The organism is Falsiroseomonas sp. (genome assembly GCF_041690465.1).
Classification (GTDB): Bacteria; Pseudomonadota; Alphaproteobacteria; order Acetobacterales; family Acetobacteraceae; genus Falsiroseomonas.
This window is the reverse complement of sequence record NZ_JAWLHG010000030.1, coordinates 1-49,974: the sequence shown is the minus strand read 5'-3', so window position 1 is coordinate 49,974 and position 49,974 is coordinate 1. Positions and strand designations below refer to the sequence as shown.

General features: G+C 68.9%; 46 protein-coding genes and 3 pseudogenes. 10 read left to right on the top strand and 39 right to left on the bottom strand.

What is annotated here, in order from left to right; translation table 11 throughout:
• The 4 genes from ACESM1_RS22315 to ACESM1_RS22300 all read right to left on the bottom strand — a co-directional run.
• A partial coding sequence (locus ACESM1_RS22315) for a CARDB domain-containing protein (RefSeq protein WP_372623416.1) occupies nucleotides 1-2,769 on the bottom strand: 2,769 nt, incomplete at its 3' end.
• 467 nt (nucleotides 2,770-3,236) lie between these two features.
• Nucleotides 3,237-4,523: a hypothetical protein gene (locus tag ACESM1_RS22310; RefSeq protein ID WP_372623415.1), complete on the bottom strand. Its 1,287-nt coding sequence runs from the start codon at nucleotides 4,521-4,523 to the stop codon at nucleotides 3,237-3,239.
• Nucleotides 4,418-5,011 (bottom strand): DUF2793 domain-containing protein, encoded by a 594-nt coding sequence (locus tag ACESM1_RS22305; RefSeq protein ID WP_372623414.1) that lies wholly within the window; start codon nucleotides 5,009-5,011, stop codon nucleotides 4,418-4,420. The genes ACESM1_RS22310 and ACESM1_RS22305 overlap by 106 nt, the downstream gene beginning before the upstream one ends.
• Entirely contained in the window at nucleotides 5,008-7,296 is a 2,289-nt protein-coding gene (locus ACESM1_RS22300; protein ID WP_372623413.1) for a phage tail protein, read from the bottom strand. Before ACESM1_RS22300 ends, ACESM1_RS22305 begins: the two co-directional genes overlap by 4 nt.
• Nucleotides 7,297-7,409: 113 nt before the next feature.
• Between ACESM1_RS22300 and ACESM1_RS22295 the strand changes: the two genes are divergently transcribed.
• Entirely contained in the window at nucleotides 7,410-8,267 is an 858-nt protein-coding gene (locus ACESM1_RS22295; RefSeq protein WP_372623412.1) for a class I SAM-dependent methyltransferase, read from the top strand.
• Here ACESM1_RS22295 and ACESM1_RS22290 read toward each other — a convergent pair.
• The 4 genes and pseudogenes from ACESM1_RS22290 to ACESM1_RS22275 all read right to left on the bottom strand — a co-directional run.
• On the bottom strand, nucleotides 8,251-8,739 hold the full coding sequence (locus tag ACESM1_RS22290) for a hypothetical protein (RefSeq protein ID WP_372623411.1): 489 nt from the start codon (nucleotides 8,737-8,739) through the stop codon (nucleotides 8,251-8,253). The two genes, ACESM1_RS22295 and ACESM1_RS22290, sit on opposite strands and share 17 nt — an antisense overlap.
• Nucleotides 8,736-9,761 (bottom strand): DUF2163 domain-containing protein, encoded by a 1,026-nt coding sequence (locus tag ACESM1_RS22285; RefSeq protein ID WP_372623410.1) that lies wholly within the window; start codon nucleotides 9,759-9,761, stop codon nucleotides 8,736-8,738. Before ACESM1_RS22285 ends, ACESM1_RS22290 begins: the two co-directional genes overlap by 4 nt.
• Nucleotide 9,762: 1 nt before the next feature.
• Nucleotides 9,763-10,788 (bottom strand): hypothetical protein, encoded by a 1,026-nt coding sequence (locus tag ACESM1_RS22280; RefSeq protein WP_372623409.1) that lies wholly within the window; start codon nucleotides 10,786-10,788, stop codon nucleotides 9,763-9,765.
• A gap of 3 nt (nucleotides 10,789-10,791) precedes the next feature.
• Nucleotides 10,792-11,187: pseudogene (locus tag ACESM1_RS22275) on the bottom strand (DUF2460 domain-containing protein); the annotation flags it as partial.
• Between the two features lie 14 nt (nucleotides 11,188-11,201).
• Between ACESM1_RS22275 and ACESM1_RS22270 the strand changes: the two are divergent.
• Nucleotides 11,202-12,674: pseudogene (locus ACESM1_RS22270) on the top strand (PAS domain S-box protein); the annotation flags it as partial.
• 99 nt (nucleotides 12,675-12,773) lie between these two features.
• Nucleotides 12,774-13,850 (top strand): ATP-binding protein, encoded by a 1,077-nt coding sequence (locus ACESM1_RS22265; RefSeq protein ID WP_372623428.1) that lies wholly within the window; start codon nucleotides 12,774-12,776, stop codon nucleotides 13,848-13,850.
• A 26-nt stretch (nucleotides 13,851-13,876) separates the two neighbouring features.
• On the opposite strand, the gene ACESM1_RS22260 is transcribed toward ACESM1_RS22265, so the two are convergent.
• The 15 genes from ACESM1_RS22260 to ACESM1_RS22190 form a co-directional block, all read right to left on the bottom strand.
• A complete protein-coding gene (locus ACESM1_RS22260) occupies nucleotides 13,877-14,833 on the bottom strand; it encodes a phage tail tube protein (RefSeq protein WP_372623408.1) in 957 nt (318 codons plus the stop codon).
• A 31-nt stretch (nucleotides 14,834-14,864) separates the two neighbouring features.
• Nucleotides 14,865-15,311, bottom strand: a complete 447-nt coding sequence (locus ACESM1_RS22255; protein WP_372623407.1) for a hypothetical protein — start codon at nucleotides 15,309-15,311, stop codon at nucleotides 14,865-14,867.
• Nucleotides 15,308-15,436, bottom strand: coding sequence for a hypothetical protein (locus tag ACESM1_RS22250; RefSeq protein WP_372623406.1), 129 nt, complete (start codon nucleotides 15,434-15,436; stop codon nucleotides 15,308-15,310). The genes ACESM1_RS22255 and ACESM1_RS22250 overlap by 4 nt, the downstream gene beginning before the upstream one ends.
• Entirely contained in the window at nucleotides 15,433-16,149 is a 717-nt protein-coding gene (locus ACESM1_RS22245) for a DUF6441 family protein (RefSeq protein ID WP_372623405.1), read from the bottom strand. Before ACESM1_RS22245 ends, ACESM1_RS22250 begins: the two co-directional genes overlap by 4 nt.
• Entirely contained in the window at nucleotides 16,146-16,466 is a 321-nt protein-coding gene (locus ACESM1_RS22240) for a phage holin family protein (RefSeq protein ID WP_372623404.1), read from the bottom strand. The genes ACESM1_RS22245 and ACESM1_RS22240 overlap by 4 nt, the downstream gene beginning before the upstream one ends.
• 9 nt (nucleotides 16,467-16,475) lie before the next feature.
• Nucleotides 16,476-16,781, bottom strand: a complete 306-nt coding sequence (locus ACESM1_RS22235) for a hypothetical protein (protein WP_372623403.1) — start codon at nucleotides 16,779-16,781, stop codon at nucleotides 16,476-16,478.
• Nucleotides 16,778-17,128, bottom strand: coding sequence for a DUF2190 family protein (locus ACESM1_RS22230; RefSeq protein WP_372623402.1), 351 nt, complete (start codon nucleotides 17,126-17,128; stop codon nucleotides 16,778-16,780). Before ACESM1_RS22230 ends, ACESM1_RS22235 begins: the two co-directional genes overlap by 4 nt.
• Before the next feature lie 75 nt (nucleotides 17,129-17,203).
• Nucleotides 17,204-19,282, bottom strand: a complete 2,079-nt coding sequence (locus ACESM1_RS22225) for a prohead protease/major capsid protein fusion protein (RefSeq protein WP_372623401.1) — start codon at nucleotides 19,280-19,282, stop codon at nucleotides 17,204-17,206.
• A gap of 2 nt (nucleotides 19,283-19,284) precedes the next feature.
• Complete coding sequence (locus ACESM1_RS22220; protein ID WP_372623400.1) at nucleotides 19,285-20,757, bottom strand: phage portal protein; 1,473 nt, start codon at nucleotides 20,755-20,757, stop codon at nucleotides 19,285-19,287.
• Nucleotides 20,757-20,993 (bottom strand): phage head-tail joining protein, encoded by a 237-nt coding sequence (locus tag ACESM1_RS22215; RefSeq protein ID WP_372623399.1) that lies wholly within the window; start codon nucleotides 20,991-20,993, stop codon nucleotides 20,757-20,759. Before ACESM1_RS22215 ends, ACESM1_RS22220 begins: the two co-directional genes overlap by 1 nt.
• A 12-nt stretch (nucleotides 20,994-21,005) precedes the next feature.
• Nucleotides 21,006-22,919 carry a phage terminase large subunit family protein gene (locus tag ACESM1_RS22210; RefSeq protein ID WP_372623398.1) on the bottom strand — a complete coding sequence of 638 codons (1,914 nt, stop codon included), beginning with the start codon at nucleotides 22,917-22,919 and terminating at the stop codon, nucleotides 21,006-21,008.
• Nucleotides 22,920-22,923: 4 nt separating this feature from the next.
• Nucleotides 22,924-23,439 (bottom strand): hypothetical protein, encoded by a 516-nt coding sequence (locus tag ACESM1_RS22205; RefSeq protein WP_372623397.1) that lies wholly within the window; start codon nucleotides 23,437-23,439, stop codon nucleotides 22,924-22,926.
• 371 nt (nucleotides 23,440-23,810) lie between these two features.
• On the bottom strand, nucleotides 23,811-24,059 hold the full coding sequence (locus ACESM1_RS22200; RefSeq protein WP_372623396.1) for a hypothetical protein: 249 nt from the start codon (nucleotides 24,057-24,059) through the stop codon (nucleotides 23,811-23,813).
• 121 nt (nucleotides 24,060-24,180) lie between these two features.
• Nucleotides 24,181-24,399: a hypothetical protein gene (locus tag ACESM1_RS22195; protein ID WP_372623395.1), complete on the bottom strand. Its 219-nt coding sequence runs from the start codon at nucleotides 24,397-24,399 to the stop codon at nucleotides 24,181-24,183.
• A 9-nt stretch (nucleotides 24,400-24,408) separates the two neighbouring features.
• Nucleotides 24,409-26,928: a beta strand repeat-containing protein gene (locus ACESM1_RS22190; RefSeq protein ID WP_372623394.1), complete on the bottom strand. Its 2,520-nt coding sequence runs from the start codon at nucleotides 26,926-26,928 to the stop codon at nucleotides 24,409-24,411.
• Nucleotides 26,929-27,049: 121 nt separating this feature from the next.
• Here ACESM1_RS22190 and ACESM1_RS22185 point away from each other — a divergent pair.
• Nucleotides 27,050-27,343: pseudogene (locus ACESM1_RS22185) on the top strand (hypothetical protein); the annotation flags it as partial.
• A 90-nt stretch (nucleotides 27,344-27,433) separates the two neighbouring features.
• Here the strand turns inward: ACESM1_RS22185 and ACESM1_RS22180 are convergent.
• The 8 genes from ACESM1_RS22180 to ACESM1_RS22145 all read right to left on the bottom strand — a co-directional run bounded on the left by ACESM1_RS22180 (nucleotide 27,434) and on the right by ACESM1_RS22145 (nucleotide 33,980).
• Nucleotides 27,434-28,273 carry a DUF3489 domain-containing protein gene (locus ACESM1_RS22180; protein ID WP_372623393.1) on the bottom strand — a complete coding sequence of 280 codons (840 nt, stop codon included), beginning with the start codon at nucleotides 28,271-28,273 and terminating at the stop codon, nucleotides 27,434-27,436.
• Nucleotides 28,274-28,371: 98 nt separating this feature from the next.
• Nucleotides 28,372-28,596 carry a hypothetical protein gene (locus ACESM1_RS22175; RefSeq protein WP_372623392.1) on the bottom strand — a complete coding sequence of 75 codons (225 nt, stop codon included), beginning with the start codon at nucleotides 28,594-28,596 and terminating at the stop codon, nucleotides 28,372-28,374.
• An 85-nt stretch (nucleotides 28,597-28,681) separates the two neighbouring features.
• The gene (locus ACESM1_RS22170) at nucleotides 28,682-29,950 is read right to left on the bottom strand and encodes a site-specific DNA-methyltransferase (protein WP_372623391.1); all 1,269 of its coding nucleotides are present in this window, start codon (nucleotides 29,948-29,950) and stop codon (nucleotides 28,682-28,684) included.
• The gene (locus ACESM1_RS22165; RefSeq protein WP_372623390.1) at nucleotides 29,940-31,406 is read right to left on the bottom strand and encodes a site-specific DNA-methyltransferase; all 1,467 of its coding nucleotides are present in this window, start codon (nucleotides 31,404-31,406) and stop codon (nucleotides 29,940-29,942) included. The genes ACESM1_RS22170 and ACESM1_RS22165 overlap by 11 nt, the downstream gene beginning before the upstream one ends.
• A 366-nt stretch (nucleotides 31,407-31,772) precedes the next feature.
• On the bottom strand, nucleotides 31,773-32,384 hold the full coding sequence (locus ACESM1_RS22160) for a hypothetical protein (protein WP_372623389.1): 612 nt from the start codon (nucleotides 32,382-32,384) through the stop codon (nucleotides 31,773-31,775).
• On the bottom strand, nucleotides 32,374-32,526 hold the full coding sequence (locus ACESM1_RS22155; RefSeq protein ID WP_372623388.1) for a hypothetical protein: 153 nt from the start codon (nucleotides 32,524-32,526) through the stop codon (nucleotides 32,374-32,376). The genes ACESM1_RS22160 and ACESM1_RS22155 overlap by 11 nt, the downstream gene beginning before the upstream one ends.
• Nucleotides 32,527-32,597: 71 nt before the next feature.
• The gene (locus tag ACESM1_RS22150; RefSeq protein WP_372623387.1) at nucleotides 32,598-33,143 is read right to left on the bottom strand and encodes a hypothetical protein; all 546 of its coding nucleotides are present in this window, start codon (nucleotides 33,141-33,143) and stop codon (nucleotides 32,598-32,600) included.
• A gap of 420 nt (nucleotides 33,144-33,563) precedes the next feature.
• On the bottom strand, nucleotides 33,564-33,980 hold the full coding sequence (locus ACESM1_RS22145; RefSeq protein ID WP_372623386.1) for a hypothetical protein: 417 nt from the start codon (nucleotides 33,978-33,980) through the stop codon (nucleotides 33,564-33,566).
• A 180-nt stretch (nucleotides 33,981-34,160) separates the two neighbouring features.
• Here ACESM1_RS22145 and ACESM1_RS22140 point away from each other — a divergent pair, with 180 nt between their 5' ends.
• From ACESM1_RS22140 to ACESM1_RS22115, 6 genes are all read left to right on the top strand, one after another.
• Nucleotides 34,161-34,478, top strand: coding sequence for an IS110 family transposase (locus tag ACESM1_RS22140; RefSeq protein WP_372623385.1), 318 nt, complete (start codon nucleotides 34,161-34,163; stop codon nucleotides 34,476-34,478).
• 151 nt (nucleotides 34,479-34,629) lie between these two features.
• The gene (locus tag ACESM1_RS22135) at nucleotides 34,630-35,427 is read left to right on the top strand and encodes a hypothetical protein (RefSeq protein ID WP_372623384.1); all 798 of its coding nucleotides are present in this window, start codon (nucleotides 34,630-34,632) and stop codon (nucleotides 35,425-35,427) included.
• Between the two features lie 1,054 nt (nucleotides 35,428-36,481).
• On the top strand, nucleotides 36,482-36,667 hold the full coding sequence (locus ACESM1_RS22130) for a hypothetical protein (RefSeq protein WP_372623383.1): 186 nt from the start codon (nucleotides 36,482-36,484) through the stop codon (nucleotides 36,665-36,667).
• 121 nt (nucleotides 36,668-36,788) lie between these two features.
• Nucleotides 36,789-37,337, top strand: a complete 549-nt coding sequence (locus ACESM1_RS22125; RefSeq protein WP_372623382.1) for a DUF6932 family protein — start codon at nucleotides 36,789-36,791, stop codon at nucleotides 37,335-37,337.
• Nucleotides 37,338-37,345: 8 nt separating this feature from the next.
• Nucleotides 37,346-38,350: a hypothetical protein gene (locus ACESM1_RS22120; protein WP_372623381.1), complete on the top strand. Its 1,005-nt coding sequence runs from the start codon at nucleotides 37,346-37,348 to the stop codon at nucleotides 38,348-38,350.
• Nucleotides 38,351-38,377: 27 nt separating this feature from the next.
• Entirely contained in the window at nucleotides 38,378-38,752 is a 375-nt protein-coding gene (locus ACESM1_RS22115) for a hypothetical protein (protein WP_372623380.1), read from the top strand.
• A gap of 134 nt (nucleotides 38,753-38,886) precedes the next feature.
• On the opposite strand, the gene ACESM1_RS22110 is transcribed toward ACESM1_RS22115, so the two are convergent.
• The 8 genes from ACESM1_RS22110 to ACESM1_RS22075 form a co-directional block, all read right to left on the bottom strand.
• Nucleotides 38,887-40,086: an IS256 family transposase gene (locus ACESM1_RS22110; RefSeq protein ID WP_372623379.1), complete on the bottom strand. Its 1,200-nt coding sequence runs from the start codon at nucleotides 40,084-40,086 to the stop codon at nucleotides 38,887-38,889.
• Between the two features lie 132 nt (nucleotides 40,087-40,218).
• Nucleotides 40,219-40,803, bottom strand: a complete 585-nt coding sequence (locus ACESM1_RS22105; protein WP_372623378.1) for an SH3 domain-containing protein — start codon at nucleotides 40,801-40,803, stop codon at nucleotides 40,219-40,221.
• A 117-nt stretch (nucleotides 40,804-40,920) separates the two neighbouring features.
• Nucleotides 40,921-41,076, bottom strand: a complete 156-nt coding sequence (locus ACESM1_RS22100) for a hypothetical protein (RefSeq protein WP_372623377.1) — start codon at nucleotides 41,074-41,076, stop codon at nucleotides 40,921-40,923.
• Between the two features lie 445 nt (nucleotides 41,077-41,521).
• A complete protein-coding gene (locus ACESM1_RS22095; protein ID WP_372623376.1) occupies nucleotides 41,522-42,559 on the bottom strand; it encodes an IS110 family transposase in 1,038 nt (345 codons plus the stop codon).
• An 87-nt stretch (nucleotides 42,560-42,646) separates the two neighbouring features.
• Complete coding sequence (locus ACESM1_RS22090; RefSeq protein WP_372623375.1) at nucleotides 42,647-43,072, bottom strand: hypothetical protein; 426 nt, start codon at nucleotides 43,070-43,072, stop codon at nucleotides 42,647-42,649.
• A 92-nt stretch (nucleotides 43,073-43,164) separates the two neighbouring features.
• Nucleotides 43,165-48,174 (bottom strand): AAA domain-containing protein, encoded by a 5,010-nt coding sequence (locus ACESM1_RS22085; protein WP_372623374.1) that lies wholly within the window; start codon nucleotides 48,172-48,174, stop codon nucleotides 43,165-43,167.
• A gap of 58 nt (nucleotides 48,175-48,232) precedes the next feature.
• Entirely contained in the window at nucleotides 48,233-48,616 is a 384-nt protein-coding gene (locus ACESM1_RS22080; protein WP_372623373.1) for a hypothetical protein, read from the bottom strand.
• Between the two features lie 169 nt (nucleotides 48,617-48,785).
• On the bottom strand, nucleotides 48,786-49,322 hold the full coding sequence (locus tag ACESM1_RS22075) for a hypothetical protein (protein ID WP_372623372.1): 537 nt from the start codon (nucleotides 49,320-49,322) through the stop codon (nucleotides 48,786-48,788).
• Between the last annotated feature and the right edge of the window lie 652 nt (nucleotides 49,323-49,974).

Genomic DNA, 49,974 nt, shown 5'->3' with positions numbered 1-49,974 from the left:
CGCGTTCACGTCCGCCAGCTGGCGCGGGTAGCTGTCGTCGCTCGACCAGCCGCCGGCCTCCGGGGCATAGCCGAAGCCCGGATGGCGCAGCTGCATCGGGCCGAAGTTGCCCGACGCGTCGGCCAATGCGACCCACACACCGGCGTTGCCGAAGCCCACGATGTCGGCTCGCCCGTCCGCGTTCACGTCCGCCAGCTGGCGCGGGTAGCGGTCGTCGCTCGACCAGCCGCCGGCCTCCGGGGCATAGCCGAAGCCCGCATGGCGCAGCTGCATCGGCCCGAAGTTGCCCGACGCGTCGGCCAGTGCGACCCACACCCCGGCGTTGCCGAAGCCCACGATGTCGGCTCGCCCGTCCGCGTTCACGTCCGCCAGCTGGCGCGGGTAGCGGTCGTCGCTCGACCAGCCGCCGGCCTCCGGGGCATAGCCGAAGCCCGCATGGCGCAGCTGCATCGGGCCGAAACTGGACAGCGTCGGCGGCGCGGTGTCCGGTGCGGCGGCGGTGTTGAAGTTGAAGGCGGAGTTGGAGGTGATGCCGGCGAAGGCGTTGCCGGCGGTGTCGCGGACCACGCCGGAAGCCATGCGGACGTAGTAGCCGGTGCCGGCGGCGAGGTCGGCGGCGGGGTTGATGGTCATGGTCGAGCCGGAGAAGCTGACCTGCGTGGTGTCGGTCACCGCGACGGAGCGCCAGAGCGCGCCGGACGAGTTGTAGATCTCGACGGTGCCGGAGCCGGCTTTGACCGCCTCGTTGAATGTCAGGGCGAGGTTGGTGCCGACCGCCACGCCGGTGGCGTTGTCAGCTGGGCTCGTGCTCGACAGAAACGGTTCGGTGATGTCGCCAAGGACCACACCGAGGCGCTCAAGCTCCACAGGAACAAGATTAGAAACGTTGTTCAGCTCATTAGATTCATCGACATATCCGCTGTAATCAACCTCGGCTGCAAAATAGTATGTTCCCGGCACAAAATTGATATAGTTTCGAACCCAATCAAGATCAATATTAGAAATGCTCAAGCTGATGGAATCCACAGAATTCATCGGGCCAGTAAAGACATCCCCGGATCCTAGAGCATAGCTGCTTTCCCACGAGATATCCTGCGTGGCTGATAATCTCAGGATGACGGCTGCGCCAAATGGAAGACTTCCGCCATTATTCTTAACCGTAAACGTGGCATCAAACAAACCACTTCCATCTGAACGCAACGCAACATCCAGATCCACGACAGTTAGATCAGGATCAGGAAGAGCCGGTGGCGCAGAGGCAATAGTGAATTTAAATCCATAAACTAAGGCGTTGTTCGTTTCATTCGACTCGGAAATCGAATTGTTAACGTCCGCAATAGCTGCAATCCAGTATTCTCCAGGCAAAAAAGACGAGTCAAAAACAAAATCTTTGCTAAACATTTGTTCTTGGCCGGCTGCAAGCCCCTCGCTTGCCGTGGCATTTAGTAGCAATCTATCGGACGTCGTTACAGTTTGATCTTGTGATATATAAATACCCGTTGCGAAAGGCGCATCCGCGGTCCGGCCATTCCGATTGGTTACGCTCCAGCTTATTGTGACGGAGTCGCCGATCCGGGGGGCAGATGTGTTAAAGCCGATGAAATTGGCCGTGAGATCAGGCTGGTCGGACGGAGGAGCCGCCCCCTGCAAATAAAATCGTTCATAAATGATATTGTTTCGCTCGTCGATCTCATCGACATTGTTGTCGGCATCGATAACGGCAGCGAGATAGTAGTATCCCGTGTACCATGTTCCATTTGTGTATGCATAATAATCGTAGCGGTCGATTTCCCCAGGCGATAAGCTAAATAAATCCTCTTCTCGAAAAAGATAAACTGCGTCGTCAATATTTTTTTCTTCGGTAATGTAAAATGCGACGGAATAATCACTTGATGTTAAATCGCCGACGTTCGAAATGTCAAGAATAAAATCAAAGTCTTCGCCCACGTCAAAAACGGAGCCACTAATGTCAAGGTCGGCGCCAACTAGATCAGGGCCGTCAATGCCACTCCCGCCATAACTGCTACCGCTGCCTACCGCCGGTGGTTCTCCGGTGTTGTCATTATTGCTTGTTATGTAGCTGAAAACCGGTATGTCACCCTTCAACTCTGCAAGTGAGACCGCCGGCAATGACCCGACCCCGTCGACATAATAATCTCCGTCAAACCCCAAGAAATTGAGTAGGTTTTCGTTAGCGTTGGGGTAAGGACTATCTTCGTCTAGCGGAAAACCGCTGGCGAGAAGATTATCTGTGGTGGACGTGACTCCGAAGTTGACGTGGAGATGCCCGACGCTCCCATAGCTGTAGCCCGATGTTCCCACTTCTCCGAGCTTTGTTCCGGCCTCAACAAAAAGCTGTTCGCCCTCTTCCAAGCTGGCGAAATCGTCGGCGATTGAGGAGACACTGGATGCGTCGAGATGTGCGTAAGTAGCAACAAAATAGTAAGGAAGCCCAGAGTCGACACGATCAATGTAGTGAAAGACTGTGACCACATTGCCGAAGCCTCGCGGACCCATGTCATTTCCTGAAGCCGCTCCGGTATCTGGATCAAAATCGTTTTCGTCTGCAGAGGAGTAAATGCCGATCACAATACCGGCGGCCATGGAGAGTACATCTGTTCCGACCGGTAGGCCGAAATCTATTGAGGCTGAGTCTATGCCGCTCGCGTGAGTGTCGACATTAGCGGAATCCAGCCAAGAAGCTTGCGTGATGGCAACTTTGCCAAGCGAAGACGAGAACGGTGCCTGGATGTAGCCTTGAACGCTCATCTAATTCGGCCTTATCCGAGGGTTATATGGATCCGACGCGCAATCATTGCGACCCGATGTGGATGTCTTCTTCTTCGAAGCTTGTGGATCATCACGGCGGCGCAGTACGGTGGCCACCGGTCAGACAGCCGCCGAGACTGGTCAGCAGAAGCGGCAGATCTTGGGCCTCGCTAGGCGTGCAGCGCTGGGTGAGCGGGGCACGCACAGCTGCTCGCCCCTAAGCGCCGCAAGCCACGGGCCCGCTCTGACTGCCGACTACGTTTTCCTGAGCACCTTGCGGCAGCATGGCCACTCTCCCGTGCGAGCATGCTGGAGCGCCGCGGTGATATACCGGCCCAGCACTGTAGCGGATGAAGTGACATCGTGCCGTGGACAGAGCCTATCACGCAAGCAACCTCAGATAGCATAAGAGGGCGGCGGCTCACGCAACTCTTTGGCCTGGGCCTACCAGCCCGTTGATGAAGCCCTTATTCGTTTGGGGGCGCTTCGCTCGAAGCTGACAGCGATGGCCGCGGGCTGACCGCCGGCCGCGACGACCAGCAAGAGCATCCGGCGGCCGTTCGGCATGCCCGCCGTGCCAGCCCCGGCCGCCAGCGTCGCGCGGCCCACCAGGATGCCCTGCCGCGCGAGGAGGCCAGCACGTCCTGCGGCTGGTTCTCCCGGACCGTGCCCGCGCCGTCGAAGCACCGCACGCAGAGCCGCCCGCTATCGGCGCCGCCGACCAGCCAATGCGCCAGCGCGAACTCCTTCGCGTGCTTGGTCTGCACCACGAAGGCGACGCCGCGGTTGGCGTTCAGCAACAGCCCCCGTCCGGTCGCGGCGATGCCGTCCAGCCCGTTCCAGGACAGCGCCGCCATGGTGGTCTCGGTCGTGGTGGAGGTCGCAATGATGCAGGCCCCCTCCACGCCGATCTCGGTGTTGCTGTGGCGGAAGGCGGCGCCGCGGAGGTTCGGGATGACCGCCAACAGCCGGGTCAGCCGCGACGCCGGCGCACGGTGGCGGTTGTAGACGGCGTTGCCGGCGCGAGTGGTCGTCGCAGTGTAGTCGATGCCGATGGCGTAGGTCTGCGCCCAGGCCACCTCGTACTCGCAGCCGGTCGTGGCCCCGGTGTGCCAAGCCGCGATCGGTGAGCAGGCCTCCATGCGCATCCCCCCCGCGATGATCGCCGTGCCGCTGGTTTCGTTCAGGAAGGGGATGGCAACGTTCGGGTCGAGCTGGCGGAGCTCGAAGTTCGGCCCGTCGAAGATGTGGCGGTTGTGGTTGTTGTAGGCCCCCGCCTGGCGCGAGAAGCGCACCCCGAAGCGGTCGAGTGTCGGGTTGATCCCAGTCGCGCAGGCGAAGTGGCCGCCGTAGTAGCGGATCGAAGTGCTCCAGGTCGTCGCTGTGGCGCAGTGCGCGTCGAGGCCATAGCGGTTGTTCAGGATGCGCCCGAGGATCAGCGTGGTGTCCTCGAAGCCGCGGCCATCGCCGAGGGTGCGCAGCCCGATCGTGAAGCCCGAGACCAGGCGGAGGTCGAGCAGCGAGGAGTTGAGGTTGCGCGCGAGGATGCCGATGTCGGCCTCGCTCGCAGAGGATCGATCCCGGTCAGTATTATTCGAATGCGAAGAGCGAAATTCGGGATCGTGCTTATTCTTCAGGCCCATCCTCGTCACAAGCGATCCACCCGCACCCGCAGCGTCCCGTTGGCCAAATTGGCCGTCCCCGCCGTGCCGTTCTGGAGCCGCACGCTGACCGTATCCGCTGCCGACACCCACGCAGTCAGCGTGATGCCCTGCAGATCGAGCGAGAAGCTCGCGCGCGCGAAGTCGCCCAGCGCGGCGCCGGGGACGGTCACGCTGGTGGTAGCGCCTTCGCCGGCAGCGAGGCTCGGTGGGTCGTAGGTGACGCTAGCCTGCAGCAGCCGCGGCGCGACGAGCGCCCATGCGCTGCCGTTCCAGCCCCACTGCGCCAGCGTCGCGGCGTCGAACATCACCAGCCCGGCGAACGGCGCGTAGAACACCCAGGCGCCGCCGATGCGCTGCGCTAGCCGGTTCGCCTGCCCGGCCCAGGCGCCGGTCGGCGTGGTGCCGATGATCCAGCACTGCCCCTCCGCCGGCGACACTGGCGGCGTGTTGAGCCCGACCTGCTGCACGACGGGCTGCACCAGCACGTCGAGGCGGTTCAGCCCTGCGGCGTGGGTGACTTCCTTCTGCGCCTGCTGGGTGAGGATGTAGGGCAGCGCGAGGCGGGGCGTGGTGGTCATAGGATGGCCTCCCTGGCCGCGCCGCGGCCGACAGTGTCGCTGATCTGCTGAACGCGCACACGGACCGAGGCCTGCGGCGCGCCGAAGTCGGCGGCCTGCTCGGCAGCGGTGTAGGTGGCGGCGGGGCTGGTGCTGCTGATGGTGCGCAGCGTGGCCGTGTTCGCAGCGTTGCGGATGTCGATTTCGTAGCGCTCGGTGGCTTCGCCCAGCGGCACATCGGTATCGTCCGCCCAGGCGGAGGGAATGCGGGTGCGCCGGATCCAGGTGATGGTCAGGTTGCCCGCTTCGTCGCGCACCCCGGCGAGGTGCACCGGGCTGAGCGGCGCGAGGCCGCGCGTGGTGTTGGCGAAGCTCGCCGCCGCGACCGCGGTCTCCTCCTGCCAGAGGCTCACCGCCTTGTAGCTGCGGCCCATCCCCCGCAGCCCGAGGCCATCGCGGATGCGCTCCAGCCCGAGCGCGCCGGACAGCAGCACGAAGCGCTCGCCGGGCCCGTGCGTCGCGATGCGGTCGTCGGTGCCGAGCCGCCCGCGCAGCAGGCCGGACAGCCGGTAGGTGCCCGGCGCGATCAGCACCGCGTCGCGAAAGCCGATGATCTCCTCGCCGACCAGCGCCGCGTTGGCGCCGGCGAGCACTCCCGCCTCAGAGACCGCTTCGAGCTCGTCGTCGGGGTTCAGCAGCTGCACGTCGAGCATGCTGGCCTCATCGAAGTAGGCCCAGGGCCCTGTCGGCAGCGTAGTTTGGCAGGTGCCGATGACGGCCGGCGCGTCCAGATAGGCGATCTCCTCATAGCTGACGCCGTCGGCCGAGCGCAGGATCGCCGCCGCGCGCCAGCCCGAGGGGCCACCGGCGGCGACGTAGAAGCCGGCATCGTCGTCCTCGGCCCGGAGCATCGGCAGGTCGAGCAGGTGCAGCGTGCTCGGCACCACGCGCGGGATGTCCTGCACCGGCAGCGTGCCCGGATCGGCGGTGGCCGTGCGCGGCAACCAGGTGACGCCCTGCTCGACCGCAGCGGCGATCTCGACCAGGCCGGAGGCGGCGACGGTGGCTCGCGTGATGTTCAGCCGCCTGAGCCGCCCAGCCAGGACCACCTCCAGGCTCTCGCCCGGCTGCAGGGTGGCAAAGGCCGGCGGCAGGGTCAGGTTCTCGACGGTGTTCCGCGCCGCCCACAGATCGCGATGCGCCTGCTCGGCCCTGGCCTTGGCCTCGGCGGCGTCGAGCACCACGGCGATGTCATAGGCGGCCTTGGCGAGGCCCGAGCCGTCCTGGCGGGTGCTGCGCACCGTGCCTGGCTGGTAGTCCCGTGCCGGGTCCATGTGGGTGAGCGTCAGTTCGCGCGGCAGGCCGTTCTCCTCGGCGCGGGCCATGGTCCAACGATCGGCATCGGCGTCGCCTTCCGCACGCGCGCCGAAGGCCTCGGCCTCCATGCCGCCGAGCGCGGCCACGCCTCGGGGCTTCACCGCCACCCCACCCGGCACGGCGCAGCCGACGAGGGAGTAGGCCAGCATCAGTTCCTCGATGGCAGCCCGGGCGCTGGTCGGGCGGGCCACGGCATAGCCGCCCAATGGCCGGGCGGCCGAGGCGGCATCGGTGGTGGCGACGCCCGCACGAGAGGCCAGACTGTGCAGCGTCCTGGTCAGGTCAGCGCTGCCCGCCTCGATCTCGGCGGTGATCTGCGGGATGCGATTGGCGAAGTCGGCGAGCTGCAGGCCCTCGAAGACCAGGTAGCAGATGCCGCGATAGGCCGGGCAGTTCGCCGCACCGATATCGGCTGCGATCAGCGCGTCCGCCGCCTGGCTCTCCGTTCCCGTATAGACCCGGATGTCACCTGTGAGGTTCTGCAGCGGCGAGGCGGTGGCGTCGTAGAACAGCTTGCCATCGGCCCAGATGCGGCGGATGCCGGCCACCGGCCCCTCGCAGAAGGCGACCGCGAAGTTGGCGCTGTAGCTGTAGGTGGTGCTGGTCTGGCGCTTGCCGCCGCCCTTGCCGCCGCGGCTGCGGGTGGTGCTGGCGGTCTCGATCAGCGGCATGGCCCAGATGATGTTGCCGCCCATGCGGATGCGCTGGCCGTAGGCGAGCGGGATGGCAGCGCCGTAGGTGGAGGTGGTGACGGTGAGGTCGGCGAGGCGCGGGCCCTCGACGCGCTGCCCGCCACCGCTGCCGAACAGCGCGCTGTCGATCGCCGAGCCGGCAAGCGCGCCGAGGCCGCGGCCGATGGCAGCGCCGAACGGCCCGCCGATGGCGCCGCCGACGACACTGCCGACGACGGAAAGCGCGAGGGTGGCCATGGGTCAGAGCAACCTTGGGATGAACTCGGACTGCCGTTGGCGAGCAAGTCGGCGGAACCCGTGACGCGGCGCTGAAGCAGGGCTAATCTTCGCTTGGCTATGGAGAGGCCGACATGGCCGAGGACGCCGCAACCATCGCCGCGCAGCAGCGCGAGTTCTGGAACAGCCCGGCGACGCGGGTCTGGGCCGACGAGCACGATCGAATCGACAGTGTCTTGGCAGGCGTGCTCCCGCACCTGCTCGACGCGGCCGCGCCGCAGCCAGGCGAACGGGTGCTCGATGTAGGCTGCGGCAGCGGCACGACCGTGCTGGCATTCGCGGAGCGGGTAGGGCCGGCTGGCCGCGTCCTCGGCGCCGACATCGCCGAGGCCTCCGTCGCCGTCGCCAACCGCCGCATTGCGGATAGCGACCAGGCGCAGGCGGGCGTGATCCTGGCTGACGCCGCGACGCACGCCTTCGAACCCCGCTCCTTCGACGTGCTGACCAGCCGATTCGGCGTGATGTTCTTCGCCGATCCCGTGGCGGCCTTCGCCAATCTGCGAGGCGCGCTTTCGCCCGGCGGCCGCGTCGCTCTCGCCGCGTTCCGCAGCCCCGCCGAGAACCCCTGGGCCAGCGCGCCGCTTGCGGCGATCCGGCACCTTGTCGCGCCGCCACCGACAGAACCGGAAGCGCCTGGTCAGTTCGCTTTCGCCGACCCGGCGCGAGTGCAGCGCATCCTGGCCGGTGCCGGCTTCCGCGATGTTGGCCTGACACAGGCGGATCCCGTCATGCGCCTCGGCGAGAACGCCGAGGCCGCGGCGGAGGCAGCCATGACCCTTGGGCCGGCACGCCGCGCCCTAAATGCGGCCAATGCGCCGCCGGAGTTGTGGGAGCAGGTGCGCGATACGTTGCGAGCCTTCTTCCGCGACCACGAAGGTCCAAACGGCGTCTCGCTGCGTGGCGGCATCTGGCTAATCACCGCCTGCCCCTGAGATCGACCGCCAACGCGAAGGTCGCAGAGCGCACGACATACGGCAGTCGATAGATCAGCGACCCGGCGTCATCCTGCACGATCCGCTCCTGCCATTCGGGCGTGAGGCCATGCTCGACGACGCGGCGGATGCCGGCCCAGGCGTGGATCATGCCCCAGCCCTCCGGCAGGATGCTGACGATGGCGAGGTGCTGTGGCTGCGCGGCCCAGCGCATCAGCAGCACAGCGCCGGGCTCGAGATCAGCGAGGCGGCTGCACTGGCTTTCGACGCAGGCGCGCAGGCTGACGCCGTCCGGCAGGCGGGCGTAACCGGGCGGGTGGTCCTGTACCGGCAGCCCGAGTGCCTGGGCGACGCAGACCACCAGCCCGCCGCAGTCCACGCCGACGCCCCTGAGCCTGGCCTGGTGCCGCCAGGGCGTGCCGAGCCAGCGCCGCGCCTCGGCGACGACGTCGACTCCGGTGACCTGGCTCATCGCGCGTCGGGGTAGCGGAAGGCGGCGTCGGTGCCGGGGACGTGCGGGAAGCCGCGGAAGTTGGCGACGTTGGCGAAGCGATCGCGGCAGGTGGCGAGACGCTTGTCGCAGCCGGCGGTGATCGAGATGGCATCGCCGATGGCGAGCGGCGCCGCGAACGGCTCCCACAGCTCGACCAGCCCGTCCGCGCTGTGGCTGCGCACCTCGCGCCGCGCGCTGGCATTCGCGCCGGAGGTGATCGTCACCCGCCCGTAGTCGGCCCAGCCCGCCGGCTCGGTGAAGCCCGCGGCGACGAAGGCGGTGTCGGACAGCACCGCGGTGATCGCGGCCGTGCGCGTCCAGGCGGCGGCCGCGATGCCGCAAGCCGGCGAGAACAGATCTACCCGGCATTCCGGCGTGTAGAGATCGAGCACCGGCCGATCGAGCAAGGCGGAGGGCAGCAGCAACTCCGCCTCGAACCGCGTCTGCCCCGCCGTGACCCGCCCGATCCGCCCGGCCAGCACCACCTCGGCGCCGCGGCTGGGATCCGCCCAGTCCACCCGGAGCATCGTCACCTCGGCATCGTCGTAGATGCCGTTCAGCAGGTCCTCGGCGGTGATCTCGGGCGCAGCCAGCAGCCCGGCCACCTCCATCTGCCCCGCTGCCAGGCTGCGCGAGGCCTCGGCCGCAGTGGCATCGAACGGGGCGGCAGCGGTCCAGGTCTGGCCACCCCAGATGACGTCGGCATCAAGGCTGGCGAACCGCTGCTCGGTGCCGTCGCGGCGACGGAGGCGCCAGAGGAGGCAGACCTGCGACACCTCGTCGGCCTGCAGGCTGTCCGAGATCAGCACCTCCAGCACCGCCTGGGTGAGATAGACCGGCGCGCCATCCTCGGTCAGCGCCTCCAGCACGAACTGCGTCGTGAGGATCGGATCCGCGCCGGCGTCCAGCGCCTCCAGCAGCAGTTGGGTGACCAGGGCCGCGCCCTCGGCGGCATCGACCAGGCTCTCGACCACCCCCTGGGTGATGCGGGTGGTAGTCACGTCAGAGGATCCGCTCGATGCCGGCGCTGAGCGCATTCACCGCCGAAGGCGTCCAGGCCGCGCCGGTGGCCGGATCGGTCGGGAACAGGGCGGAGAAATAGCGATAGGTCACGTCGGGCGCATCGTCCGGCCCCGGCGCAACCGTGGCGCCCGATTGCAGGAAGCACCTGGTCTCCGCCGGCACCGCATCCTGCTTGCGCACGCGGTAGCTCAGCCGCACGCCGGAGACGGTGGCGACCGAGGCCGGCAGGTCCTCGAGGCCGTAGCGGTCCACCGGGCCAGCGGCGGTGGCCGAGACGTAGCTGGTGTCATCATCGGCCGCGGCATCGGCCACCCGGGCCGCATTCGAGCCGGCCGGGGTCGCGGTCCACTCCGCCTGCAGGTCTGCGTTGGGCAGCAGGGTGCGCACCCGCCGCTGGCCGAGGAAGTCGTTGTTCGCGGTGCCGGAGCCATCACAGATGTAGAGGTCGTCGAGGCGAAAGCGCAGGCCGCTGCCGCCGTTCTCGATCGCCCGCACCGCATCCACCACATCCGCCGAGGCCAGCTTGGTCTGGACGCCGGTCAGCGCGGCGACGATCTGGCCGTTGCGCCGCAGCGTGATGGCGCCATTCGCCGTGTGGTCCAGCACGGCCTTGAGCTCGTAATGCAGCCAGGTGCCGGCCGGCTCCACATCGGTGCCGGTCCACAGGACGGTGGCGGTGTCCCGGCGCAGCTGCAGCTGGCCCGAGCCGTTGGTGCCGAGGGTGAGGTTCACCCTTGCCTGGTTGCTGGCCCAGAGCTGGATCGGCAGCTGGTTGCCGTTCGGCGCGGCGACGAAGAACACGCCGGCGCCGACGATCAGGGTGTTGCCGGTGGGCACGACGTTGAACCGCACGTTCTGGCTGTTCCAGAACTCGAGGCTGGTGCGGCCGGTGCGCGGCGTGGTGGTGACGATGGTGGGGGTGGTGGTCGAGGCATAGTTGGCCTGCTGCAGCATCTGGGTGGCGGTGGCGTATTTGTCGAAGCCCTCGAAGAACAGCAGCGCCATGGGTCAGATCCTGATCTCGATGAGGTCGATGTCGCGCACCGCCACCGCCCGCCAGGTCTCGTAGGTGCCGGCGAGCGCGTCGGTGTCGAAGCGCACCGGCACGTCGAACTCGAAGCCGGCACGGATGGTGTAGAGGACGTGTGGGAGAGTCGGTCCGGTGAAGGTCAGCAGGCCGGTGGCGGTGTCGACGGACCAGGGATAGGTCCAGCCCGGCGCGGTCTGCTCGGTGCCCTCGACCGACACGCGGACGCTGCCGGCGACCGGCTTGCGGATGGTGCGCGTCCAGCCGCCGCCGGCATCGGCATAGACTTTCGTCAGCTGGTGCGGGCCAGGCCCGGTGCCGAGCGTCTGGTCCATTGCGGTGACCGGCACATCCGGGGAGGCAGCAGACGAAAAATCCTGCCAGTCTTCGCGCGATCATCGAGAGCGCGATCGACTGCGCTATCGTCACCACCAACCGCGACGGCCTCGTCCTGGCCTGGAACAGCGGGGCGCGCCGCCTGCTTGGCTGGGACGAGGCGAAGGCTCCGGCGATAGATCTTTGCGCCGCGCTGCTGCCGGAGGACCAGGCGCGGGGCGCGTTCGCGGCCGACATGGCGGTCGCGCTGTCCGGGGGGCGGGCCGCGCGCGAGGGCTGGCTGCTCCGGCTGGACGGCAGCCGCGTGTGGGCCGGCATCGAGGCGATGGCGCTCCGCGCGGACGGCGGGGCGGAGCCGGTCGGCGTCCTCTGGATGCTCCGCGACCGCAGCGAGGCGCAGCGCGCGGAGGAGCGCCTGCGGCGCGTCCTCGATACGGATGCGGTCGGCGTGCTCTTCTTCGACGCCGACGGCACGCTCGTCGACGCCAACGACGCCTTCCTGCGGATGACGGGCTACACGAGGGACGACATTGAATCCGAAACGCTGAGCTGGAGGCGCATGACGGCGCCGGAGTGGATCGCCGAAAGCGAGCGGCAGATGGCGGCCTTCGCCGCCACGGGCAGGATCGGGCCGTACGAGACGGAGTATCTCCTGAAGGACGGCTCGCGGCGCTGGATGCTGTTCGCCGGCCGCGACCTCGCCGACGGGACGATCGCGGAGTTCTGCATCGACGTCACCGAACGGCGGCGTACCGAGGAGGCCCTGCGCGCGAGCGAGGAGCGCTACCGCACGCTATTCGATTCGATCGATTCCGGCTTCTGCGTTGTCGAACTGCGCTTCGACGCGCCCGATGGCCGCACCGACTACCGCATCATGGAGGCGAACCCTGCCTTCTACCGGCACACGGGCTTGTCCGAGGCGATCCTGGGCCGCTGGCTGCGCGAGGCCCTGCCCGCGCTCGAGGAGCACTGGTACGAGATCTACGCGCGCATCGCGCGGACGGGCGAGCCCGAGCGCTTCGAGCAGGTTTCGGCGGCGCTAGACCGCTGGTTCGACGTTCACGCCTTCCGGATCGGCGCGCCCGAACTGCGCCGGGTGGCTGTGCTGTTCAATGACGTCTCGGCACGGCGTGCCGCCGAAGCGCGGCTGCGCGAGCTGAACGAGACACTGGAGCAACAGGTCACCGAACGCACTGCCGAACGCGACCGCATGTGGGAGACCTCGCCCGACCTCATGGTCGTCGTCGACTTCAAGGGCTACCTCCGGCGGGTGAACCCGGCCTGGACCGCATTGCTCGGCTACGCGCCCGGGGAGCTCGTCGGCCACCACGTCAACGAGTTCGTCCTGCCCGAGGACCACCGCGAGACCGTGGCCGCCTACGAGCTCGCGGCGGTGGGCGGGCGGCCCCGGATCGTGAACCGCTATCGGCACAAGGACGGCTCGACCCGCTGGATCTCCTGGTTTGCGGCGCCGGCGGGGAACATGACCTACGCCATGGGGCGCGACGTCACCCGCGAGAAGAAGCAGGACGCCGAGCTCGCGCAGGCGCAGGAGGCGCTTCGCCAGGCGCAGAAGCTGGAGGCGATCGGCCAGCTCACGGGCGGCATCGCACACGACTTCAACAACATGCTGCAGGGCGTGGCCGGTGGCCTCGACATGGCGAGGCGGCGCATGGAAGCCGGAAGGCTGCAGGAGGCCGCGACCTATCTCGACGCGGCGCGCGACGCCACGGGAAGGGCGGCCGGGCTGACCCGTCGACTGCTAGCCTTTGCGCGACGGCAGCGGCTCGAACCACAGCCGCTGGATCCCGACGCCCTCGTGCGGAGCATGACCGACCTGCTCCGCCGCACGCTGGGGCCGGCGATCGCGCTGGAACTCCAGCTCGACGACGGGTGCGGCTTCGTCACCTGCGACCCCAACGAGCTGGAGAGCGCGCTGCTGAACCTGTGCATCAACGCGCGCGACGCCATGCCGAATGGCGGGCAGCTTCTGGTCGCGACCCGCGACCGCGCGCTATCGGCCGCGGACCTGGCCGGCCCCTTCGAGGCAGCGCCTGGCGAGTACGTCGAGATCGCGGTCACGGATACCGGCTGCGGGATGCCGCCGGAGGTGCTGGAACACGCCCTAGAGCCGTTCTTCACCACGAAGCCGCTTGGCCATGGGACCGGCCTCGGGCTGAGCCAGATATACGGATTCGTGCGCCAGTCCGGCGGCGCACTCCGGATCGAGAGCAGTCCCGGCCGGGGAACCACCGTCCGCCTCTGGCTGCCCTTCTCGGCCCGCCGGGAGCATGCCGAGGCGGCGCCGGCCGATGTGGCGGCGCCGGCACAGGACGGCGGCGGCGCCACGATCCTGCTGGTCGACGACGAGACAGGGGTGCGGGAGCCCGCCGCGGCGCGGCTGCGCGACCTCGGCTACACGGTGGTCGAGGCGCCGGACGGGCCGGCCGCGCTGAGGCGGCTGGACGAGGGCCTGCGGCCCGACCTCCTGGTCACGGATGTCGGTTTGCCAGACATGGACGGCGTCCGCGTGGCGGAGGCGGTCCAGAGACGCTTGCCCAGTCTGCCAGTGCTGTACATGACCGGCTACGCCACGGCGACGCTGCCGTTGGACGCGCAGGTCGTCACCAAGCCCTTCACGATGGATGCGCTGACGGCACGCGTGCGGAGCGCCATCGCCCCTGTCCTGGCCGGCCGAGGCTGAGGCCGCGACATCCGGCGGCGGAACGGTCATGCGTACTCCGTCCCTGCCTGCTGGTTCTTCAGCACCGCGCTTATCATCCGCGTGGCCGTCGCGTTGAAAGCCGCGCGGAACTCAAAGCTGGCCTCGACGCCGGCCGGCCCCTCGATCGGTGTCTTGGCGAGCGCCAGATAGACCTCATGCAGCGCAAAGGTGAGGCTACGGTTGGCGTCGATGGTGTAGGCGAAGGCGAACTCCGCCGCGGTGCCGTTCTGCGCCTGGGTGAGCAGCGTGGTGTCGGCGAAGCGCGCGGTGATCTGGCCGGTGGCGCGCGCGATGCCGGGATCGACGCCCTCGATGCGGCGATCGGCGCGGATGGTGCGCACCATCTCCATGCCGTTGGCGTAGGTCATGCGCGCGCCGGTGACCTGGGCGAGCGCCGATCCGCCGCGCGTGATCGAGCCCTGCGCCTTGTTGAAGGCCGTGTAGGCGGCCGAGACTGGCGTGCCGCCGGAGGACGATCCGGAGCGCGTCGAGCCCTGACCCATGAGGCCGAAGCTGGCCGTGGCCGGCCCGCTGGGCGAGAAGTCGATCTCCAGCGTGTCGGCGCGGACGCCGGTGCAGACGTCGTAGGACGGCACATCCGGGAAGCCGATCTCGACGCTGTTGGACGGCAGCGCGGCGGCGCCGGAGCCGAAGGTGTGGATGAAGTTCGGGCTGGTGCCGGTGGTGGTGGGCGCGCCGAGCAGCAGCCGGAGCCAGTGGCCGATGTTGACCAGGTCCACCGGCACGACGGCCTGGCCCTGCACAGTGACGATGTCGAGGAACGGCGCAGCGGGATCGCGGTTGGAGCCGACACCGATGACGTCGGCATCGAGCAGGGGTTGCTCGGCACCGAGGTCGCAGGTCAGGAACGGCATGCGCCGCCAGTTCCCGCCCGGCGCGGTGCCGTAGGTGGTCTCGGGGAACATGAGCAGGCGGCAGTTTGCGCCGATGGCTCGCGGCATCGTTGTCCTCCAGCGGCAGGATTAGGAAGCGTCAGGCCAGCGGCGAGCCGGCGACGGTGAACCAGAGGGTGACGGGGATGAGCGCGGCGCGCGCGGCAGCGGCGCCTTCGAACTCCACGTCCTGGAACTCGGGTGAACCCGGTTGCGCCCACTCCACCGCGCCGCCGAGCGTGCGGTCGGCGGTGATTGCGGCGCCGATGTCCGCCAGCAGCGCGTCGAGCTGTGCGGCGCGCGCGGCCGGCGTGGCACCGCCGACGGTGACCTCCACCTCGGCCCGGTGCTCGATGGCGAAGGCGAGCGGCGAGAGGATCGCCGTCTCCTGCACGGTCTCGCCGTCGCGGATCACCACCAAGCCTCCCGGCGGGAGTCGCTGCGGGATCGTGTCGCCGCGCAGCACCACCGGCGCCGGGCTGCGTGCCGCGAGGGCGGTGGCGAGCACGCGGTGCAGCGCGGCGATCGCTGTCTCGCGGATACTCATGCCCACCCCAGGATGCCAGCGAAGAACCGGCCCGCCACCCAGGTCGCGGCGAGCGCGATGGCTGTTAGCATCCAGGAGGCAGCCGCTAGGAAGCCCAGCAGCGCGAGGCTTGCGCGTCGGCTCATGGTGCGATCCTCCCGCTCTCGCGCTCCCAGGCCGCGACGAACCTCCCAGGCAGCCGGCGCAGCCCGCGCTCAGCGGCGCCCTTCACGTCGAGCCGCTTGGTGAGCTGCACCTGCGGCAGCAGCAGGAACATCGGCACGAAGCCCTGGGCCAGCAGCGACTGCTGCCAGGCCGCCGCCCCCTTGCGCCGTGCCGTCGCCACCGCCGCGATGCCGCCGGCGATCAGCGGCGCACGACGCCGGCCGACGCGCTCGCCCTGCCGCACGGGCAAGCACCAGACGAAGCCGCGGCCGGACGCAAAGGGACGCAGGAAGCCTTGGCCGGAGACGACCATCTGCTGCGGCGAGACACGCGGCTTGGCACCGCGCCGCCCGCCCTGCCGGTTGAAGCCGGTCGGAATGGCGAGGAACTTGCGGCCGCCCTTCGGCCGGATCAGCGCCCCGCGCTCGAAGGCGTCGATGATCGCCGGCACCTTGGTGAACACCAGACCCGCCGGCCGCAGCGACTGCCCTGCGCGCGGGAACACCTGCGAGCGCCAGGCATTGGCCACGCCGCGCGCGTTGCCGGCGAAGCTGCTGCTGACCTGCTTGCGCAGCTCCTGCTTCACCTGCTCGGTCTCGGCGCGGATGGCCGACATGGCAGCGCGCTCACCCGCGCGCACCTCCGCCGCCAGCACCCGGCGCAGGTCGCCGACGATCGCGGCGCCAAGCTTCACGCCAGAGGATCCCCGGGCGGCAGGCCGGTGCGGTGGCGCAGGATGGCCACGGCGAGGTCATGCAGCGCCGCCTGGCCGAGATAGCCAAACACAAAGGCAAACAGGAACCGGCCGTATTCGTTGAACTCGAGCAGGCCGCCGAGCGCATAGCCGGCGCTGCCCACCAGCGCGGCGGACGGGACCTCCCAGACCAGGCACCAGCCGAGGCGCCGCCGCTCCGGGTGGTTCCAGCGCACGAAGCCGCCGGCGAGCCCAGCGGCGCCACCGAGCAGCAGGTCGAGCAGGATGCCCCAGCCGGTCGGGCTGTTGTGCGGCATGGGCATCTCCTAGCGCTGGCAGAGGACGCGCCAGGCCACGCCGGCGGCGTCACGCTCGGCGTGCTGGACGGTGAGGACCTCGGCCCCGAGGCTGAAGACGTCGCCGGCCAGGATCTCCGGCACTGCAGCGGTCGGCACCGTCAGCACGTCAGTGGCCTGGATCAGGCCCGTGCCGAAGCCGTCGCGCAGTTGGTCCGGCGAGGACCGCAGCACCCGCAGCGCGACGACAGGGCCGCCGCCGCGCTGCCAGGTTGCCCCCGTGCCGAGGTTCGGATCCGCCGCCAGCACGTCCATCGCCGCCACAAAGGCGGTCACGCGCCGGCGGCCGGCACGCGGGCGAGCATGACGCGGACGGTGGTGTCGGCCGCGAGCGCCGCCACGGTGACGATGCCGACCTGAAAGTTGCCGGTCGCGGTGGTGGTGAGCCGGCGGTTGGTGTTGTCCCAGAACACCCGAGCGCCGGCGGTCATCGCCTGGGTCGGATCCTTGGCGAGTTCGAACTCGCCGCGCGTCTCGCACTCGACCGTGGCGTTCTGCTCGGCGTCCATCGCGGCGACGCCGAAGAAGGCGCCGACCAGCACCCCCTGGCCGGAGAGAATGCCGCCGGCATAGGGCACGGCCATGGGAATGGAGCGCGCCTCGGGGCGCAGCATGTTGCGCATGGTGGGGTCTCCTGAAACGCCGAAGGCGCCCCGCAGGGCGCCCTCGGCGATATGGCTGTGGTGGATGGAAGGGGATCAGGTGCCCGGGTTGAACCAGGCGCCGCGCCAGTCGATGGCGCCGACGCCGAAGTCGAAGAGCACGCTGACCTCGATGCCATCGACGCCGGACACCGGCCCGGTGGTGACCTGCGGGCCCTCGACGCCGTTCAGGTAGCCGTAGACGTAGACCGGCGTGGTCGGCGGCTCCGCGAACAGATACCAGCGGTTCGCCGGGATCAGCGGCTCCACCACCGGCTGCAGCAGGCCGACATAGGGGTTCACCGCGCCGGAACTGCCGGGCGTGATCGCCGCGGTGAGCTTCAGTGCCGGGAGTTCCAGCGCCGCCCCCACCAGCACGCGCATGCTGCGGCCGAGCGAGATCGGCAGGCCATCGAGCGTGCGCTGCTTCATGATGGCCTCGCGGCCCTTGGCGATGTTCGCCTCGTCGAGCGCCGTGCCGGCCGCCGCCTTGTTCGCCCGCCCCGCCGCCGTCGCGAAGACCGGCGCGGCGCCGGTGGTGAGCGTCGGGCCATCGCCATTGGCCAGGTTCAGCAGGGCATAGGCGGTGGCGTTCTCGAAGTCGGCGACGCGGCGGCCGATCATCGCCGCGAAGTCGGTGAAGGCGCCGAGGTCGTCGTTCACCAGCATCTGCCGCGTCACCCGGATCCGCCGGGCGAAGGTCTGCAGCAGGACGATCTCCTGGCTCTCGGACATGGTGCCGGCCTGGATCTCGCCGTTCTCCAGCAGCGGCTGCAGGACGGGGAAGTCGCCGGTGCGGAGGTGCCGGTGCGGCTTGAAGTCCCGAAAATCGCGGCGGAGGAAGAGCTGGCGGTAGGTCGGCGCCGCCGGCTGATAGGCGGCGAGCAGCATCTTGTTGGCCGCGGCCGAGAGCAGGGCGGGGAAGTCGGAGGTGGTGTGGAAGGCGCGCTCGGCCAGGCGGACCGGATCGCGCGGGACCTGCGTCTCCCCGTGCAGGCTGAGCAGCTCGCGGACCATGTCGGAAGGGCGCCAGCCCATGAACTCGGCGTGGCGGCCATTCCCGTCGGGCTGGTAGCCCGGCATCGCGCGGGCGGCGATCGCCTCCGCCATGGCGTCGAGGATCTCGGTGCGGGGCGGCGCGGCATGCGCGGCGGGGTTGGCCGGCACGGAGGGGCGGGGCGCATGGCGCACCAGGGCGTCGAACAGGGCGCGGCGGGTGTCGTCGGGGGACCAGCCGCGCTCGACCGCCTCGGCGCGCAGGGCGGCCACACGGTCGCCCGGCAGCAGGGCGCGGGCGGCCTCGACGGCGGTGTCGATGCCGGCGATGCGGCTGCGCTCTGCACGGGTGGCCTCGACGGCGGGATCGGGAGGGGGGCTGGCCGGCAGAGTACGCTCGGGCTCGGGCGTGGTGGTCACGGTGGTCTCCTGGGGCGGGGTGGCGGGCGGCGCGGGCGGCGCCGGATTGGCGGCCGGGCTGTCCGGCGTCGTCTCGGGCATGGGCAGGTCCTCGGAAGGCAGGGCGGGTTCGACGGCGATGGCCGGCGCGCCCTGGGGCGCCTCGCCTCGCACGGCCGCGTCGCGATCCACCGGGATCGGCACGACGGAGATCTCGAAGGGCTCCCAATCCACCGCACGGTGGACGGTGGTGCCGGTGGCGGCATCGGGCCGCGGCTCGTAGCGGTGCACGCGATAGCCGACGCTGACCGCGCGCAGCGTGCCGTCGGCGATCCGCTGCCAGACCGGCTCGACGTCTGCCGCGCTGCTGAACTGCAGCGTCGCATAGCCGCGGCCGCGATCGAGGCGGGCGGCGGTGACACGGCCGAGCACGTCGCGGGCGTCCAGGCTGCGATGGGTGTTCAGCACCGGGGCGTTGCCGGAGCGCAGCGCGTCCATGCGCACCGCGTTGGGCGACATCTCCAGCTCCTCGGTGATCAGGCCGAGCGCGGGGACGAAGTTGCGGGCGCGGGCGCCGGTGGACCACACCACCTCCACCGTACGGGCAGCGCGATCCACGGTGGCGGGCGCGGTGATGGCGCGGTGCGCGACAATTGACTGCCCAGCGGTGGGAAGTCGACTGGGTACAGCATCGGCCTCCGGCGCGGGGTCTCCCCCGCCCGGTTCGATCGGTTCGGTCATGCTCAGCCTTCTGCTGGTGTCTCGCGCGGCGGGGCGGCGGCGCCGGTGGCAGCGATCTCGACGGCGGCCATCTGCGCGGCGTCCTGCGCGGCGCCCGACTTCGCGACACGGCGCGGATCGGTGTCGAGCGAGATGCCCGCCTCGTCGAGCAGCGCGTTGGCCTCGCGGATCATCTCCACCGCGGCGCGGAAGTCGTAGCCGAAGGCGCCGGCGGCCTCGGGCTGCGGCACGAAGCCCGCACGGACCTGGGCAATGAGGGCGGTGGTGTCCTTCAGCGGGTCGATCATCTCGTGCGCCGGCGGGACATGGCTGACGCCGTCCGGCATGTCCGTGCCCCAAAGCCCGAGCAGCGCGCCCTGAGCGTGGAAGCGCTCGGCGATCGGCCGCACCAGCATCGGGATCAGCATGCCGTACTGCACCTGCTCGCAGAGCCGGCGGAACTCAATCTTACCGGCGCGCAGGCTGGAGTAGTTCGCCTGCGTCAGATCGCCCGAGACCTGATCGTAGGTCAGGCCCGCACCAACCGCGGCGGCCTCGAGGGCACGGCGGGCGAAGGCGGCGTGCGAGCCACCCCCCGACGGGTTCACGACCTCCACGCTGCCCATGCCGCGGCGGTAGAGGATCATGCCCGGCTCGAAGCTCTCGACCGTCCGGCCCTGCGCGTCACGGAGCAGGCCGGCGGCGGCACCGGTCAGGGCTTCGTCGCCCTCCTCCGTCACCACTGCGGCGAGGCAGGCCTCGATCTTGGCCTTCATCAGCAGGGCGGCCTCATAGTCGCCGAGATCCCGCAGCCGGAGCAGCACCGGCGCGAGCCAGGAGACGTCGCGGAGCTGGCCGGGTCGGCGCTTGCGGAAAATGTGCAGGACGTCCCCGGCTGGGACGCTCTGACTAGTCAGCCAGGTGGCACCAGGCAGGGTCCAGGTCGCCCCTGGGTGCACCCGGTGCAGCCAGTAGCCGATCGGCTCGCCCGCTTCGCCGAGGGCGATGCCCTGGACCGTCGGCGCCCCTTCGACCATCCCGTTCCGTGCTGTGTCGAGGTGGTCCGCCTCCAGCACCTGCAGGCGCAGGCCGATCGGGTTCGTTGGCGATGGCTCCGTCATCAGGAACCGGACGAAGCACTCGCCGCTCTCTACAACGGCGCGCATGACCAGCGCCTGCAGGCCATAGAGGTCGAGCCGGCCCTCGGCGTCGCAGCCGGTGCTCTCGGCCCAGCGGCGCCAGGCACCGGCATGGCGCTGATCTGGCCAGCGCGTCGTGATGCCGGCACCGACGGCGTTCCCGGTCCAGAGGTCGACGATGCGGCTCGCGTAGGGATCGTTGCGCACGGCGTCGCGGGCCCGCCGCGCCACTGTCGCCGCGGCCATGCCGACCTCCGCCGTCGCGCTGCCGCCGGAGGGCGCCCAGGCGGAGGACCGCTGGTCCTGCGCCGCGGCGTAGCCGCGCAGGGCGTTCCAGGCGTCGCGCAGCCGGCCCATCACCTGGTTCCCTCGCGGGAGAAGCTGGCCAGCGTCACCGAGGGACGGCGCGCCGCCGTCGTCTCTGCGCTGCGCAGCACTGCCAGCGCGCGGCCGAGCTCATCCAGGCTGCGGTACTCCACGGTGCGGCCGTCGAAGGTCACGCGCGTGGTGCCGCCCGTGTAGGCCGCAGCGAGCGCGGCGGCGCGACTGCCCGTGGGCTGCGCCAGCGCCCAGGCAAGGACGGTCGGATCCAAGATCGTCCTCCCTCAGCGCAGCCAGCCATTGCGGGACGCGAGCCAGCCCCGCGGGCGCACCGGCTCAGGTGATGCTGTCGGCGCGGGCGTGGCTGCGGACGTCGTCGGCGCGGCCACCGCCGCGACCGGCGCGTTCGCCGCTTCGGCGCGCAGCCGCGCCCAGAACTGCTCGCCATACCGATCCGCGCCGAGTAGCCAGAGCGCGGCGCGGGCCAGCACGGCGCAGTCCAGCGCCTCGTTGCGTTCCCTGAGCTTCGCCCATTCCTGCCGCGCGAAGCCGCGCCGGTCCTTCGCGGTGCGCAGCTGCTCGGCGACCAGCTGCTTCACCCACTCGGCCTCGACGCCCTGCGGCAGATGCACCCAGCCCGGCGGGAAGTCCTCGCCGTCGCCGCGGCCGAGCCAGAGCCGGCGGTAGAGGTCCGCCTTCCAGGTGGAGACCGACACCGTCCAGAGCTTCAGCCCGCGACGGAGCTTCCGCCCGTCCACCATCGCGTCCACCGGCGTCGGCCCCTGCACCGGCTGCGCCCGGTTCCAGCCGTCCACGCCCTTCGTCGGCGCGATCCGCGGATCCCGCAGCCTGCGGAGGTGACCGTAGACCGCCGCTGTGTCGCGCCCACCTGTGTCGACACAGAGCCGGGCGATGCGCATCGCGCCACCGTCCTGGCGTGGCCAGTCGCGCGCCAGTATCTTCGCCAGCTCATCCCAGGGCTCGCGTTCCCGCGGGCTGCCCCGGATCACCACGTGATCGACCAGCCAGGACGAGAAGCCCTCCGCCCAGCCCCAGATGTCGCATTCCAGGCGGTCGTCCTGCACGTCCACGCCGGCCGTCAGCACCAGCGCCCCGATGGGCACCACGCCCATGGCGAAATCCTCGCGGCGCTCGACCAGCCGCTCCCAGTCCGGCGCCTCGCCTTGCTCCTGCCAGGTCTCGCCCAGGACCGTGTTCTTGAAAGTCTTGATGTCCTCGGGCTTGCCCTGGGCCGCCTCCCAATCACGGGCGATCTGCGACCAGGACAGCCAGCCCACCGGCGAGTAGAGCGCCGAGATGTGGAATCCGACCGTGTGCGGATCCTGGCCTTCCGCGGTCGCGCGCCATTCGCCGCCGCCCAGCATCGCGGTCTTGTCGTGCTCCTGCATCGGGTGATCGCAAGCGGTGCAGTGATAGCGCGCCGTCTCCGGCGCGCCCTTCTCCCAGAGCAGTCGCTCGAAGCGTAGCCACTGCATTTCGCCGCATTCCGGGCACGGCACGAAGAACCGCCGTTGGTCGGAGGCCAGATACTCCCGCTCGATCCGGCTCCGGCCGGCGATGGTCGGCGTGCTGACCAGGAAGGCCTTGCGGCGCCAGCCGAAGGTGCGAGCCCGGGCCTCGGCCAGGGCGATCGGGTCGCCCTCGCCGGCGACGTCGCCGGGATAGGCATCCACCTCGTCGAGGAACAGGAACCGCGCCGTCATGGAGCGCAGCCCGACCGCGCTGTTGGCACCCGTCAGCACCAGGATGCCGCCGGGGAATTCCTTCGACAGCATGGTGTTGCCGCTGTCGCGGGCCCGCGCCGGCGCCACCCGCTCCCGCAGCGCCGGGGTCTCCTCCAGCAGCGGATCGATGCGCTGACGCGAGAAGCGCTTGGCCAGCTCCACGGTGGGCTGCACCGCCAGCGCCGGCGCCGGCACGTGGTGCATGATGTAGCCGAGCCAGTTGTTTCCGCTCTCGGTGGCGCCCACCTGCGCGCCCTTCATGAACACGACGCGTCGGGCCGGATGCACCGCCGACAGCGCGTCCATTACGTCCTTCAGATAGGGCGTGCGGCTGGTCCGCCAGGGGCCGGGCTCGGCCGAGGCGCGGCTGCCGAGCATGCGGTGCCGCTCGGCCCATTCCGACACGGTGAGCTGCGGCGGTGGGCGCAGCATCGCGCCGACGCGGCGGCGCACATGCTCACGGCTGCGGAGACCGATCCCCTCCGAGCCCTGCTGGATCGAAGCGATCGGCCGCCTCCGTCAGCAGGTCGTTGATGTGGCTCTGCAGGATGGTCTGCAGCAGATGCGGGTCGACGCCCATCTCGGCGGCGATCAGGCCCGAGACACGGGCGGGCCAGTTCAGCAGCGCGTCGCGCATCGTGCTGCCGATCTCGTCGAGGGCGGCGTTGGCCTCGGTGACATCGAGCAGGCGACGCTTGGTCTCGTCCAGCGAAAGCCGCTGCGCCTCCACCTTCAGGGCGAGCTGCGCCACCTTCAGCCGCGCGAAGGGCGTGCCCTCCGCGCCGGCGCCACCTGCGAGCGGTGACCGCACCGGGTCGGCGGTCTCCACCAGGCGGCGTCGCGTCTTGTCGATGTCCCACTGGCCATCCGGCTCGCGGGCGATGCGGTTGGTCTGCTCGGCCTTGCGCAGCGCAGTCTCGCTGATGCCGATGCGCCGGGCCGCCTCGCGGGTGGATAGGGTCGTCTCGGGCATGGCGGCGACCTCCCGCCACACGGCTACGTCGTGTCAGCGCCCCTCGATGCAGGCGCGCCAGCCAGGATCTCCGAACGGCATGCCCAACGCATGGCAGAGCGCCAAGCGGAGGCTTGCCTCGTCAAGGAAGCGCGACAGGTGCAGGAGCAGCCGAAAGAGTTCAGGGTCAGACAGCGGCCGCGCGGGAACCCCGTCCGCATTGAGCGGGATCGCCTGGCCATCATCGCCCCGGATGCCGGCGAGAAGGCCCGGGGGGACGAGTGCCGCCTCCCTGGCCGTGCCTGCCCCCGCCGGAGCCGCGGCAAGTGCGGCCGCGACCGCGGCAGCCCGAGGGACGCGCCCGATCCGGCCGACAGTGAGAGTCCACGCGCTCACGATGCGAGCGGCTGCCATCCCGGCAGCAGCTCCGGGCGCTGGCCGGGCGAGAGCAGGACCACGCGCTCCGCCGCCAGATCGAGTCTACCGGGACCGAGATGCGTGATGGTACCGATGGTGAACTGTTCGCGGATGATCGCAGTCGGCCCGAAGAGGCGCAGCTCGTAGACTGCACCGACGTCGTCCGGAATGTCGGCGCGCCCGAGGAGGCGCTTCTCGCCGCCAGCATCGAGGAAGACCCGCACGCCGCCGCTCCGTCCCTCCGGTATACTATCTTAGTCGATGAGACCTGTTCTCGTCACGAGTGCAATGCGCCGGGAAGGAGACTTCCCGGCGCGCCCCGTGCGCGTCTCGAAATGCGACGCGTTACCTGGGGACGCTACACACGGTGAACGGGACGCGGGCGCCCTCCTTGTTCGGACCGAGTTGGCGCACGCGCTCCAGCACCCCGACGGTGATCCCCTGCCACTTCTTCAGGTCGGCGAAGAACCCGCGGACCGTGTGCTGCGTGTAATGCTCGGCGAGTTCGACAAGATTACCGAGGTCCTGGTCGCCGAGGACGAGGCCGCGCGGCTGGCGGCGCACGCGGATTGATCAGGCGGCGCGTCGCCGCGCCAGCCCGAATGCCGCCAGCCCGGCCAGCAGCAATCCGAGCGTGCCCGGCTCCGGCACTGCGACCTGCGTCAACGTGACCCGCCAGACATCGCCTTCGCCCTCGATCGCGAAGCCGTAGCTCGCGGCATAGCCGGCTGGCGTGTTCAGGAACAGGACCGTGCCGAAATCGCCGGCGAAGCCTTCGCGCGCGAAGATCAGGTCGAACTCCGCGCTGGAAAAGCCGAGGTCGTCCCACAGCCCCCCGAAGTCGATCTCGACCAGCCCGGCCAGAGTGGCAAAGGTTGCATCGGTCGCGCCGTAGCCGCCGAAGCCGCGCGCGAGACCCTCGATGCCGAAGTGCAACTCCCCGCCGGGGTTCAGTCTCAGACCACCCTCGATCTCCAGCTGGCTGGCAGTTAGCGACAAGCGCGCTTCCCCGAACAGCGTGCCAGCATTCGCGCTTCGGCCGAGCTGCACGTCTCCGCCCACCGTTGCGGTGCTGTTGGTCAGCAGTACCTCGCCGCGATTGCCCGGCCAGAAATCGCCAACCGCCAGGAAGGTGCCGACGGAGAGCGTGCTGTTCGTGAGTTCGACGCGCCCCGTCGCGCCCGCGCCCTGGTTCGCTGACACCATCACGCCCAGGCCGCCCTCCACCGTGATGGTGCTGTCGGTCGCCGTGACGGTGCCGCTGCCGCCGCCCGTGCCGACGAAGGCGTTGCCGCTGAAGCTGATGGCGGGATCGGTACGCACAACGAGGCTCGCCTGGTCGAGCGTCAGCGTGCCGGCGCCGCGATTGGTGCCGACATTGAGCGCCAGCACGTCGATGCTGCTGCCGCCGCTGGCTTCGAGCATTCCGTTGCCGCCGCTGCCGCTGCCGATTGCCAGAAACCCGCCGGTGAGGCTTGACCGGATCAGGGCGAGTTCGCCCTGCGCGCTGTCCGCGATGGTGGAGTCGAAGGCGAAGATTCTGCCGACATCGATCCGTGGCGTGAAACTCGGGTTGCCCGACACCATCGCGATGGCGCCATCCGTCACGGTCAGGCGCCCGGTGGCGTCGGGCGCGGCATCGGGCATCGCGCCGCTGTCCAGGTCGCGGGAGACGGCGCCAATGGCGAGCCTTTCCGTCGTCAGCGTCCTGCCGACGAGATCCACCACGCCGCTCGCCCGGCCGGTCTCGTCCACCTGGCCGATCTGGACGACGCGGTAGCCGCCGATATCCCCGGCGATGCTCGCCATGCCCTCGGCCACGGGCCCGGGCCCGACAACCGTGCCGTTCACAGCCCGGCCCGTCGCGACGCCGATGCGCAGGGTACCCCCGGGGTCGTTGGCGTTGACGACGCCCCCGGTGCCGATCGTCGCGGTGCCGGTGGCGACCGCCCCGTCGCTGACATGAGCGGAGGCCACGCCGATGCTGACAAAGCGGAAGCCTTCCACCGAAGCGGCTTCCAGCATGCCCGTCGCGCTGCCGGTGCCGGGCGCCGTGACGCTGCCGGTGCTGAGTACACCGGCCAGTAGCGATCGTTCCGTGCCCTGCGCCTGCAGCGTACCGTCGAGCGACAGGGCTCCAGTCGCCGTGCCGCCCTGGTCGGCGACGGTCACGCCGATCAGCGCGTCACCATTCACCACCAACGTGCCGCTGCCGAGCTGCAAAGCGCCGCTGCTGCTGCCGCCGCCGCTTGCGGTGCCCACGAGCAGGAAGGAGTTGATCGCCGCGGCGGAATTGTCCACGCCCTGCGCCACAACGCTGCCGGTGGCCGTGCCGCCCGAGGCGGTGCCGATCTGCCAGGGGTTGCTGACCGTCGCCAGGAGCGAGCCGGCTTCCACGGCCACCGTGCCCGTCGCCGTGACGCCGGCGGAGAAAGCCGTGCCGACTAAAAGGCCGGCGAAGCCGATGCCTAGGTCGCCGGCCTGGACCGTGACGGTCCCGGTCGCCGTGGAGGCCGCGCCGCCGGCCTCATTGATCCCCGCCCCCACGCGCGACAGGCCGGGCAGGCTGCCGCCCACCGTCAGGCTGCCGCTGGCCGTGGTGCCATCGCCGTTGAAGACCAAGCCGACCGAGCCGTCGACCGCACGCAGATCGCCCGTGATGCTCGCCGAGCCCGTTGCGGTCGCGCCGGCGCCCGAGGCCTCGCCGATCTGGAAGTTGCCGATGTTGTTGCCCGGAGTCGTCCCGGTCACGCTGCCGCCGACCGTCAGCGTGCCAGTCGCCGTGGTGGAGGCTGCAGTGGCGAGGCCGATCTGGAGTGCAGGCGAGATGTTGCCGAGCGCAAGGTCGAGACCGGTGATGTTCACCGTGCCGGAGACGCTGCCGGTTCCCGCGCCCACCCGCAGCGCGCCCGCGGTCGGCGTGAGAAGGCCGCTGGCATTCGCAGTCCCGCCATTGTTCACGAAGGCCTCGTCGGCGGCGGTCGGGACGTCCTGGCTCCAGTTGCCGGGATTGAACCAGTCGCCGCTGCCGCCATTCGTCCAACTGATCGAGGCAGCCATGGCCGGCGGGCCGAGCAGAGAGGTGCTCGACAACAGAGCCAGTCGGCACACAACTACAGCGCGATGGAGCATTTGCATTTTGGTTTGTTCCAGCGGGCAGGCTCTTTCTTAGCTAAAATCTAACGAAATCGACTTAATTGGGTCAACACGAAAGATGGAGGCGCGTAATAAGTCGCCGGACGTCAGTCCACCACGAGGTCAAGGCGCGCAAAGGCAGGCGGCAGAAGCCAAGCATCCCCTGAGATACGGGCGAGACGGTCGGCGCCTTCCTGTGCCAGGGGGCCAGTTGCTGCGTGCCGCCGCAATCAAGAACCCGCCGCACGAGGCGCGGCTGCTGATCGGGCATACCGTGGGCGCCCGCACCGAGACGCTGCTGCGCGAGCACTGCGCGCCGGTGCCAGCCGAGGTCGCCTCCCGCTTCCGCGCAGCGCTGGCTGCCCGGCGGGTGGCGCATATCCCCCAAGCGCAGGCCGGGGCCATCGGACAAGCACGCGAACCCGCCGCAGCGCGGCGGGCCCTGATCGCGGCGCCGGCGGCGTCAGTCGGCGATGCGGTAGATGCTGAAGGACCCCTTCGCGCCTTCCTTGTTCGGCCCGACCTGCCGAACCCGCTCCAGCACCTCGACCGTGATCCCCTGGCGCTTCTTCAGCCCGGCGAAGAAGCCCCTGACCGTGTGCTGCTGCCAGCCGGTCGCCTCGCAGATCTGCGCGATCGTCGCGCCCTCCTCGCGGCGGAGCAGGGCGAGCACCTGCTCCTGCTTCGTGCCCTCGCGCGGCTTGCGCGGTGTGCCCGGCTCGCGCGCGGCGCGGGCCGGCTTGCCGGCGAGCGCGGCGCGGAGGGCCTGCATCGGCCCGTCGAGGGCGGCGATCATGTCCGTCTCGCGGTTGGCCTCGTCGTCCCAGGCGGCGAGCACCGCCGCGGCAGCGTCGCGCAGGCTGGCGCGCGGGGCCGGCGCGGTCAGGGCGGCGTCCAGGAACGCGAGGTCCTCGGCGCGGCCGCCCGCGTCGGGCGCCGCGGGCGCGCCCTGGGCAGCCTCCGGCGCCGGGGCGTCCTCACCCCCCGGCGCGGCGTCCTCCCCGCCCGTGGGCGCCGTGTCGGCGCCCGGCGCGGCATCCGCCACGGACGCCGCCGGCTCGATGCCGATGGCGCGCAGCCCCTCGTCGGTGATCTTGAGCAGCATCTCGTCGCCATCCACCGTCCACTTCGCGTGCGCGTCGTAGGCGGGGCGATGCACCGCGATCACCAGGTCCTGCTTCAGCAGCGCCTGCGCCACCTTCTGCCGCGCCCCTGCGGGGAGCCGCTCCGGCGGGTAGGCGAGGTGCTCGGGGTGCTGCGCGGCGGCGGCGAGGATGGCGCGCTGGGTGTCGGTGAGCTTCATCGTCGGGGGCTCCGGTTGCGGGAGCCGACCCTCGGCCCCCTACTGCCGGGAGCCCCGCCGGGCGGGACCCGGTCGAGGCCGTCGTGGGGCGCGGCGCGCTACGCGGCGTATTCGCCCCGGCGGAAGTGCTGGTCCGCGATGCCCTTCAGCTTCGCGCTGGCGTCCGCCAGCCAGGCCGTCTCGCCCCAGAGCACCGCCTCGGGATCCGCGCCGAAGTGATCCGCGCTGGCCTGCTGCAGTTCGGCGAGCAGAGCGTCGAACTCCGCGTTCTTCGCCAGGAAGGCTTCGAGGCTCCGCTGCTGGTTGGCTTCGCGCTTCGTCATCGTGGTCTCCGTCATCCGCATCGCGTGGCGGACCATTCGCGCTGTGCCCCGCCCGAGCCAAGCAGAACACAGCGTCATGCCGCTGCTATGTCGCGGCGGTTCGGATCACATCATGATCGCCGGCGCCGCGTGCCGCGGCGATGTCCGCGAAGGTGCGATCCTCGCCGTCCAGCACCGCGGCCTCACCAGTCGCCTCCTGCCAGCGCCGAACGATCACATCCGCATAGACGGGATCGATCTCCAGCAGCACGGCGCGTCGTCCCGTCCGCTCCGCCGCGATCATCGTCGTGCCGGAGCCGCCGAACGGATCCAGCACCGTGTCGCGCTGCTTGCTGCTGTTGCGGATCGCCCGCTCGACCAGCGCCACCGGCTTCATCGTGGGGTGCAGGTCATTCCGCGCCGGCTTGTCGAAGTGCCAGACGTTCCCCTGGTCGCGCGCGCCGCACCAGTAGTGCTGCGCACCTGCCTTCCAGCCGTAGAGCATCGCCTCGAACTGCTGATGGTAGTCGGCCCGGCCGAGCGCGAAGGTGTTCTTCGCCCAGATGATGGTGCTCGACCACTTGCCGCCCGCCTCCTGCCAGGCGCGGTGCAGCGTCGGCCACTCGGACGAGGACATGCAGACGTAGCAGGCGCCCTTCGTCACCGAGAGCAGGTTGGCGAGAGCAGGCCGGAGGAAGTCGAGGAAGCCCTGGCCCAGCGCATCGTTGGCGATGGTCATCTTCGCCGCGGTGCCGCCTTCATAAGCAACATTGTAGGGTGGATCCAGGAAAGCCATGTCGGCCAGCCGATCGGCGCCGAGCGCCCGCTGCACATCGGCCAGCTTGGTGGCGTCGCCGCACAGCAGGCGGTGGTCGCCACAGCGCCAGAGGTCGCCCGTGCGGGTGATCGGCACGGCCGGCGGCGCGGGCGCATCGTCGGCATCGTCGTCGAGGCCGGCATCCGCCGCGGCCAGCAGCCCGTCGAGCTCCATCCCCGAGAAGCCGAGCAAGTCGAGGTCTACCACCGCCTCGTCGCGGATGCGCGCGATCTCCGCCGCGAGCAGCGCCTCGTCCCAGCCGGAGTTCAGCGCGATCTGGTTGTCCGCGAGGCGCAGCGCACGCGCCTGCGCCTCGGTGAGATGCGCCAGCCGGATCGCCGGCACCGCCGCCATGCCGAGGCGCTTCGCCGCCATCACGCGGCCATGCCCCGCGACCAGCACGCCGGCAGCGTCCACCAGCACCGGATTGACGAAGCCGAACTCGGCTATCGAGGCGGCGATCTGCGCGACCTGCGCCTCGGAGTGCGTCCGCGCGTTCTCGGCGTAAGGGATCAGCGCCGCGACGGGGACGGTGGTGACCGCCAGATCACGCAGCATCGACCAGCGCCTCCGTCCGCGCCGCGGCCACCGCATCGAAGTCGCGGCCGTCCTCCGCCAGCGTCACCGGCAGGTCCGGATGCAGCATCCGCCAGCGCGCGATCGCCAGGTCGACATAGGCCGGCGCGAGCTCGATGGCGCAGACGCGCCGCCCTGTCCGCTGGCCCGCCAGGATGGTGGTTCCGGAGCCGGCGAAGGGCTCGAACACGACATCGCCCTCGTCCGTGTACGCGCGCATCAGGAACTCCGGCAGCGCGACGGGGAACACCGCCGGATGTTCGGTCTCGATGCCGCGGCCCTTGTGCCTCGTGATCCGCAGCACGCTGTCGGGGATGCGCATCTCCTGCACCGGCAGGCCGATGTGGGTGTAGGCCTTCACCTCGCCGTCGGCGGCACGGAGCCCGCTGCCCTTGTTCGGCGTGCCCGCCCATTTGCAGGGCACGATCTTGTTCGCCTGCCGCGCCTCGCGGTTGAGGTGGAACACCAGCTCGAATGCGGGCGCGAGGCGGCCGTTCCAGTCCCCGGGAAGGCCGGGCCCCTGATCCCACGCATACAGCCCGAAGCGCCGCCAGCCTTGGCTGCGCATCCAGTCCAGCCAGCCCTGCCAATAGGGCTGCCATTCGCCCTCGCGATGGATCAGCCCGAGGTTCACCAGCACCTGCGCATCGCGCCGCAGCGCACCGTCGAGATGCGCGAAGACGCCCTGCATCAGCGCGTCCCAATCGGACACGCCGCCGGTCGTGTAGTCGCGCTGATTGCCGTAGGGCGGGCTGGTGAAGAGCAGCGCCGCGCGATCGGCCGCCATGATGCGCGCCACCGTGGCGCGGTTCGTGCTGTCGCCGCAGGCCAGCCGGTGCTCGCCGAGCATCCAGATGTCGCCGACGCGCGCGAGGGCCTGGCGCGGCCGCTCCGGCTCGGCGTCAGCCGGATCATCCGCCGGCGCTTCCTCCATCGCCGCCGCGCCGTCCCCGCCCCCCTGGACCGTGGGCGCCGACAGGGCCTCGGGCGCGTCGCCGTCGGACACGGCCTCTCCAGCCGCCGCGAGGATGTCGTCGAGCTCCGCAGCCGAGAAGCCGAGCACGGCGAGGTCGATCGCCGGCGCCGCCTGCGCTACGGTCAGCGCATCACGCAGCAGCGCCTGGTCCCAGGTGGCGTTCTCCGCGATGCGGTTGTCGGCGAGCCGCAGCGCCTCCTTCTGCGCGGCCGACAGATGCCGCAGCACGATCGTCGGCACCTTCGCGATGCCGAGCGCCACCGCCGCCTCGAGCCGGCCATGGCCGGCGATCAGCACGCCGGTCTCGTCCACCAGCAGTGGGTTGGTGAAGCCGAAGGCCAGCATGCTGGCCTTGATCTGCTCGATCTGCGCGGCGCTGTGCACGCGCGCATTGCCGGGATGCGCGCGCAGCTCCTCCACCGGGCGCAGCACGATCTTCGCTGCCATCCAGGGGAGAGGCATCGTCACCATCCAGGATCAGGGTGGGGGCGGCGCGGCGATGGTTTGCACCTACCGCGCTGATTTCACTCGGGACTGCTGCAAACCATGCGGGCGGCGGGTGCGAACCATGCGGCCCATGGTTTGCGGCCAAGCCCTTCAGATCGTTGGGAAAGGGTGCAAACTGCGAACCATATTTTTAGCCTGGCGCTAGCGATGTTGCGCGCTTCCGCCCCCCGCATACGCCGGGCCCAGGAAGGACCCTGCGGCTCGCGAGCCACACTGCCGATGATCACACCGAGTGGCTGGTGAGCCACCCGGCGGCGAGACCCACGCCTCGCCAGTGATCAGAAGAAAGCACGCCGAATTCACGTGCGTCTATGCACTCGTTCAGGCCCGCGCAGATTTTTCTTCGAGCGCCGGCAGCGAGAGGAACGGCGTTGCAGACGCCGCAGCACGTGAGCGTCCGACGAGCCCGAAATGCACGCTCAGCACGCCGAGCGCACCGACCAGCGCGCCCTGCGCATGGGCAGGGTTCATCGGCCTGCCGTTCCAGCCCTGCCGCAGCGACCAGTCGCGGATCGAGTTCTCGAGGCCGACGACGTACCACGCCACGCTGCCGGACGGGCTGCCGAAGCCGCCGAGCGCGTCGATCGCCTGCACGACCCGCTCACGCGCCACTGCCTGGCTCTCGGTGAGCAGATCGGGTGACGCGCCAGGGATGCGGATCAGCGGCATGGTCCGCACGCGGTTGAGTGCCGCTCGCTGGAACAGCGTCCGGAAGATCACGCCGGCCTCGTGCATCTGCGGCGTGATGCTGCCGTTGGCGAGCAGCACGCCGAGGCTGTCGATGGCGCGGCGATGCTGCACAGGGCAGCCGGTGTCGGGATCCGCAGCGCGGACGCCCTCCTCGAAGCCGCCGTGCTGCAGCCGCCACTTCGACGGCTTGGACAGGTCCTCGCGCTCCGTCTTGCGGCGGGCCGCCTTGCGCTTACCGGCCATGGTTCGTCCCTCCGTCACGCCGCCCCCAGCGGCGGTTGGCCTCGTTGATGATCGCCTGGCGGAGCCAGGGATCGGTGATGTCGTCGACCGGGATCGCGGCGACGCCGTGCCGGTGCCATGCGGCGGCGCGCATAGCGTTCATCTCTGTGTCGGTGGTCGGACTACGCAACCGGCCCAGCGGGCTGCGTGCCAGGGAGGGTGCGCCGTGAATGCTCATGCGCGGCCACCCTTCGCGTCCGTCGCCCAGAGCAGCAAAGCGAGCGCGTCTGCCTCGTTGTCATCGGCAGGCGCGAAGCCGCGTGCCCGCATGGCGGCGATCATCGCTGCCTTGTCGGCGTTGCCCTTGCCGGTCGCGAACCGCTTGATGGTGCCGACCGGAACGCCCTCGTACGGGACCTCGTGCTCTTCGCACCACGAGGTCAGCGTGGCCAGGAAGCCGCCGTAGATGTGGCTCGCGTCGGTGCCGGCGTGGCGGCGCACTTCCTCGAACACGACACGGCGGATGCCGTGGGCGTGCATGGCGATTTCCACCAGCCAGTCGACGAAGCGGACGTAGCGCATGCCGCCGCCCTCGAAGCGGCGGGGCTTGAAGGTCTCGACGCCGGAGGTGATCCGGCCGGTGTCGAAGCGCAGGGCCCAGCCGGTGGTGGTGCCCAGATCCAGAGCCAGGATGCCCGGCTTGCGCGGCCGGAAGAGAGCTGGATCCGGCAAGGCAGTGCTTGCGCCGGCGTCAGCGATGGCGAGAGTGGTCGTATCCATGGTGGTCTCCGAGGAGGGACGGCTGTGGTGAGGGCGGCGACGGCGCGGTTCTTGGCGGAGCTCGCCGTCGCTGCCCGGCTTGCGGGTGGGGTGGCCCTGCGGGGGGTGGTCCACGCGCCCAACCCGGTCGCCCCGGGTGTGGTGTGCGCGCGCCGTTGAGGCGCGCACGCACACCCCCCGTAGGGGGGTGGCAAAAAACCGAATCTGCCAAACTGCTCCAAGTCACTGAAATTGCTGGCCGAAAAGCAGATTCGGAGCAGTTTCGGGCAGATTCGTTACGCGAAACTGCTTTCGCCCAGAAGCCATTGATCTGATTGCCGAAAAACAGTTTGGCAGTTTCGGCAGGGGAGCAGATTCGGCCCGAAACTGTGCAGATTCGGGAGCAGTTTCGGTCTGTCCGTAACGACAACGACCAGGACATCACGCAGGCTCCTCGAGGTCGTGCAGCACCCACACTTCCGGGTTCTCCACCTCGAGCAGGGTGTCGCTGCGGGGGCACTGGAAGTGGCTCGGGAGCACACGGACCGTGACGGGGAGGATCTCGCCGGTCTCGGGATCGACCGTCTCCTCGTCGGTGGCCAGGAACATGTCCTGCACGACGAGATAGCCGTTCTTCGACTTCGTGTAGGGCTGACCGAGGTCGCGAGCATCGCGGCGGAACTTGATGTAGCCCTTGGTGGCGAGGACGCCGATCCGATCGCGGATGGTGCCCTTGCCGCCGAGCCCGCGGGTGTTCTCGAACTTCGACGCGAAGGCGTTGGTAACCGGTATGCAGATCCTGGTGCCTGTCTTGTCCGGCTGGGGCGGCCTTGGTGCCCTGGCGTATGGTGCGACCATCCGGGACGAGGGGCACCGGGAGCACGCTGAGTGGGCAGGCCGATTTACACAATGAGCTGCGAGCTCGCGTTAGTAGCTGGCCGCCCCCGCGACCTGCCCGGTTGCGCCGAGAGCGCGGATCCGTAGGTGTCGTGTCGCCCACTGCTCCCGTCGATGATGTCGAGCGAGAGGAGGAGTGGGATGCGGCGTGTGATCGGCCTTGACGTCCACCGCACCTTCGCGGAGGTCGTCTTCTGGGAGGACGGGCGATTGCGGCCGTCGGGCCGAGTGGACATGACCCGCTCGGGGCTCGAGGGCTTCGGGCGGACGCTGGCCAAGACCGACGAGGTCGTGGTCGAGGCGACCGGCAACGCGATGGCGGTCGTGCGCGTGCTCAGCCCGTATGTGGCGCGGGTGATCATGGCCAACCCGCTGCAGGTGCGCGCTATCGCGCATGCCCGGATCAAGACCGACAAGATCGACGCGGCCGCCGCAGCCGTGGACGGCCGAGAAGGATAGCAAGCGGACGCCGCTGAGTTCTCCACGATATCCACGGTGGTCCATAGGACCGGGGTCATCTCGTTCGCATTGTGTTCCGGACCTCGTTTCCCACATAGTAGGGCGAGCAACGACTACCGCGGTCCTCCAGCCCTGGAGTCAGTCCGTTCCCATGCCGCTTCTGCAGGACGCCCATCACCTCAGCCCGGAGCAGCGGGCCATCGAGAGCCAGATCGAGTTCCTGCTCCTGCACGCCATGTCGGCAGGCCTCGGAACCGATGTGCCCGCGAAGCTGCTCCTCGTCCGCTCCTGGACGGAGGCAGAGGCGATCATGAGGAACCCGCCCCCGGCCCTAGCCCGGGAGACGGTGTTCGTGTTCCCCCAGACGCCGATCGGCAACTATAGGGTGGACTTCCTCGTCGGCGTGGCCGCGCCGCACTGGCTGCAGCCCGAGGGAGAGCGTCGCTTCAGCAAGTTCATCGTCGAGGCTGACGGTCGCAAGTTCCACGGCCTGCACCCCGTGGAGTCCGACCCGCGCGACGTCCGGCGCGACGTGGACCGCGACGCGTTGATCCGGAGGGAGACGGGGCTCGACGTCCTTCGCTTCAGCGGCCCGGAGCTCGTCTATCACCTCGACCGGGTCCAGGACGTACTGACCGCCTATGTGCGGTCCCGGATCTCGAAGGCGGCGGACACGCCGGCGGCGGTGCGGATCCGCGGCATCGTGGCCGGCTTGACGGGCCATCCGGCGCTCCGGGAGCAGTTCACCTTCGGCAGCACAGGCGCCACCTTCTCGGCGCTGTACACAGCTGTCGCGGCCCTTGACGCCGAGGAGCTTGAGATCCGCCAGGCCGAGCCGGCGTTCGACGATGATCTGCTCGGCGGCCCGATCCATGTCTCGGTGGCGCTCGAGCGCGCTCTCCGCAACATCGCAGCCAACATTGAGCGGTCTGCCGCCAGGGTGGGCTAGGCCGCACAGCTAAGTCGGCGCTGAACGCCATGGCAAAAGTTTGCGTCGCAACTGCAGTGGAGTAACTTCTCCTAGTGGCTGCTTGGTCCCACTACCAACAAGGGCATTCTCGTGCGGCGACTCATCCGTCAGTGGCTGTTCGGCTCGCGCCCAGCATCGCACACAGAGCCGGTCGACACAGCCTGCCCCCGAGTTCTGCCATCGAGGCCGGGACCTCTTGTCCTTATATGGGAGGATGGGAGGCGTGACGCCGTTGCAGATCCAGACGATGCGCTATCGCTTGCATGTAAGCGGTATCATAATGCTTCATCCTCGGCGATCGAGCTCTTGAACAGCGAACTTGTTGTGCATGGCGCGCAGCGAGCACGACTTGTGGGTGGACCAGACGCCTCTTTGGCTGTTCCTCCGCCGGATTCGGAGTGGCAGCTTCTCATCGCTTGGCGCTCTGGTAGGACGGACCCGGTGACTTCGATGACTGACATTCCTCGGATCGTTGCCGAGAACGTCAGTGGCTACGCTAAGCTCGACAGAAACCTCTTGTACGTCGACGGCGAGTTGCGAGCTCGGCTTCGGCTTGATCGAAAGTCCGACATCTCCTTACCCACAAGAACCCCGCTAACGTCCTTACCCGCAAGAGCGCCGCGAACGCCGCCTACTGCATTGAACCATGGCAGGCTTGGCAGCCGATTAGTTTACGTCCGCAGTCATTATCGACGTGCTCCCCGCCGACCTGGCGAGAAACGGTGAACGGCCGGCGCGGCCGGCATTGACCGCCTCTTCCCCGAAGGCGCAGCTGGCCGGACTCGTCCTAGAACTCACCGCCGCTGCGCTCGATGCGCTGAAGGCGGCGGCATGACAGTGATGACCAGCGTCACGGTCCGCGTCCCGCTCGCCATCAGGCGCCGGCCGGGACGAAAGACGGTGGTCACGCCGGTGCCGCGGGACGGGGACACGACGCTCGAGACCGGCGCTGACCCGGCGCTGGTGAAGGCACTGGCGTGGGCGTTCCGATCAGCGGCTGCTCGACAGTGGGCGCTACGCCTCCATCAGCGAGATGGCGGCGGCAGAGCGAATCGAGCGCGGGTACCTCGGCACGCTGCTGCGGCTCACGCTGCTGGCGCCGGAGGTCGTGCAGCTGCTGCTGGACGGGTGGGCGCCGGCGGAGCTGACGCTCCCGCGGCTGCTGGAGTCGTTCCCGGCGTCCTGGGCTGAGCAGCGGCCGCTGTTTGGCTTGTCCTGACGCGCTGACTCGGTGACCCTTCCGGGCACTCTGATCGTCTGAGGGTGCTACCAAGAGTGCTGCCGTCTTGTTGGAGACTCGAAATCAAGGCACGCTTTGCTCAGCAGGGGGGTGCGGGCCGATGCAACTCAATGGGGACGGCTACCTTGATCCGGGTATTCACGCGGCAACCGTCGCCGATATCAAAACCCACTTCGTTGACGCTTTCCCGACCTCTGCGACGCGCGAAACTATCTTCGAAGGTTACAAGCGGCACACCACCGATCTTCAACAATGCAATGTTGCCTTCGACCAGTATGCGGATGGGAGTTTTGTCTCCTCGAAAGTAGATCCGGGCGATATCGACTTTGTCTGCATTGCCGATGCGGATACTATTGATGCGCTGCCCCCTGAGAAGCAGCGCATCATCGCGACTTTGTTCAGGGGTAAGGCTACAAAGGCCACGCATCAATGCGACGCCTACTTTATTGCATCGGTACCCGACACTGATCCTCGCCATCAATCTTACTGGGCGAACAGAAAATTCTGGCTGGGCTGCTTCGGCTTCGACCGCGCAGACAAGCCCAAGGGCTTCCTTAAGCTCCAGATTACACCGTCCGCATCACCTTCAGTTGCCACAGCAGTCGCTGGCGCAGCAGGCGGCAATTCAGGAACAGGCGCGGCCCCATGATTGGGGACATGCGCCAGGTCTGGCGAGGTATCGAGCCCGACGAGGCTGAGACGCGCATACGGTATCTCACCCAAAAGCTGGTTGAGACAGACGCTGCCCTGCAGGCTCAACGGCGAGCGCTGGCGATGAAGCCCGGCAGCTTCGCCTTCAAACTTTCCTGCGAAAGCTTGGAACATTTACAGGAATGTCTCCTTGAAGAGCGCCTTGAGGTTCTCCGCCATCGCGTCGGCGAGGCAGTGGAGGTGGCGCTCGACGGGCGGCGTTTCGGTAAGGAAGGGGCGAGCATCGACCACCTTGGGATCTTCTTTCGCCGCCTTCAGAAGCTCTACTCGTCGATAGCACAGGCGATCCAGAGCGGTCCCACCCTCGCGGGTCCTATCGCCGGAGACATCCGAGCCGCGACAGAGCTTCAGCTTGCGGGGGTGTTCCCGTCATCCTTTGGTATGCTGATGGTCGTGCCATCGCAACCTGACCTGACGGGCCGCAGCCTGGCTGGCGACTCGCTGGCCGCTCTCTTCAAGGTCTTCATGTCTGAGAATGACGAGAAGGCGCTGATGGAGATTTCGGGGGAGCTTGGCCCCCGTGCATCCAGTCACCTTCGGCACCTTGCCCGGGAGCTGTCACGCAGCGACGCGACATTACGTCTCTCGTGGGCCACGAACAGCGGTCAGCGCCTCAACTCGGTCATCAAGCCGGGCGACGCGTTAGCCATGGTCCAAAGCCTCGAGAAGATCGTCCAGACCCACTCGGAGGAGCTTGGCCTTTCGGGCGTCCTCGCAGGCGCGAGCCTTGTCCGGGGTCGGTTCGAACTGCTGGCCGACAACATGGGGCTGATAGAAGGAACCATAGTCACCGGCTTGGCCGAGAGCGTGAAAGACGCATTCGGTTCACGCTGTGAAGTCACGGTCAATAGGACGGTGGTGCTCGACCGTGGCACTGGGGAGCAGAGGACCTACTATGTCCTCACTTCCATCAACGGGCAGAAACTTAGTGTCTTGCCTGCCCCGGCATAGAAGGATTGATCGACGGCAGGAGGGGCTATGCGCATTGTTCTGGTGGACTGGCACATTACCGCAGGGAAGGAGGACGACTTCCTGGCTTATTGGCGGTCCGCGCTGCCCATCGAGGATCGGTCGCGGATGGTTGGGGAGTTCTTGAGTGAGCCGGACGGCCATGGCGAATTCCCATGGGTGACATGGGACCTTCGCTCGCAGGCGGGGGTAACGCGCTTCATCAACGTCGGTTTGTGGGCGGACGCTGAGGCGTTCCATGACCAGGTAGGCCGGTACTTCAAGCCTGAAGGAAGGAAGCTTCCCTTCGAGGAAGAGCTTCGCAGGCGGGCGCTTCTGAAGCCTCGCGCTTGGCGAATGGGAGACTGGCGCTTGCCGATCCACGACAGCGGCGGCGTGCTCTGACGTAGGAGGCGAGACGTCTCGCACTTGCTTCCCCACATCGATGAGAAGCAGTCGCTTACTCTGCGGCAGCGAGCAAGGTCGTGTCCCATCGCGTGGTGTAGGAGCGATGATCGCTGGCGGGTTGGGCCGCCGTGTCAGGCGGTCACGGCGGACAGGCTGACGTGGGGAGTGTCGCTGACGGCGCCGATGGTTTCCAGGGTCATGTAGCGTGCGCGCTGTGTGGCCCATTCGTCGGACTGCTCGAGCAGGATGGCGCCGACAAGGCGGATGACGGCGGCCTCGTTGGGAAATATGCCGACGACATCGGTGCGGCGCTTGATCTCGCCGTTGAGCCGCTCGATCGGGTTGGTGCTGTGCAGCTTCGTCCGATGCGCGGCGGGGAAGTGCATGTAGGCGAGCACGTCCTCCTCGGCACTGTCCATCAGCGTGGCGAGCTTGGGCACCTTGGGGCGGAGCTGGTCGGCGACGGTGCGCCACTGGGCGTGGGCGGCCGCGGCATCCTCCTGAGCGTAGGCGGTGCCGATCCAGGCCGAGACGATGCGGCGCTGCGCCTTGCCCGCGTGTGCGAGGGCGTTGCGGGCGAAATGGACCCGGCAGCGTTGCCAGGTCGCCCGAAGCACCCTGGTCACCGCCGCCTTCAGGCCCTCATGGGCGTCGGAGACGACAAGCTTCACGCCAGCCAGTCCGCGTCGCTTCAGGGTGCGGAGGAATTCCAACCAAAAGGGCTCGGCTTCCGAACTGCCGACCGCCATGCCGAGGACCTCGCGCCGGCCATCAGCGTTGACGCCGACCGCGATGGTCACCGCGACGGGGACGATGCGCCCGGCCTCGCGGACCTTCACGTAGGTGGCGTCGAGCCAGAGATAGGGCCAGTCGCCCTCGATGGGGCGGGCGAGGAAGTCGCGCACCCGCTCGTCGATCTCGGCGCAGAGGCGGCTGACCTGGCTGCGACTGATCCCCTCCATGCCCATGGCGCGCACCAAGTCGTCCACGGAGCGGGTCGAGATGCCCTGGACGTAGGCTTCCTGGATCACCGCCGTCAGCGCCTTCTCGGCGGTCCTGCGAGGCTCCAGGAAGGCCGGGAAATAAGAGCCGCGGCGCAGCTTGGGGATCCGCAGTTCGACAGTGCCCGCGCGCGTCTGCCAGTCGCGATCCCGGTAGCCGTTGCGCTGCACCAGGCGGTCCGGGCTGCGCTCGCCATGGGCGGCGCCAGTCACCTCGCCCACCTCCAGTTCCATCAGACGCTGCGCGGCGAAGCCGATCATCTCGCGCAGGAACGTCGCGTCGGAGCCCTTCTCCAGCATCTCGCGAAGGGCGATCTTGTCGTCGGTCATCGTGGTCGGTCCAAGGTCAGGGGTTGTTGGTCTCAGCAACCCAACCCTACCGACGATCACCGCGGTGGCCGCCCGGGCCGCTCCGCTTCGCTCAGCCAGGGGCTTCGCTACGCGCCCCGGGCTATGGCCGTCCTACACCACGTCCGGCGACACGACCGCGAGCAAGCTGTTGTGGATCCATCCACCCGCCTCGCGATCGCCGACGTGCACCCAATTGCCACTGCGGCCGAAGACGCGCAGCACCGTCGAAGCGGGCACAGTGCGGAGGACCTCGGCCGAACCGTTTGGCTCGGCGCGAAGGTTTGCGCCCTGGCGGGTTACCACGCGTTCGATCGGCAGTGGAGCAGCGGCAGACGGGTAGGTTGCAGCCGCGGCAACGGGCTGCGACGCTACCGCGGCTGGCGGCGCGGCAGCCGGCGGCAAAGCAAAGGGCAAAGGCGTGCCTCCCGGCACCCTCGGTGCGTCCCGCGAGGGCGCCAGCATGAACCAAGCGGCGCCCGCCAGCGCTGCCGCACCCGCGACGAACGGCCAGACGGGCGTCGGCGGAAACGGGTCGCTCGACAGCTCCGGCAAGGTCAGCGTGCCGCCCGCGCCGGCGCCGGGCACAGAGACCGGCGCGGTATCCTGATCGGCCGCGTCGTCCTGCCCACGCAGCGCGTTCTGCAGGGCGGCGAAGGCTTCGGCAAAGGCGGTCGCGCGCGCAGGGTCGCTGAACATGTAGGCCTCCGCCAGCCCCGTCCTGCTGCGTAACTCGAGCCGCCCATAGACTGCGACCGGGATCTGCCGGTTGTCGCGGAACCGTCGGTCCGGCGAGCCGTCTGCATTGGTCTTCAGCTAGGTGTGGCCGACCACCTGTGCGTCGCGCGGCACCGCCTCGTCTTCGTGGAAGCGGACCGGGCGGCAGGTGAGTTGGACCTCGCGCAGGTCGAGCAGCGCGAAGTCGCCGCCGCCGGAGCGGCGCATTAGGCAGCGACCGGGGAAGATCTCCACCGCCTCGATCCGTTGGCATTGCCGAGCCTCAGCGCCGACCAGCGCGCGGCAAGACCCCCATGCAGACCTTCCTTGACGCAGCACAACTCGCCAGGGAGAAGATCATGCGCCACTGACCACGACAGACACGCCCAAGGGCTCGAACAGCCAGCGCCGTCTGTCATGTGTGGACGGCCCCCGGACCGCAAGGGTGAATTTGGATGTTGCGCATCGGTCGGGTGCGGTCATGTGTCCGGCCTGTCGATGCGGCTCATGTGGCCGCTGGCCTTGATGCGATCCGCAGCTCGGCTCCCAGATCAGATCAGCGCACTCGGTGGTGCGTGACAGACGGCGGGTTCTGCCGAGCTCCGGGTCCGCCCCGGTCGCCATCATCCTATCGCCACCCCGCGATCTCTACATGCCGCCTCCCTCCATGGCCGACCTCCCGGGCTGCCACCAGATCAGATCAGGCGGCCTGGGGCAGCGGCGTCTTGCGGTAGGCCTGGCCGCGGCTCAGCAGCGCCCAGGCGATCCGGGCCGTCTTGTTGGCCAGCGCCACCGTGACGAGGCGGGTGGGACGGCGCTCGAGCAGCGCATGCGCCCATAGGGCCGAAGGAGTTTTCGCCATCCCCCTTCGGGCAAGCCGGATCACCGCGGTCGCGCCGACCACTAGCAGCCGCCGCAGGTAGCGGTCTCCCTGCTTGGAGATGCCGCCCTGCCGCTGCTTGCCGCCACTGCTGTTCTGCTTCGGCACCAACCCCAGCCAGGCGGCGAAGTGCCTTGCGGAGCCGAACTGCCGAGCGTCGCCGACGGTGGCCACGATGGCCGACGCGGTGATCGGCCCGATGCCGGGGATGGCGGCCAGGCGGCGGCTCGCGTCACACTCCTTGTGCCAAGCCAGGATCGCGGCCTCAGCCCGCTCGATACGTCGGTCGAGACCCTCCAGTGCCGCCGCAAGCTCGCGCAGCGCCTGCCGGGCAAGGACGGGCAGCCCCGTCTCACCTTCGTCCATTGCCAGCGCAAGGAGATCGCCTACCCGCCGGCGCCCCTGCGGCACCACAATCCCGAACTCGGCCATATGCCCGCGGGTCGCGTTCAGCAACGCCGTGCGCTGACGCACCAGAAGGTCGCGCACCCGATGCAGCATCAGCAGCGCCTGCTGATCGGCCGACTTCACCGGCACCTGGCGCATGGTGGGACGGGTCACGGCCTCGCAGATGGCCTCGGCGTCGGCCGCGTCAGTCTTGCCCCGCTTTACGTAGGCCTTCACGTATGACGGTGGCAGCAGCCGTACATCGTGCCCCAGCGAGCGGATCAGCCGAGCCCAGTAATGGGCCGTACCGCAGGCCTCCATGCCAACCAGGCACGGCGGCAGCGCCCGAAAGAACGCCTCCACCTCGCCCCGCCGCAGCCGCTTGCGCAGCACGGCGCGTCCCTCTCGGTCCGCCCCGTGCACCTGGAACACATGCTTCGCGAGATCCAGCCCGATCGTGGTAACCTGCATGGCGGACGGCTCCTCTCAGCCCGTGGCACCCAACAGCCACGAGCTTGGCACGCCGATGCCGTCGCAGGGGCCGTCCACCGCATCAGATCAAGTCCTGGCTAATACAGTTGTTTGCGAGAGCATCCGCGCTGCCGCTACGAGCGCTGGCCCTCTCGATAGCGCTCGGGTCAGAGCATCAGTCACAGTCTGCAGACTATTTCGCGTGCCGACAGCGTTGTGGTAGCTCCCCATGCACACGCCAGCCGCAAAATCTCCGACGCGAATTGTGAGGCGCCCCTTGCTTTCGTTCACCTTGGTTCCATCGGGCACAGCAGCGGAGATTTGCTCGAATCGGAGGAAAGCCGAGCGATAGCCCTCAATCAAGCGCGGCACCTCACTGGCCTCCACTTTGAACCAGGAGCCGCTGTAGCGACTGTCTGGCCCCCTCAAGTAGAAGCTTAATCGCCAACCGTCCTTGTCGGCGAGAATTTCCCCGCCTGCCCAACCGATCGCTTCCTTGATCTCGAGCGACACCAGCTTGGCCTCTCCCTACCAGAGCGTGGATGTGCAATCGCCTCGTCGCTTCGAGGCTTCTGTGCTGGGTTCGGCAGCCCACATCGTTGCCGTCAAGCTGCCTTCAGGATGCGCTCGACCACCACAACGCGCGTGTTCCCGGCCGCGTCAAACTCGACCTCGTCATCGATGCTGCTCCCGATCAGAGCCTTGGCTAGTGGCTGGCTGACGTGGACAACCCCGCCATCTGGGTCGTTCGACGTGGCGTCAATGCGGAACCGCCGAAGGGAGTTCGTGTCGGCGAACCGGACAACGACAGTATCCCCGAGGCTCACGACCTCCTTTGCGTCGGGTGTATCCGCCGGCGACGGGTCTGCCGCGGGCGCCTCGGGCGCCGCTCCCCCAGGCTCCGCAGATCCGGTCACGGTATCTGCAAGCCTGTCGTCATTGTCAGGGCCCTGCTCTTGGATGCCGACCGTGTCCTTGCCGCCTGCCTCATCGACGACAATGTGGCGCGTCCACGTAATCGATGAGAAGTCGCCGCTGAGTGGCTCGATCCCCATCCGCGCTAGAGTGGTCAGAAGATCGGCCATGCACCCCTCGGGATCGGCCAGCCAATGCGATCCCCAGCAGCGCCAGAACACCCAGCCCATCCGCTCGAGCGCCCGCTGCCGCCGCAGATCGTCCGCCCAGCGGTCGGGGCCGTGGTACTGATCGCCGTCCAACTCGATCGCCAGGCGTCGATCCCCCTCGCCCTCGACCACGAAGTCGATGCGGAACCCAGCAACCGGCACCTGGGCCTTCAGCCGGTAGCCGCGCTCCAGCAGCCGCCGGCCGACCTCGCCCTCGAAGTCGCTGTCGCAGAGGGCTAGCACATCGCGCTCCGGCTGCGCGGCAACGCCCTCCATCGGCCTGGCGAAGTGTTCGATGACGGCAAGCTTCAAGTCGCCGGCCGACAGGTCGGACGCCCTCACGGATCGCACGAGGTAGAGCCGGTCGCGGGCCCGCGACATGGCCACGTTGAAGCGCTGCTGGATGGTGCGCGCGGTCTGGGAGCGCGCGGTATCCGGGCACGCGACCATCGACAGGAAGACGATGTCCCGCTCCTGTCCCTGGAAGGTGGCGGCGTTGCCGCACATGATCCGGTGCCGCACGAGCGTATCGGTCCCGAGCCGCGCGGTCAGCTTGTCCGCAATCCGCTTGGCCTGCTTGTCGCCGATGAGGGAGATGACGCCGATGGTACGCTTCGCCATGGCAGGGTCGGAGGTGATCCGACCCACCTCCTCGACGATCCACTCGGCTTCGGCCTCGTTGACGTCGCGCTGCTTGACGCCGCCCCGGATGTAGACATCGACGAGTGGCGGATCGAGCCGCTCGGAGACGGTGGGCAGCCGCAGCGGGATCAGCGCCTTCGGGTAGAAGCGGCTGGAGAACCGGATGATGGGCTCCACGCAGCGGAAGTGCTCCCGCAACATCGTCACCGACCCCGGGAAGGTCATCGCCGCGATGTCGTAGAGGGACGTCGCCGGGTCGAGGGAACTGGCGATGTGCAGGCCGCGCAGGTAGGTCTCCCGGAGCTGGATGGCGAACCGCTCCTCGATGCCGACCGCGCTCGGCGAGACCTGCTTGTCGTCGCCGACCACGAGTAGCTTACGGCCGCGCAGGACGACCGGCAGGGCCGTGATGTCGGACTGGCTCGCCTCGTCCACGATGACTAGGTCGAAGACGCCCATCTCGCTCGGGAGCTGCTCCGCGACGCGCCACTCGGGCAGGATCCAGCACGGGACGGCGCTGGCGGCCTCGAGAGCCGCCTCGCGGCTCGCGCGCCGATGGCGCTCGGCGCTGCGCCCCGTCCCGGCGCCGATGCGGCGGATGGCGGCCACGAACTTCGCGAGCGCCGCGCCGACCTGGTCGGTGATGCCGCGCTTCAGCCCGAGGAACGTCCGCAGCCGGACGGTCTCGGCCAGCAGGCGCCGCTGCTCGGCCTCGAGTTCCGAGCGGCGCCGCTGCAGATCGGCCAGCGCCTGCCGGTCCGAGATCCGCGCGACGAAGCCGGCAGCACGGGCCCACTCCCAGGTCGCGTCCCAGGAAGCCGGCGTCCAGCGGTCCTCGACGCCCGTCTCGGCGCGCTCGGTCAGCAGGGCCGTTGCCCAGGCTCGCGCGCCCGATGCCGCGATCACGGAGGCGATCGCTTCCAGCCGTTCGCGCAGGGGGCGGAGGGCCGCGAGCCTGACCGCCTCGTCGGTGACCTCGGTCCAGGCCTCGGCAAGATCCCGTGCGGTCACCTCTGGCTTGCCGAGCATGTCGGCGACGGTGGCCAGGGCACGCTGCAGCGGGAGGTCCGGGGCGATGCCGGCGAGTTCGCCCAGCCGCGCCGCGAGCTCGCGGCCCTCGCGCAGTTCGCCGCGATCGAGATTCGCCGCGAGCGCCTCGCGCACGGTCTCGATCTTCCCTGCGACCACCACCTGCCGGGCGTCGACGCCCTCCGGGAATAGGCCCCCGATGACGGTCAGCCGCTGCGGCGCCTCCTGCTGGAAGGCGTGCATCCGCTCCATCACGGAGCCGAGGCGGAGGATTTCCGCGGCACCCGCCTGCAGGTCCGAGGGCAGCGTCTGGAGCCCGAGCACGGGCGCTGCCGCGTTCCAGCGTCCGAGGAGGGACACGACCTCCCGCTGCCAGCGTCGCCAGGCGTGGACGGCCTTCCAGGCCTCCACCTGCGGCGGCTTCACGGAGGGGGTGGCGCCGGCCACCCGGACGGTGCCGAGCTGGGCCTTCAGGGTTCCGCCGCCGAACAGGCCGAAGGCCTTCTCGCCGCGGCTGAGCTTCTCGACGGCGGCATCGAAGGCGGCGTCGCCCGGCGGCACCGGCACCTCGATGCCCTGCAGGGCGAGGCCGCGCCCCTCGGCCCCAAGCCGCGTCCAGTCACCGAGGAGAGTTCGCAGCGTCTGGCGGGCAATGGCGTCGGCCGGCTTCGCCTCCAGCAGGATCTGGTAGGCGACCAGCACCCAGGCGTGGCCGCCGACGCCGATCTCGTCGAACCAAGCCCCGAGGCCCTCGAGCCAGGCATGGGTGTCGCGGATGGCCTCGGCGGCGCCGGGGATGGAGATCGCGACGTAGGGCAGGTCGCCCCGGACGGAGCGGGCCTGGGATTCCGTCGCCCTGGTGAGCGCCGCGTGCGCCGCCAGCAGCCGGGCCGCGTCGGGCAGGGCGGCTGGGTCGGGGATCGCCGCGGCCGGGTAGACGATGTCGCCACCGAGCCGGGCGCGGATCGCGCGGGCCTCGGCGATTTCGGTCCCCGAGAAGCGCGCCTTGTGAGCGTCCTCCATGTCGAGACGGTCCGTGAACCAGGCATGCGCCGGCCGCTCGGCCTCGACCCGCGCGGCAAGCTCCATCGGGAGCAACTCTTCCCCCCGGAACGGGACCTTCAGCAGGTTCCGCTCGGCATAGGCCCGGATCTCGCGGTCGGCCCGCGCGAGGGCCTCCCGCACGACCGCCAGCCGGCGCTCGCGATCCGCCCTATCGCGACGAAGTTCATCGGCATTCGCGTTGGCGACCTCGCGTGCGAGGATGCCGACCGCCTCCTCGAGCTGCTTCGCGCCCTCGCGGTCGCTGTGGATGACCGCAATCGCGAGCGACCGGATCTCCTCCGGCATCTTCGACTGGATGGCCGTCAGGGCTTCCGGGGTGCGCGCCGTGACGAGCACGCGCCGGCCGCGCGCCATGTAGTGGCAGATGATGTTCGCAATGGTGTGCGTCTTGCCGGTGCCGGGCGGCCCCTGCACGACGACGCCGGCGCTGCCGGGATCCTCAAGGCGGGCGATGATCTCTGCCTGCTCGTCGTTGAACGGCAGCGGCAGGAAGAGGGCCTTCGCATCGTCGCCGCCCCCTGCATCGGAGGAGACGGCCCCGGCGCCGCTCCTGCCACCGCCCGAGCGGGTCAGGGGCGCGTCCGGGAGGGTGACCCCGATGTCGTCCTCGAGGTCGTCGTCGATGTCCTGCCGCCGCTCGTTGCTCGGCCGCGAGGCAAGCCGGACGGCGGGGCCCGGCAGGGACGTCTCGTCAGCCTCGGTGATGCGCTCCTTGAGGCGACGGATGTCGTCGCAACGGAAGTCGACGGAGCGCGGTCGGATGTAGAGGACCCAGCTATTCGACACGCGGAGCACGGTGTCGAAGGCCGGAAGCGGCCGTTCGCTCGGCGGGAGCGGGTTCGCGTCGGCCTCGTAGATCGACGTTCCCGACAGGCGCGCCTGGCACAGGCGGAGCACGTCGTCGAAGGTGGTGCCATCGAACGGATCGAAGCCGCCGTCCGGGTCGCTCATCACCGCGGCGAGGCGCCGCTCGGCGTCGCGCTGCACGCCGCCGGCGCCGTTGATCTCGAGCGCGACGAAGGGCCGGAGGTTGACCCTTGGCGGCTGCTGCCGGGGGCGCACGATGATCGCGCTGTCCGCCTCGTCGAGGTCGAGCTCCACCGTCGCCTCGATGAGCGGGGCGTCGATCCGGCCCGAGGGATGAGCCCAGCGCGCGAGCCCGACGCCGAAGACGCATTCGATCGGCGTGTCGTCGCCGGCGGAAATCGTTCTTTGGTAGGTCTCGAACAGCGACGTGTAGACGGCGATGCTCTGGCGTCGCGGACGCTCGGCCTCCGCCCAGGCCTGCCAGGGGCCGGCGACGTAGTCGCGGTAGAGCTGCACCAACTCCGGCATCCTCTCGGTCCTGAGGATGACGTCGACGGTGTTCGGATCGGCGTCATCGCCCCGCTGCAGCATGATGTCCGCCTCGTCGACGAGGCCTGCGCAGACGAGCTCCGAGGCGGTGTCCAGGTCCGCCTCGACCAGGAGGCGATCGGCGAGGCGCGGCGGCTCGGTGACGCCACCGAGGCCCGACAGCCAGCCATCGAACATCTCGTCGATTTCGGGCGGAGGCGTTTCGCGCAGCCGGGCCACGCGCAGCCACTCATCGGGCGCGACCGCCGTGCGGACACCTTCAAGCCTGGCGACCTGCACCTGGTGGAAGACCTTGAGGGCATCCCGGCTGAGATCGGTAACGGTCTTCTCCGTGATGCGGAGAAGTTCCTCCGCATACGAGAGCAGGCTGCAAAGATCCTTGCGCTTGTCCTCAGGCACGTTCAGACGCTCCTAACCTCTCGGCGGCGCTTTCCGCGTTTAGAGAACACTCAATAATCTACGCCAAATCTGCGTCGACGACGTGCTCGCCAATAAGAAGCTTGTACCAGAAAGCGATACCGCCTTTGCTATTCGCGAGACTGATCATTCTTTCCTTGAGGTCGACGGACGCCGAAATACTCTCGGATGACATTCCGCGAGCTCCGCAAATCTTCATCTCTTCAATTTCGGCCCTGAGAACAACCGCAGATAATTTCTGCTGAAACACGATGCAAAAATCGCCCACATCCACCAAGTCCTCGACGGGTTGATCGCAGTGGAAAACGTCGCCATTTTCCAGCTTGACGACGTTTCCGATTAAATTTTCAATGTGCGACGTCTCGGCGGGATAATACCCGTACAGGTCGTCCCAGGATATATTCTCGCAGTCGACGAGTGCCACCCAAAGGCTCCGAGGCAGTTAACCGGATTTGCGTGCTCAGCCTTTATGTAGATAGATCTCGTGCTGGAATGCAACCGCGAGTCCTCGGCCGCCTTCGAAATGGCTCCGCCTAGGGCAGTTAGGCGTATCGTGCTGACCTCGTGGCTTCCCCAAAGAACGACTCTGCCGGCTATCCGCACTCCGCGCAGGTCATCATCCCACGCCGCTCGCGTCCCGGCTCGACCGCGTAGCCGCAGCGGAGGCAGTTGGCGGCGTCGTCGGCCGGATCGAACGGGTCAGCGACGCGGCGGCTCGGACGTCTGGCCTTCCTGGTGGAAGCGCGGGCGGTCGGCTGGCCAAGCTGGTCTTCGACGAGACCTGGGACGGGCGGCGCGCTCGTCACCTCGTCCGTCGCCGGCTCCCACATTGGCATCACGTGGGCGACCGGCTCGGGCGCTTCATCCGCGACCGGCAGCGGAGCCGGGGACGGCGGTGGCGTAGACTTGGCAGGAAAGCCGTCGTCCCACGTCGCCGCGCGGACTCGGTGATCGGTCTGGCGGGGGCTGCCTACGCTGGGCGTCGCGCCTCTGGCCGGAACTCGCACCACCTCGACGGTCCGGCTACCGGCCGAGGCTCCCTTGCGCGGGATGTTGCGAAGCTCGCGCTGGTCACCGCCAGCCGAGTGCCTGCCGCCAAGTCGCGCGAAGACGCGGTCGATGTCGGACATGGATCTCCATGTATATCAGTGGCTTGAGCTTCGGCAGGCCGATGGCTGCCGAGGCTCGGGGGCCAGGAGAAAGTTGAGCAGCAGAATCGCCTGAGCAGTCAAAAGGCTGAATACCGCAGCCGGGTTCCGCCAGAAACGATTCGCGATCAAGGGCTTAAGCTTGGGGGTAGAATCGGCCTACCCTCAAGGTCCGGAGAGTCTCCGGCGTTCAGAGAGGGTTTTCCGCCCTTCGTTCCGCCATTGCACCATCAAGCTTGGTGCACGAACCTCGGCCAGACAGGCCTTTTCGCGCCGCCAGAACCACAACGGAGAGAGTTACGGGAAGGACCGACTGGAGCAGGGGAGGGGATTCGAACCTTCAGCCCCAACCCTCCAAGGCGGATTGATCGCCGAGGTCAGATGGCCACCGTGATGTACTGGCATCGTCGGTTGCGTGTCCCCGCATCCACTTTGACCGAACTCAAGAACAGGGAGAGCCCATCCGGTACGCCGGGTGGGCTTTTCGCGTTGCTGGCGCCAGACGCCCCCGCTGCCCTCAGCTGCGATAGCTGAGACTTGATCGGACAGTCGGACAGTCTGTGTTGGTTCTCGAAGGATGGAGCCGGTGGGCGGGGCGCGGTCCTTGCCCTCGCGCTCGGACCGCGGCCCGCCC

What these genes read in the sequence shown, in the direction of transcription:
- ACESM1_RS22305 (WP_372623414.1), bottom strand. Translation starts at nt 5,011, where the DNA reads ATGACCACCACGCCCCGCCTCGCGCTGCCCTACATCCTCACCCAGCAG.
- ACESM1_RS22300 (WP_372623413.1), bottom strand. Translation starts at nt 7,296, where the DNA reads ATGGCCACCCTCGCGCTTTCCGTCGTCGGCAGTGTCGTCGGCGGCGCC.
- ACESM1_RS22295 (WP_372623412.1), top strand. Translation starts at nt 7,410, where the DNA reads ATGGCCGAGGACGCCGCAACCATCGCCGCGCAGCAGCGCGAGTTCTGG.
- ACESM1_RS22290 (WP_372623411.1), bottom strand. Translation starts at nt 8,739, where the DNA reads ATGAGCCAGGTCACCGGAGTCGACGTCGTCGCCGAGGCGCGGCGCTGG.
- ACESM1_RS22280 (WP_372623409.1), bottom strand. Translation starts at nt 10,788, where the DNA reads ATGGCGCTGCTGTTCTTCGAGGGCTTCGACAAATACGCCACCGCCACC.
- ACESM1_RS22265 (WP_372623428.1), top strand. Translation starts at nt 12,774, where the DNA reads ATGCTGCAGGGCGTGGCCGGTGGCCTCGACATGGCGAGGCGGCGCATG.
- ACESM1_RS22260 (WP_372623408.1), bottom strand. Translation starts at nt 14,833, where the DNA reads ATGCCGCGAGCCATCGGCGCAAACTGCCGCCTGCTCATGTTCCCCGAG.
- ACESM1_RS22255 (WP_372623407.1), bottom strand. Translation starts at nt 15,311, where the DNA reads ATGAGTATCCGCGAGACAGCGATCGCCGCGCTGCACCGCGTGCTCGCC.
- ACESM1_RS22250 (WP_372623406.1), bottom strand. Translation starts at nt 15,436, where the DNA reads ATGAGCCGACGCGCAAGCCTCGCGCTGCTGGGCTTCCTAGCGGCTGCC.
- ACESM1_RS22240 (WP_372623404.1), bottom strand. Translation starts at nt 16,466, where the DNA reads ATGCCGCACAACAGCCCGACCGGCTGGGGCATCCTGCTCGACCTGCTG.
- ACESM1_RS22230 (WP_372623402.1), bottom strand. Translation starts at nt 17,128, where the DNA reads ATGCGCAACATGCTGCGCCCCGAGGCGCGCTCCATTCCCATGGCCGTG.
- ACESM1_RS22225 (WP_372623401.1), bottom strand. Translation starts at nt 19,282, where the DNA reads ATGACCGAACCGATCGAACCGGGCGGGGGAGACCCCGCGCCGGAGGCC.
- ACESM1_RS22220 (WP_372623400.1), bottom strand. Translation starts at nt 20,757, where the DNA reads ATGGGCCGGCTGCGCGACGCCTGGAACGCCCTGCGCGGCTACGCCGCG.
- ACESM1_RS22205 (WP_372623397.1), bottom strand. Translation starts at nt 23,439, where the DNA reads ATGCCCGAGACGACCCTATCCACCCGCGAGGCGGCCCGGCGCATCGGC.
- ACESM1_RS22180 (WP_372623393.1), bottom strand. Translation starts at nt 28,273, where the DNA reads ATGAAGCTCACCGACACCCAGCGCGCCATCCTCGCCGCCGCCGCGCAG.
- ACESM1_RS22175 (WP_372623392.1), bottom strand. Translation starts at nt 28,596, where the DNA reads ATGACGAAGCGCGAAGCCAACCAGCAGCGGAGCCTCGAAGCCTTCCTG.
- ACESM1_RS22170 (WP_372623391.1), bottom strand. Translation starts at nt 29,950, where the DNA reads ATGCTGCGTGATCTGGCGGTCACCACCGTCCCCGTCGCGGCGCTGATC.
- ACESM1_RS22165 (WP_372623390.1), bottom strand. Translation starts at nt 31,406, where the DNA reads ATGCCTCTCCCCTGGATGGCAGCGAAGATCGTGCTGCGCCCGGTGGAG.
- ACESM1_RS22160 (WP_372623389.1), bottom strand. Translation starts at nt 32,384, where the DNA reads ATGGCCGGTAAGCGCAAGGCGGCCCGCCGCAAGACGGAGCGCGAGGAC.
- ACESM1_RS22155 (WP_372623388.1), bottom strand. Translation starts at nt 32,526, where the DNA reads ATGAACGCTATGCGCGCCGCCGCATGGCACCGGCACGGCGTCGCCGCG.
- ACESM1_RS22150 (WP_372623387.1), bottom strand. Translation starts at nt 33,143, where the DNA reads ATGGATACGACCACTCTCGCCATCGCTGACGCCGGCGCAAGCACTGCC.
- ACESM1_RS22145 (WP_372623386.1), bottom strand. Translation starts at nt 33,980, where the DNA reads ATGGTCGCACCATACGCCAGGGCACCAAGGCCGCCCCAGCCGGACAAG.
- ACESM1_RS22140 (WP_372623385.1), top strand. Translation starts at nt 34,161, where the DNA reads ATGCGGCGTGTGATCGGCCTTGACGTCCACCGCACCTTCGCGGAGGTC.
- ACESM1_RS22135 (WP_372623384.1), top strand. Translation starts at nt 34,630, where the DNA reads ATGCCGCTTCTGCAGGACGCCCATCACCTCAGCCCGGAGCAGCGGGCC.
- ACESM1_RS22130 (WP_372623383.1), top strand. Translation starts at nt 36,482, where the DNA reads ATGGCGGCGGCAGAGCGAATCGAGCGCGGGTACCTCGGCACGCTGCTG.
- ACESM1_RS22125 (WP_372623382.1), top strand. Translation starts at nt 36,789, where the DNA reads ATGCAACTCAATGGGGACGGCTACCTTGATCCGGGTATTCACGCGGCA.
- ACESM1_RS22120 (WP_372623381.1), top strand. Translation starts at nt 37,346, where the DNA reads ATGCGCCAGGTCTGGCGAGGTATCGAGCCCGACGAGGCTGAGACGCGC.
- ACESM1_RS22115 (WP_372623380.1), top strand. Translation starts at nt 38,378, where the DNA reads ATGCGCATTGTTCTGGTGGACTGGCACATTACCGCAGGGAAGGAGGAC.
- ACESM1_RS22110 (WP_372623379.1), bottom strand. Translation starts at nt 40,086, where the DNA reads ATGACCGACGACAAGATCGCCCTTCGCGAGATGCTGGAGAAGGGCTCC.
- ACESM1_RS22105 (WP_372623378.1), bottom strand. Translation starts at nt 40,803, where the DNA reads ATGTTCAGCGACCCTGCGCGCGCGACCGCCTTTGCCGAAGCCTTCGCC.
- ACESM1_RS22095 (WP_372623376.1), bottom strand. Translation starts at nt 42,559, where the DNA reads ATGCAGGTTACCACGATCGGGCTGGATCTCGCGAAGCATGTGTTCCAG.
- ACESM1_RS22075 (WP_372623372.1), bottom strand. Translation starts at nt 49,322, where the DNA reads ATGTCCGACATCGACCGCGTCTTCGCGCGACTTGGCGGCAGGCACTCG.